Here is a 56328-nt window from a genome sequence, read left to right on the forward strand (position 1 = left end):
TGCAGCGCCAGTTCATCCAGGGCATCGCTTTCTCCGGAATGAAGGGCTGAGCACACATGACCGACACTCCCGACGCCCCGGCGGACGACCGCGCGCACACCCGCGACCTGCGGCTGGGCGTCATCGGGCTCGGCCTGCGCGCCACCCTCGCGCGGGAGGCCCATCACCCCGGCGAGGGCTCCGCCGTAGTGGCCGCCGCCGACACCGCGCCGGGCATGTTCGGCCGGGCTCGCGAGTGGTTCGGCGACGACGTCCACATCTACCCCGACCACCGTCGGATGGTGGCCGCCGAAGAACTGGACGCGGTCTTCGTCATCACCCCCGACCACACCCACGAGGCCCTCGCCGTAGACCTTCTGGAGGCCGGGGTCGCCGTCTTCGTGGAGAAGCCGCTCGCCATCACCACCGAGGGCTGCGATCGCGTCCTGGAAGCCGCGCGAAGCGGCGGCGCCCGGCTGTACGTGGGTCACAACATGCGGCACATGCCGGTGGTGCGCGTCATGCGCGACCTCATCAAGCGCGGCGAGATCGGCGAGGTCAAGGCCGTGTGGTGCCGGCACTTCGTCGGCCACGGCGGGGACTTCTACTTCAAGGACTGGCACGCCGACCGCCGCAACACCACAAGCCTGCTCCTCCAGAAGGGCGCCCACGACCTGGACGTCATCCACTGGCTGGCCGGCGCCTACACCGAACGCGTCACGGCCCTGGGCGCTCTCACCGTCTACGGCGACATCACCGACCGCTCGGGACAGGACCCCGGCGCCGTCATGCCCGACTGGTACGACCCCGAGAACAACTGGCCCCCGCTTTCCAACACGGGCCTCAACCCCGTCGTCGACGTCGAGGACCTGTCGATGATGGTCATGCGACTGGAGGGCGGCGTGCACGCCAGCTACCAGCAGTGCCACTACACGCCCGACTACTGGCGCAACTACACGGTCATCGGCACCGAAGGCAGGCTGGAAAACTTCGGCGACCACGGGGAGAGCGCCGAGGTCCGCGTGTGGAAGCGCCGCAGTGGCTACCGCGCCGACGCCGACCTCGTCATCCCGATGCCCTCGCCAGGCGAGGGCGGGCACGGCGGCTCCGACCCGATGCTGGTGGCCGAGTTCCTCCGCTTCGTCCGCTCCGGCGGCCCGACGGACACCAGCCCGGTCGCCGCCCGGGAGGCCGTCGCCGCCGGCGTCGCGGCGACGGAGTCGCTGCGCGCCGACGGCCTCCCCGTCACGGTGTCACGTATCGCCCCCGACCTGGCCAACTGGTTCGCCAACGGCCAGAGCTGAAGCCGTCGCGCTGCCGGGGGCGGGCCTCGAAGCCACCGCCCCCGGGGGCACTCCCACCTCCGTCGACCGCCGAACGAAGACGGGCCGCCGCCGAATTGGCCGAGCAGGTCGCGAGCCACGGTGGCGCGGCTTCGCCAGCGGTCGGCTGGGCGGCCCGTGCAAACGGCAGGCGAGCAGGCCGCGTTCGACGCGAGCCACGGTGCTGTGACGACTCCCCGAGTCGATGCGCAGGATTTGAGCATCGCTCATCCTGACGCCCGGCCCCATGGCTACGCGTTCGACGAGGACGATGCGCGAGGGCCTGTCCCGGCGGTGGCCCAGCTGGCTGAGGTCGGCCCCGACGCGCGGATGCCGCTGAGAGGGCGCGCAGCACCGCTCATGCGCGCCCGGCTCAATATTGCAGGTTTTGGGCCCAGTTGGTGTGCGCCCAGGAAAGCGGTCAAGAACGCTTTCCGGCGCCGGCGCTCTCGGGGCGGCGAGGTCGCAGCCGAGGCTCCGGCCAGGACTATGGCCGTCGGGCTGCTGCTGGGGCACCCTGCACACGGTTCCCTCGTCGCCGTCAGATTCGTCAGCAATGTGGCGTGACCGGAACGTAGAGAGGATCGTTGCTGATCACAACTGAATATCAACGTCCGGATACACGCGCCGTGATGGCATTATTTCAGCCAGTCGTGGGCAGTGTGGCCCGGCCCCCGAGGAACAGATGACAACCGGAGTTTCGATGAACGCTCACCCTGTCACTCAGTCGCGCGCAGAAGGCCCGGCGTTCGATGACACGGAAGTGCCGCGTTACTACGCACGCAAGACCCAGGACATACTTCACAAGTACGGTCCAGGACCCCGGGTCCACTTCCACGTGGGCCTGTTCGATCCTGCCGCGAAGCTCAACACGACGGTCTCCCAGTCGGTCCTCAAGAACCGGATCGTCAGCAGTCAGGAGGCGATCCTCGACCGCGCCGCGCGCACCTGGGGTGCCGGCCAGTCATTTCCCGCGCACCTGCTCGACATCGGTTGCGGGCTGGGCGGCGGAAGCCTCTACTGGGCGCAGGAACACGGCGCGAAGGTCACCGGTCTCACCGTCGCGAGCGACCACATACCGGTCATCCGGGAACTCGCCCGGCAGGCAGGCGTTTCCGGCCGCGTCGCCCCTCGCGTCGGCGACATCCACGACATGACCGACGAGCGTCGCTACGACGCCGCGTACGCCATCGAAAGCTCCGGCTACATGGACCGTCAGCGGCTCTTCGAGGTGGTGGCGAGGGCTCTGCGGCCCGGGGGCTGGTTCGGCATCCAAGAGCACTTCATCTGCCGGCCCGAATGGAACGACTGGATCGACGACTACTACAAGACGCGGCTCGGCACCCTCACCGAGTACATCCGCGCTGCTGAGGCCGCCGGCTTCCAGCTGGAGCAGGACGAGGACGTCACGGACGGCGTCAGCGAGTTCTGGCTCCAGTCCATGGCCTGGAACACGGCCGAATTGTCCCGCCTGGCACAGGGCGGCGAAAAGGCATCCTGGTCTCCGGAGCGGCTCCAGCAGAGCGCCATCGCCCACGGCAAGCTGTTCCGCATCTGGCGCGACCACGCCGTGGAGACCCGCCTGCTGCACTTCCGGCTCGGAGGCAGCTGACCGTGATCGCCGAACACGGCCACGCCTCGCGCATCGGTTGGCAACTTCCCCCGTTCTACTGCCCTTTCGTCTCCGACCATCACCCCAAGGCAGTGGAGATCGAGCAGCGCGCCAAGGCATGGATCGATGTCTTCGGGATCTACCCCGATGCCACCGAACGTGCCTGGGGTCTGGCCACGCACAGCGCCGACTTCTCCTGCCGGATCATCCCCGACGGAAACGTCGACCACGTGCTGACGTTCACGCTGTGGAACTACTGGGCGAACGCCGTTGACGACTGGCAGGACTCCGGACCGGCCGCCACCAGCACCGCGTCGATCACCGACCACGGCGCCCGACTCGCCCGGGCCCTGGAGATGCCCGGCTGCGCCCTCCTGCCCCCGGGGCCCCTCACCTCGGCGCTGGATGACCTGGTGCAGCGGACACACGATCTGCTCACGCCGTTCCAGCTGCGCAGGTTCGCGGAGGGAGCGAGGGACTGGTTGACCGGGGCGGGCTGGCGCACGGCGCAGGCCGAGCGCGGCCGTATGCCCAGCCTCACTGATTACGCCGGTCTCGGCGCTCTCGCGAACGGCACCCGGTTCAGCCTCACCTGGTCCGACGCCGCGAACGGGATCGACCTGCCGCCGGACACCCTCTACGCCGCCCCGGTCCAGGCCGTGACCGACGCAGCGGGGTGGATCGTCGCAGCCGACAACGATCTCTTCTCCTACAACAAGGACGACGATCAGGAGCCGTGGGAGCAGAACCTGATCAACGTGCTGGCCCACGAGCGAGGATGCGCCCCCGGAGAGGCAGTCGCTGAGGCAGTCGCCCTGCGGGACCGGGTGATGACCCTCTTTCTCCGGCTGCGCGCACAGCTCGCCCGGGGGGCGGACGAGCCGCTTCAGCGATACCTCGATTCCCTGCAGAGCTACATCGCAGGCAGCATCGCCTGGCAGAACGCCGCTCCGCGCTACACGAGCCCCCGCAACCGCAACACCTGGCCGGTGGAGGGGGCGACGTTCGATGTGGTCCGGAGCGACTCCCCGAGCGATCCGAGCACCGAGCCGCCCGCCGTCCCGTCCTTGAACTGGTGGTGGCAGCAGCTGGAGCAGTGACCGGCCGACGACGGCTCGGCGCACCCGGCGCCGGGGCCGAGCAGGGCAAAGGGCCCGCAGCGATGTGCTGCGGGCCCTTGTCGCGGGGCTAGCGCCGGCCGAGCAGGCGCTTCAGCCATGACCACCGCCGAGTCCGCGAAGGCCGTGACGAGACCGGCGCAGGTCGAACTGCCTCCTCCGGCACAGCGAGCGGCGGAAGCTGATCGGGTGCGGAGCGCGTCTCGGTGGAGGCGACGAACCTGGGCTCGAACCGCACCGGTAGCTGTACGAGGTGCTGGGACATCAGCGTGCCCCGGCGCTCCAGCTCGAAGTCGTGCACGGTCAGCTCGATGTCGGGCAAGCGCGCCAACAGGGCCTCGATGCCGGTGTCGGCGATGGCCCGACCGATGTCCTGGCCCGGGCATTCGTGGGGGCCGGCGCTGAATGCCAAGTGGGAACGGTTTCCGTGGACCGGCGCGGTCAGGTCGGGCCGGACCGCGGGATCGACGTTGCCCGCGGCGAGGGACAACAGGAGCATGTCACCACGCTTGATCTCCTGCCCGCCCAGCTTGGTGTCCGCCGTGGCCCAGCGGCCCAGGACGGTGTTGATGGGAGTCTGATCCCACAGCACCTGCTCCAGAGCCTCCGCCAGCGTCATGCGGCCACCCGAGAGGTTCGCGCGGAAGCGAGGATCGGTGAGGACCATCCGCAGGGTGTTCGCGATCAGGTTCGCGGTGGTTGCGTACGCCGCGACCAGGATCACCCGCACGTGCGCCAGAACCTCGACATCCGTCAGCTCGGCGGGGTGGTCGAGCAGCCAGGACGTGAGGTCGTATCCACGACTGGCCTTCTTGCTCTCCACCAGCTGATACAGCGTCTTCGTGACGTACTCGTCGCTTTCGAGGGCGGTCTCCGTGCCCTCCAGCATGTCGGGCACTGCCTGAACGAGCCTGGGGCCGTGTTCCTCCGGAGCTCCGATCAGCTGCGTCATCACCAGCATCGGCAGCTGACTGGAGAACTCCGCCACGAGATCGGCATGGCCGTTGGAGGCGAAGCCATCGATGAGTTGGTTGGCGAACCGGGTGACGTACCGGCGGATCCCGCGGCGGTCGAAGCGCTGCAGGGACTCGAGCACCGCGCCCCTCAGACGCTCGAAGACCGGGCCGTCGTTGAAGTTGATCACCGGCCACCAGGTCACCATCGGCGAGAGCGCGTACTCCTCGGGGACCACCGTCCCGTCCTGCGCAGCACCCCATTCGCGGGGATCGCGGGCGAACCGGCCAGGGTTCCGGGCCACCTCCAGATTCTCCCGGTGACCCAGGACGAGCCAGGCCGGCTGGTCGTCATGGACCAGCACGGGCGCCACCGCGCCGTGTTCGGCGCGCAGTTGCTCGTACAGGGCCATGGGGTCGTGCTCTGCGGCCGGACCGTAGAGGCGCTTTGGCTGCGGTCCTTCCTGACCCAGGCCGTGGGCCGGGCACCCGGGCGGTGGGAGGAGGGGAGGCGTGCTCATGAGGACTCCGTTACAACGAGCGAATGCAGGTAATGCATGAGGGAAATCAGGACGTCCCGGCTGGAGTCGCGATGTCGCGCATCGCATGTCATCAGGGGGACGTTCGAAGGGAGGTCGAGCGCACTGCGGAGTTCCTGCAGCGAGTGTGGCGGAGCGCCCGCAAAGGAGTTCACCGCGACGACGAAGGGCACGCCGCTCTCTTCCAGACGACCCATGACGTCGAAGCTGTCCTCCAGCCGCCGGGTGTCCACCAGCACCACCGCACCGAGAGCGCCTTCGAAGAGACCGTTCCACAGGAACCAGAACCGCTGCTGTCCTGGGGTGCCGAAAAGGTAGAGGACGAGTTCGTCGCTGATGCTGATCCGGCCGAAGTCCATGGCGACGGTGGTGGCCGTCTTGTGCTCCACACCCGCGCGGTCGTCGATCGCGGCGCCGGCCTGGGTCATGGTCTCTTCGGTGGTCAGCGGCCGGATTTCGCTCACGGATCCGACCATGGTCGTCTTGCCGACGCCGAATCCGCCCACGATCACGACCTTGACCGCTGCGGACGCCGTGTGGGGGAGTCGCTCCTCGTTGAGGGGCTCTGCCAGCTCAGAGCTTTTGAAGGCCATGGATCACCTTTTCGATGAGGGCAAGGTCGGGCAGATCCGCCGGCGGTACTGGCGGGCGCGTGAGCACCTGTTGCTCGTCCAGCAGGTCGCTGATCAGGACGGTGACGACACTCGCCGGCAGTCCCGTGTGGGCGGATATCTCGGCGACCGAGAGCGGGGCCTGGCACAGACTCAGGATCGCCGCATGCTCCGGCTGCATGCCGGCCGTGGCGACCGTCCTGGCCACGACCAGTGTGACCAGGTCGAGATCGTTGGCTGCGGAGGAACGGCCGCTGGTGATGACGTAGAGGCGCTCCGGCCCTTCCTCCGTGCCGCCCTGGTGGGAGTCGCTCACCTCGCCTGCCCGTCACTGCGGGGCGGGCTGGTGATGTGAGCTCCGAGTCGCGCGATCAGGTCCCGCATACGTTGGCCCATGAGCCCGGCATCCACACCGTCGTCAGCCAGCACCGCGAGGTAGGCCCTCGGGCCCGCAGCCATCAAGTAGAAGAAGCCGCCCTCCATCTCGATGACCACCAGCTGCATTTTGCCCGCCTGGTGCGGGAGTTCGCTGCCGACCGCACTGGCGAGGCTCTGCAAACCCGAGCAGGACGCGGCCAGCCGCTCGGCCGACTCGATGGTCCCGCCGTGGTGTCCCATACGCAGTCCGTCTGAGGACAGTACGAGGACCGTGCGGGTCTGCGGCACGCTCTCCGCGAGGTCCTTGAGCATCCAGTCCAAGCTGGCCGTCTGCTGACTCACAGTTCTCCTCTCGGCGCGGCGGCGTCGTCGCCACCACTGCTGCCCTCCGCCGACAGTCCTGTCTTGAACGCGGTCAGCCACTCTCCCGGCGCCCGCTGCGGTCCCTCCGCCGGCCGGGCGTTGCCCGCAGGTGCCTGCGCCTCCGACACCCGCTCTCTGCGTCGCCGCTGGGGGAGTCCGTTTGCTGTCCGCTCAACCACAGGCGGCGCACCGTCGGCTTGCCTCGCCGCCTGTGGCTTCGCCGTCCGGCGAGGCGGTGCCTGGCCGGGTTGGCTCGCTGCCCGCGGACCGGAGAACGTCCCGATGCCGTGCGCCACACCGGACGCCTCGGCCGCGCTGGTGATCAACTGCTGGGGAACCACCAGCACCACCCGCACACCGCCGTAGGCGGAATTGCGCAGCGAGACCTGCAGACCGAACGCCTGGGTAAGGCGCCCCACCACCGCAAGGCCGAGCCGCGGGGTCTCTCCCAGGTCGCCCAGGTCGATGCCCTGCTGCGCCTGTTCAAGGCGCCGCTCGGCCAGGTGTCGGGCCTGCTCGCTCATGCCCACACCGCCGTCCTCGATCTCCACCGCGACCCCGGACTGTACCTCCGCGGCCGTGAGATGGACCTTCGTGTGGGGCGGGGAATAGCGCGTCGCGTTGTCCAGCAATTCTGCCAGTACGTGGATGAGCGGCTCGACGGCAGGTCCCACGACGGCGCACTCCGTGCTGGTGCTCAGCTCGACCCGCTCATAGCCCACGATGCGCGACATCGCGCCCCGGAGCACGCTGTACAGCGGCACCGGCCGGTTCCACTGTCGGCCGGAACGGGCACCGCCCAGAACGGCGATGGAGTCGGCGAGCCGGCCGGTGAGCGCGGTGTTGTGGTCGATCCGCAGAAGATCGCCGAAGACGGCGGGGTCCTTGCCGTGCCGGTCTTCCATCTCGCGCAGCTCTCGCGCCTGCTGATGGACGATCGCCTGCATACGCCTGGCCAGGTTCACCAGGGCCCGCTGAGCGGAGTCCCTCAGCCCCTCCTCGGCGGCCACCGCATCGATGACGGTGCGCAGCACCGCCCAGTGGGCCTGCTGGAACTCGGAAGGCAAGCCCTTGTAGGAGCCCGCCCAGCGTGCCGTCAACCAGTTGAGGACCTCCTCCGGAGCCTCGTCCAGGCGCAGACGCGTCAGCATCTCCGGCACCAGGCTGTCGGCCAGCCGAGCGGTTGCCTCCTGCTGCCGCACGGACGCCGTCGCCTGCAGTCGGCTGTCTTCCTGCATGCGCGCGACCTGCCGGCTACGACGCGCGGCCACGCCGGCGGCGCCGGCCACCGCGCCCACAGCCGTCACGCCGATCCAGACAGCCGCGGCGAACACAGGAGGTTCGATCAAACTCGCCACCGTCACGGCAGCAACCACCGGTATGAGCCACGCATACACCGCCACGGCCGGCAATCTGGACGGCGACTTCTCCTGGACCATGAGCACCCTCAACCTATGGGAATAGACGATCGTCCGAAGACCTGCGGGAGCGTATAGGCATATGCACAGCGAAAGTGGCGTAGCGTCAGCTGGACCACCGGGATGGGCGTAGCTTTCTCGTAGGGGTGGCGATACTCCCCGTGAAGGGCCATACTGCGCGCCGCGACGTGGGGAACGGGCGGGACTTCCCGCCTGCAACCGGTCACCTGCCACACCGGCCTCGTCGTGGGGCGTACGAGACAGTGCGGCTTCAACTCGCCCTCTGAGCAGGGCGAATTGCGAGTACGACAGTACCTGGGCCGCCGAGGCCGACCAGAGGCAGCACTACGCAGGCGCGATCTTTCTGGCGTCTTCCTGACGCGGGAGCCCGTTCCGGCGGCGCACCGATCTTTGGCAGCCGCGTTCCTTCCCCGACGCGGAGGCCCGTAGACCCGGGCGCGACGTCTGGCGGGGCCGCCCCGGTTCGCCGCTTCGAGCGCGAAGTGCTGTGAGAGGGCGAGCAGTTCGATGTCACGGGCGGCGATCGGTCGGCCGAATTCCGTTGTGCGCAAAGCGTTGACCCGCATGGCGTCTCTTCCTAGGGTGCCGTTCGAAGTTCTGATCGACGTCCGATATTTCGAACAATCCCCTTAGAGGATGTGCGTATGGCACGCAGACGATGGCGGCTCGGACTCGCCCTGGGAGCCTTGCTCGCCGGAACGCTCGCCGCAGGACCCGGCGTGGCGGCCGAGCCCACCGATTACACGATCGCCGTCGACTCCACCCGTACCGGCGCCGAGATCGACAAGACCATGTACGGCGTCTTCTACGAGGACATCAACCGCGCCGCTGACGGCGGACTTTACGCGGAGCTGGTACAGAACCGGTCCTTCGAGTACCAGGCCGCGGACAACCGTGCCTACACACCGCTGACCTCGTGGGCGGTCTCCGGCAGTGCGAGAGCCGTGGACGACGGCGGTCGGCTCAATTCGCGTAACCGCACCTACCTGTTGCTCGACGGCGGATCATCCGTCACGAACTCCGGCTACCACACGGGCATCGCGGTGGAGAAGGGGAAGCAGTACGACCTCTCCTTCTGGGCTCGCACCGAGGGAACGACGTCTCTGACGGCCGGCATGAACGACTCCCGTGGCGAACTCGCCGCAGTCCGCCGTGTCGTCGCACGCGGCGGCTGGGCCAAGTACGCGGCGACGTTCACCGCGCGCCGAACCTCCACCACCGGCCGGCTCACCGTAGCCGTGGACCGGTCGGCCGCGCTCGACATGATCTCCCTCTTCCCCCGCGACACTTACAAGGGCCGCAAGAACGGCCTGCGCAAGGACCTCGCGGAGAAGGTCGAAGCCCTGGACCCCGGTTTCCTTCGCTTCCCCGGCGGCTGCCTGGTCAACACGGGAAGCCATGAGGCGTACGACGAGAAGTCCGGCTGGCAGCGCAAGCGCTCCTACCAGTGGAAGGACACCGTCGGCCCGGTCGAGGAGCGTGCGACCAACGCCAACTTCTGGGGCTACAACCAGAGCTACGGGCTCGGCTACTACGAGTACTTCCAGTTCGCCGAGGACACCGGTGCGATGCCGCTGCCCGTCGTCCCCGCACTCGTCACCGGCTGCGGCCAGAACACGGTCATCGAGGACGACGCGCTGCTCGAGCGGCACATCCAGGACACCCTCGACCTCATCGAGTTCGCCAACGGACCCGTGACGAGTGAGTGGGGCGGGAAGCGCGCGGCGATGGGGCATCCCAAGGCCTTCCACCTCACCCATGTCGAGGTCGGCAATGAGGAGAACCTGCCGACCGAGTTCTTCGCCCGCTTCCAGCGGTTCCGGTCTGCCGTCCAAGCCAAGTACCCGGATATCACGGTGATTTCGAACTCGGGTCCCGATGACGAGGGTGCCATTTTCGACGCCGCGTGGAGGCTCAACAGGGAAGCGGACGTCGACATGGTCGACGAGCACTACTACAACAGCCCGCAATGGTTCCTGGAGAACAACCACCGCTACGACTCCTACGACCGCGCCGGGCCGAAGGTCTTCGTCGGCGAATACGCCTCACAGGGCGCCAAGTTCTCCAACGCCCTCGCGGAAGCGGCGTTCATGACCGGCCTGGAACGCAACGCCGACATCGTGAAACTTGCCTCGTACGCACCGCTGCTCGCGCACAGGAACGACGTGCAGTGGCAGCCCGACATGATCTGGTTCGACAACGCCAGATCCTGGGGGTCGGCCAACTACGAGACGCAGAAGCTGTTCATGACCAACGTCGGTGACGAGGTGGTCCCCTCCACCTCCTCGACCACACCTGCCGCTTCCGGACCCATTGCCGGCGCCGTCGGCCTGTCCACCTGGGCGACCAGCGCCGCCTACGACGATGTCCAGGTCACCGACGCCGACGGCACGTCCCTCCTGGCCGACGACTTCTCATCGGGTGACGGCCAGTGGACCGAGGCCACGGCCGCCGGCTCATGGGCCGTGCAGGACGGGGCGTACGTCCAGTCCGACGAGGCCGCCGAGAACACCCTGGTCACCGCTGGCGACAAGGGCTGGCAGAACTATGACCTGAAGGTGAAAGCCACCAAGAAGTCCGGAAAGGAAGGCTTCCTCGTCGCCTTCGGCGTCAAGGACACCGGTAACCACTACTGGTGGAACCTGGGTGGCTGGAACAACACCCGGTCGGGCGTGGAGAAGACCGTCAACGGCGCGAAACAGACCGTGGTCCAGGACGGGACGACCGTCGAGACGGGCCGCATCTATGACCTCCGCGTCGAGGTGCGCGGTCGCCAGGTGACGCTCTACCTCGACGGAAAGAAGTGGGGCGGCTTCACCGACAAGGTGGCCGAGCCCTTCCGGCAGGTCGTCACCCGCGACAAGGCTACCGGCGACCTCGTCCTCAAGGTCGTCAACGACCAGGCGACGACGGCCCGTACGAAGATCGACCTCGGCGACCGGGCGGAGGTCACACCAACCGCCCGGGTGACCACGCTGGCCGCCGACCCGGCCGCGGAGAACACGGAGGAGACCCAGCCGGTCAAACCGAAGACGTCGACCTTCGACGAAGTCGACAACGCCTTCTCGTACAGCTTTCCCGCGCACTCGGTGACGTTCATGCGCATCAAGACGGAGTGAGCGAGGCAGCGGCAGCAGTCGGCAACCTCCTCTTACCCGAGTGGCGACGGCAGCCGAGCCGCTTCTGACACCCACGCGCAGTGCGGTCCCGCGCCTTCGGTCGGCGGAAAACGGGGGTCGTAGGCCCCGTGCCTACTGATGCTTTTCTTGACGGGCCAGCCTCTCCGCCTCGGCACGTTCCTGCTGAGCCCTCCGGCGCGCTGCATGTTCGGCCTTGGCCGCGTCGTGTGCCCGGGCACGGGCCCCTTCGAGACGGTCCTCGGCTTCACTTTTTCGGTGTTGGGCTTCTTCGAGCTGAGCGGTCAGGGCGGTTACCCGCTCCTGGCACTGGTCGCGTTCGGCTTCCGCTGCTTGCCTCGTCGCTTCGGCCTCGCGCAGATCGGCACTGCGTGCCCGTGCGGCGGACTCGCTCTCGTCCGCCGCTGCGCGCGTTGCCTCCAGCTCTCGGCGCCGCCGAGGGGCGTGCTCGGCGTGGTGGGCGGGGGTTCGGGTGTGCGGTTCTGCGCCGGACGTCCTGCTGCCTGCGGGGGCTGCGGCCAAGTCGGTCGGTGGGGTGAGTGCTTTGGTCAGCCGGCCGGTGGCGAGCCGTCCGGCGGCATCGGCATCAGCCACGGCGGCGTGGAGGGTGGCCTCGACCTCCCACAGCACACTGTCGCTGATGTTCTGTCCGGCCTCGCGAGCGAGTTCCTTTGCCTGTCGGGCCATCGAGGCGGTCACCAGGTGCTGCTGTCGTCCCAGCTGCTGCAGATGCTCGGTGTCCAGTGTTCGGTGGGCCTCGCGCAGTTGCTTTCCCACCTCCAGCAGCTGGTGCACCTCGTCCGGCTGTCGATGGACGAGCAGGTTGGCGGCCCAGGCCGCCTGGGACGGGCGTCGCAAGCGGCGGATCCGGGCGGTCAGGTTCCGGTCGCCTGCCTCTTGGGCCTGGGCGGCGCAGGCGTCGCGGGCAGCGATGAACTCCGCGGGGCGCAGGGTGTACAGCTCTTCGGCGACGGACTCGAACTCCACGGCGGCTCCTCACAGCACGACGAACCCCTTCCCGGTTTGTCCGGGAGCCCGCCGGTGGCAGCTGCATCCGGGTGAAAACGACCGGAGGGTCGAGTGCACCCTCTACCCGCAGTCGGCCCCTCCCACCAGCAGATGAAGGCTGGTGAGCTGGGTGGGATGTGGGGCCGTCCACCGGCTGAGGACCTCACCGACCGCGGAACCGTTCGGATCTACCTGGACGGCTCGTTCATGTCGCGCGCCGCAGGGGTTAGACGTGGAGTAGAAGTGCCCGCCCACGGCCTGGACCGGTGCCGGGCAGCGGACGCGGCGCAACCGTCGATGGCCACAGCAGGACCGAGGAGCTGAGATGCCCGCAGGGTCGAGCAAGAAGCGCGAGCGGCAGTACGAGCGCATCAAGGAGAACGCCGAGCAGCACGGCGTCTCCGAGCGGCGCGCCAAGGAGATCGCCGCGCGCACCGTCAACAAGGAGCGTGCCCGCGCGGGCGAGGCGAAGCAGGCGAGCAAGACGTCCCTTCGCGACCCGAAGTCCGCCTCGCAACGCGGTGGCGAACGCTCACACAAGGGGCCGCAGGGACCCACCAAGGACCAGCTGTACGAAGAGGCCAAGAAGAAGCACATCGACGGCCGCTCGTCCATGAACAAGGAAGAGCTGCGCAAGGCTCTTGGGCGCTGACCTGCTGAGACCTTCCGCGACGGCGCCGGGGACGTGTGGCATCGCCACGTGCTCCGGCGCCGCGACCTGACATGCGGGAAACCGTCACGTCGGTCCCGCGCACACCAAGGACGGCGTCCTGGTGCGTGTGTGGGGGGCGTTTGGGGGTCAGGACGTCGCGGTGGTGCCCGCAGGATCCCCGCGGGGGCGTCGCGGCTCGGCAGACGGGCCGGTGGGCAGCAGCTCGGTGGTGATGAACGCGGCCACGGCTGCCAGGATCACGACAGGGATGGTCTCGGCGTTCCCGAGCACCAGCACCACCAGGGCCACACTGCTGACCGGCAGTCGCAGGGCGCTGGCGGCTGCTGCGGCCATGCCCGTGGCCGCGGCGGGAACCACCCCCAGCCCGGGCAGTGGTGAGCACAGCACACCGGCCGCCGCGCCCAGGAACAGGGCAGGGAAGACGAGGCCGCCTCGCAGGCTTCCCAGACAGAGGGCGTAGGCGGCGGCCTTGAACAGCAGGACGGCCAGCAGCGCCCCCACGCTCCAGGCATGGGGGTGGGCGGCCAGTTCGGCCAGCGTCCCCTGGCCGGACGAGGCGACGTCCTCCGGGGTGCGGCCGGAGATGACGGCGTACAGGGCTGCGCAGCCCCCGGCGGCGATCGCGCAGATCACCGTCCGCGGGAGCGGGGCTGCCGCGACGAACGCGCCGGCCAGCCGGCCACCGATGATGATCAGGTGCACCACTACGCCGATCGCAACCGCCAGCAGGATGGACCACACCACGTCCCCGGTGTCCAGACTCGACGGAGGGGCGGGGAAGTGGACGGCGAGGCTGCCGGTCTCCAGGCCGGTCCAGCGTCCGAAGCCGGTGAACACCAGCGCGCCCACGCCGCTGGACAGCAGGGACGGGAGCATGACCGCGAAGAGCTGGGGGCCGCCCACGCCCGCTACTTCGATCAGGAGTACCGCGGCGATGAGCGGGTTGCCGAAGATTGCGGCGATCGCCGCGGAGGCGCCGGCCGCGCCCAGCAGGGCGGTGCCCTGAGAGGTGGCGGGGGCGCGGGCGAGGTCTCGGAACAGCAGGGCCAGGCCGCCGCCGAGTGCGATCAGCGGGGCCTCAGGACCCAGGGCCGCGCCGAGCGGCAGGCTCGCAATCGCGGCGATGATCACTCCGGGCAGGGCGGCCGAGGAGGCGCCGCCGGCATGCAGACCGGTTGCGGGAATGTGCCCGCCCGCACCCGGCAGACGGGTCACCACCAGACCTACGACGACCCCGGCTGTGGCGAGCAGGGGCAGCGGCCACCACGCGGGCGGGGTGGCCCAGCCCAGCGCTTCGGGCAGGTCCGCCCACATCACGTGCTCGAGCTGGTGCAGACCGACCAGGAACCAGAAGGCCGCCAGGGAGATCGGTACACCGATCAGACAGCTGAACACGAGGGCCTTGCGATACGCGGGGGTGCGCAGCAGGACCCGCAACCGGTCCGCTTCCGAGGGTTCTTCGGCCGTTTCCGGCAGGGCTTTCCGCTCCGTCATGGATCAGTCCTTCGAGACCGGGGACGAAAGGGGGTGTGCGTGACGCAGCTCCGGTGCTGAGGTCGGCCGGCGCTGCCGGAGCCCGAGCCGCACCGCTCGGAACATCGCCGTCGCGATCAGGCCGGCCAGAACGATCGATCGGCATCTGCAGAACCGGCTCCGTCCTGCTGCGCAGCGGGCGTGGGCCAAGAGAGCAGCAGGAACAGGGGCACTGCCGGTGGTCAGGACCTCGCGAGCCGCAGCCGCACACGATGGGACGCTGCCGCCGGTCCGGGTCGCTGCCCCGTACGCGCACTCATGAGGGCCGTGGTCCTCCTTCGGTGCCGCTCCGGCCGTACGGTGCCATGCACCGACGCCGTCCGTGGACACGCGAGCGGTGAAGGAGCCGGGAGCGCGGCCACGCCAGGACGGTGCAGCCAGCCGGCCGAGGCCGCCGATTGACCGCTCTGCGGTGCGCACCCGTCCCACAGCACCGAGCCGCAGTACCGGCCGACGCGGCGACTTTATGCACGCATCCAGGAGCAGTGGCACAGGCGCGCCGACCGTGACCCGCCACGCGCGGCAGCCCGCAGAAGACGCCCGCGGCCCGGGCATGGGCCGTCCGTCGGGGGCGTCGCAGCCATCAGCCACCTGCGACGGCCACGGGCACGATCGAGGCGACACGCGCATGCCGTGAATGAACTCGGGCCGAGGCGGAATACCGCACGCTGGCACGATCGCGCTCGGTCCACGCCGGCGTGGACCGCCGGCCCCGGCCGCCGGGTGAGGGTCAGGGACCTGGAGCTGCTGGATGGACGGAACGCTCTCGCTCGTATTGCTGCTGCTGTTCCTGTGGGGGCTGTTCTCGCAGCGGGTCGAACGCGTCGAACTGACCGCTCCGGCCGCGTTCGTGCTCGTGGGTTTGGTGCTGGCGACATGTCTGGGGGCGATGGACCTGGACCCGCCACCGGGGACGGTGAAAGGCCTGGCGGAGATCTGCCTGACCTGGATCCTGTTCACCGACGCGGCCCGGCTGTCGTTCCGAGTGCTGCGACCGGATCTCGGCCTTTACCTGAGGCTTCTGCTGATCGGGCTGCCCTTGTGCATCGGGCTGGGAGCGCTCCTGGCGCTCGGTCTCCTTCCGGGCGTAGGCGTCTGGGCAGCGGTGTTCGTGGGGGCCGCCCTCGCCCCCACCGACGCCGCGCTCGGAGCCTCGATGATGTCCGATCCCCTGGTGCCCGAGCGCGTCCGACGCCTGATCAACGTCGAGAGCGGCCTCAACGACGGCATCGCCACTCCCGTCGTGGCGGTTGCGCTGACCGGAGCCGCTGCCGCTGCGGGTGCAGGCCCTGACGCCACCGGCGAGGAGGTCGTGGAACTCGCCGTCGGTCTCGCCTACGGCGCGGCGCTCGGTCTGGCCGGAGGGGGGCTGCTGCGCGTGGCGCTGCGCAAGGGCTGGGCAGGCGAGGATTTCGCGGGTCCGGCGGTGCTGGCCCTCGCCCTGCTGTCCTACCTGTCCGCCGTCGCCATCGGCGGCAACGGGTTCGTCGCCGCGTTCGTGGCCGGACTGGCCTTCGGCACCGCCTACGGCGGTGCGCCGTCCTGGCAACTGCAGTTCACCGAGCAGTCGGCATCGGTGCTCTCCTTGCTGGTGTGGCTGCTGTTCGGTGCGGTCCTGGTCCCGGCCGCCTTTCCGCACATGACATGGCAGGCGGGCCTCTACGCGTTGCTGAGCCTGACGGTGGTTCGGATGGCCCCCGTGGCCCTGTCGCTGCTGGGCACCGGGATGGACCGTGCCACTGTCGCGTTCGTCGGCTGGTTCGGCCCCCGGGGGCTGGCCACCATCATCTTCGGGCTGCTCGCGGTCGAGGACCTCGCCCCGGCTGTCACGCACCAGGTCGTTCCCGTACTCGTCTGCACGGTGTTGCTCAGTGTCCTCGCACATGGCCTCAGCGCGGGGCCACTCGCGCGACGTTACGGCGCCGCGGCGGCCTCAGGCGGCGCCGACCGGCAGGGCCCGTCGGCGTACGACGTACCGGTCCGGCGGCTGGCGGGCAACGCGGACCACGGAAGCGGAGCCGGCCGTGCTCGCCGACTGCGGTGGCCCGGCAGAAGACCGTGAAAAACGCCTGCTCGTGCCTGCCTTGCGGTTCTGGGAGTCGGCCTGCGATCCCCGGGGCCGGGGCCTTGGAGCGCCGCGGCCCCTCCGTCTCCGTCCACGCGCTTCGTTCCGGGCTCCCTCCTACGACCTCGGCGGCCCCGAGGCCGGGGCGGCGTCGGGTCGCAGGAAACGGTGGAGGATCAGTCGCAGGGTGGGGAGTTGATCCGCCGGGTTGAACGACGGTTCGGTGGCGGCGCTGGTGTAGAGAGCGGCGATGAGTGCCATGACCCAGCCCGCGGCGTCGTCGGGGTTCAAAGTGGGGTCGATGTGGCCGCTCGCGGCCGCGTTCTGCAGCAGGGCCGTGATGGTGGACCGCTCCTCGTCGTTGTCACGGCTGAGCAGCGCTTCGAGTTCGGGGTCGCGGTGGGCCTGGATCATCGCCTCCATGACGAGGGCCGGGACCAGCGGCTGCGTTGCGGGGGCGGCGAGGAGGTCGACGGTGTCGAGAAGGGCGTTCCAGGGGTCCTCAGAGGCGCGGGCGGCGGCGAGGCGCTCGGACTTGGTGGTGCCGTCGTCGTGTTCGTCGTCCTCGAAGACGGCGTGAAAGATCGCGCGCTTGTTGGGGAAGTAGTGGAACAGGTTGCCCGCGCTCATGCCGGCTGCCTTGCAGATTTCCGCTGTGGTGGTGCGCTCGAAGCCTCTGGCGGCGAAGAGCTCAGTGGCGGCGTTGATGATGTGCCGGCGCCGCGCTCGGTGCTTGGCCGGGTCGACTGTTCTCATCGTGGGCTCCTTCTGGTCGGCTCTCGGCTCATTGGCCAATAATAGATTGAGTGCTCGGTTTATGATGGCCCGGCACGTACGAAGGACAGCGAGGGGGACATATGGACATCGGCAAGAGTCCCGAACGGGACCCGATGGCGGCTCAACTCACCGTGCTCGGCCGGTCGGCGTGGGGCACGGCAGCCGTCTACGTCGCTCTGGTACTGGCGGGGACGGGTGTGGGCTGGCTCGTCGGCCCTCTTGCCGATTGGCTCGTGACGCTGCCCTGGGCGCCTCTGCAAGGGCCTGCCCGGCTTCTTGGGTCGATCCCCGGCCCGGTGCTGCCCGTTGTGGGTTCGGTGGCGGGGCTGGTGGTCGGGCTCATCGCGCAACACGAGGAGCTGGTCATTCGCCTGTCGGACGAGTCCGTTGTGCTCAGCCGCAAGGGCCGGGACCAGGGGACGCGGCACGACGCCATCGCCACGGTGTGCCGGGACGGCAAGTATCTCGTCCTGCTCGGCCACGATGGCGGGGAACTCAGCCGGGAGCTGTGCGAGCTGGATGCCGGCCGAGTTGCCGATGCGTTCACCGACCACGGCTATCCATGGGCGGACGCCGATCCGCACCAGGGCGAGTTCCGCCGCTGGGTCCCGGGCACTCCCGAACTGCCGCACGCCGCGAACGCCTTCCTCAACGCCCGCCAAGGCGCCCTGGAGAAGAAAGGGCCATCGGACGACGACGTTCGCGAGCTCCGCGAGGAACTGTCCCGTCTCGGTGTCGTCGTACGGGACGAAAAGCGACGTCAGTACTGGCGGTCATTCGGCCAGTCGGGCCCAGCCGCGGAATGAAAGGCACCGGCCGGAAGGACCAACAGCGAAGAGGCCGCATTGAGTCAGTACTACGACGTTGGTGACCGGACCCTGTGGAACCCGTCCGGCGGGGTCTCCCGGTTGTTCATGAGCCAGGTGAGCGTCTGTCAAGCCGAACTGGGCCTGCCGTCCGGCATCGGACCCATGCGGGCTGACGAGTGCCAGATCGATCCCGTCCGGTTCGCAGCGTTCGTCGACGCCCTGCTCGCGTGGCACCGGAGAGCGAGTCACCCCGTCATGGCTGCCCTGTCCGAGGGGTTCGTCACCACGGTGGTGGTCCTGGCGGAGAGAGCAGGCATCGAGGTGAAGTGGCAATCAGCAGGCCCCGCCCGAGCAGGCGGCCGGGACCTCTCCGAGGAGGCGTGGGCAGCCGCCGTTCAGCAGAAGTCACGCGAGCTGGGCCGCTTCATGGCGGGCCGAGCCCGATCTGCCAACACCCTCGGGGGCGAAAGCCTTCCGAAGGCGGGCGTTCAAGCCGTCGGGGTGAGGAACTGACGGCCACCGCGCAGCGTGGTGCGCAGCTTGCGCTGGGTTGCGCGGCTGTCGAGGCGTACGTCGAGGGCGCCGGGAAACGCGCTGTCCGCCCGCAGACCCGTGGGCAGTCGGGAGCCGTCGAGTCCGTCGCGCCTGGCGATGAGGACGCCGAGTTCGTGACGGCTCAGGGCCTCGCTTCCGCCCAGATGGTGGATGCCGCTCGTATCTCCCGACGCGAGTTCGATCAGAGCTGCGGCCAAGTCGGCGACATGTACGGGGCAACGGATGTCGTCTGTGAACAGGGCCCCGGTGCGTGCCCCGGCGGCAAGCTCGTGCACCGCATGTTCGTGTACGGACTGCCCGTCGCCGATGATCAGCGAGGTGCGGGCGACCACGGCGTCCGCCCGCACGAGAAGAACCCCGGTCTCCGCCGCGGCCTTCGCCGCCCCGTACGGGGTGACGGGATCGGGCGGGCAGGACTCGTCGTAGTGGACGCGGGCGCCGGAGAACACGGCGTTACTGGAGACATGGATCAGACGGCTGCCGGACTTCGCAGCGGCCATCGCCAGACGGATCGGGCCCTCCGCCGTGACCGCCCAGTCGGCCTTGCCGCTCGATGCGTTGATGACGACATGAGGGCAGACCTCGGCCACGACCGCTGCCACCCTTCCGGGGCCCCGCAGGTCGAGGGCGTGCCAGGTGACCTCTCGAATGCTCCCGGGCCCGGTCGCGTAGGTCGCGGCCGTCGTGTGTCCGGCCGCTGACGCTTGCCGCGCCAACTCGGCACCCAGGAACCCGGAACCACCAACGATCAGAACTCTCACGGCGCCACACCCTGGACCTGGCCCAGAAGCAGCACCACAGAAGGTGAGCCAGAGCCCGCTCTCGACAACGGCGGCGTCGATGGAGGCCGGCGCCCGGAGACCCCGGGAGCCGTGGATACGCCCCGGGGACGAGTCGCATGGTCCGTCCCCGGGGTGTATCCGCGGGCAAATATGCAGGTCAGGGCGCTGCGCCCAAGTCGACGTCCAGGTCGTTCGTCTCCGACCAGAAGCCCTCGTCGGCGTCCTGGAGCCGGGAGGCGGCGTGCTTCATATGACGGCGCACGGCCGTGCTGGCCGCTTGCGCGTCGCCGGATTCGATGGCCGCCAGGATCGCGTGATGCTCCACCCGGACCGCCTCGATGAAGTCGTTCCGACGCGCCTCGTTGGCCCGTGTGACGCGGATGCCGCTGCGCAGCACCTCACCGAGGTACCGCACGGTCGAGACCATCACCGCGTTCCCGGTCGACTCGGCGATGGACTGGTGGAACGCGAGGTCCTCGTCCACTCCGTCACCACCGGCCGCGACCGCTTTGTCGATCGCGGCCAGGGACTGCCGCATCCGGGCGATGTCGTCCGCCGAGGCACGGGTGGCCGCGAGCGAGGCCGCCTCGCCCTCCATGGCGCGACGGACCTCCACGATCTGCAGCACCTTGGACTTGGTGCCGGAGGCATCGGCTTCGAGGTCGAGCGGACGGGTGCGCCGGGGCATGACGAACACGCCCCGGCCCTGGCGCGGTTCGACGAGGCCCGCGCTGCGCAGCCGCGACACGGCCTCGCGGATCACCGTGCGGCTGACGCCGAGCTGCTTGACCAACTCCACCTCGGTCGGCAGCTTGTCGCCCTCGGCCAGACGTCCGGACTCGATCTCCTCCGAGAGGATCGCGGCGACCCGGTCCGCGAGCCGTACGGGGCCACTCACCTTGGAGAACATGCTCGTCAGTCTATCCGTCAGGGCCTGACCGCACCGGCCGTGGGCAGCTCACCGGCGGCGAGGGCCCCGGGGTGGTCCTCGGCGTACGCCCGTACGACCGACTCGAAGCTCTCGTCGGGTTCGAGCCCGAGCGCCGTGGCACGGGCGTTGTCGAAGACGGCGGGCCACGAACCCACGATGGCTTCGACAGCGGGGTCGGGCGCGACCGTCACCAGGTCGGCGACGGCGTCGCCGGCCACCCGGCGCAGCGTGTCCAGCATCTCGGCGACCGTCACCGTGAGCGCCGGAAGGTTGACCGGAAGCCCGCCGTCGAGCTCTCCGGGGCCGCTGCCGCGCTCTGCTTCGGCGATGCGGAGGATGCCCTCGACGGTGCGTCGCGGAGAGGCCAGGGCCACCCGCAGGTCGGGGCTGACCGGGCAGGTCGCCGGGACCCCCGCGAGCGGCTCGCGGATGACGCCGGACAGGAAGCCGGACGCGGCCGCGTTCGGCTTGCCCGGCCGCACCGAGACGGTCATCAGGCGCGCGACGCGTCCGTCGACGAAACCCCGGCGGGTGTACTCTGCGACCAGCTGCTCACAGACGCGCTTCTGCGTCCCGTAGCTCGATTGCGGTGTGGGCACGGTCGACTCGCTGACCACGGGCGGCAGCGGCAGTGCGGGGTCGGAGCCGTAGACCGCGACGCTGCTGGAGAACACCACCCGGGGTGTCGGGCCGCCGGCGGCCGACTGTGCGCGGGCGGCCTCCAGCAGCGCGCGGGTGGTGTCCAGATTGGCGCTCATGCCGAGGTCGAAGTCGGCCTCGCATTCGGCCGAGACCGCGGAGGCCAGGTGGATCACGACATCCACCGGCCGGGCGAAGATCTCGTCGAGGTGCTCGCTCAGCTCGCCCTGCACGACGTCCACCGTGGGGTATCCCCTGCTCGAAGAGCTTGGGGAAGGGCCGGCGGCCACCGCCGACCCGGCCGGGACGAACCGGTCGGCGAGCACCAGACGGTCCACGGGTACACCGCACAGGGCCCGCCGCCTGAGCAGAGCCTCGGCGACCTGCCGGCCCAGGAAGCCGAAGCCACCGGTGATGACGATCCTCATGCGTTCTCTCCTCGGTAGTTCGCGATCCAGCCGAGCCCCTCGCTCGTACCGGCGCGGGGGCGGTATTCGCAGCCGATCCAGCCGTCGAAGCCCAGCTCGTCGACGACGTCGAACAGGTGCCGGATGTCGAGTTCGCCCCGGTCGGGCTCGTGACGGTCGGGCACACCCGCGATCTGCAGATGCCCCACGCGGCCGGTCGGAAGGTCCCGGCGCAGCGTCGTGGTGAGGTCGCCCTCCACGATCTGGCAGTGGTACAGGTCGAGCTGCACCTTGAGATTCGGGGCGCCCACCTCCTGCACGACGGAGTGCGCCTCGGCCTGCCTGCGCAGGAAGTAGCCCGGCATGTCACGGCCGTTGATCGGCTCGATCAGGAGATCGACGCCCACCGTGGCGGCCCGCGCCGCGGCCCAGGCCAGGTTGGCCAGGTAGGTGTCGCGGTGGGCTGCGAGCTGCGTGGGCGTCGCGTCCGCGGGCACGACACCTGCCATCACGTGCACCTGGCCGCAGTCGAGCGCCGCGGCGTACTCCAGTGCCCGGTCGATCCCGGAGCGGACCTCGGCCTCGCGGCCGGGCAGCGAGGCGATGCCGCGCTCGCCGGAATCCCATGCGCCGGGCGGCGCGTTGAACAGCACCTGCCGCAGACCGTGGTCGTCGAGCCGACGGCGCAGTTCGTCGGCTTCGTAGTCGTACGGGAAGAGGTACTCGACGGCCTCGAAGCCGTCCGCCGACGCCGCGGCGAAGCGGTCGAGGAAGTCGTGCTCGGTGTACATCATGGACAGGTTCGCGGCGAACCTCGGCATGCTTGCTCCTGTATTCGGTCCGGGCGGACCGGACCCGGTCATCGGTTGACGACCTGCTTCTTGGTGGTGAGGACGGCGGCCGCGCCCACGACGAGACTGAACGCCAGGACGTACATCGGGATGGAGGCCGAGCCGGTCGCGTCCTTGAGCGCGCCGATCATGTACGGGCTGACGAAGCCGGCCAGGTTGCCCACCGAGTTGATCAGGGCGAGACCGGCCGCTGCGGCGGTGCCGCCGAGGAACGCGGTGGGCAACGACCAGAACAGCGGGGCGCAGGTCAGCACACCGGCCGCGGCGAAGGACAGGGCGATCAGGGACAGCACGGTGGAGCCGCTCCAGCCGGCGGCCAGGGAGAAGCCGACGGCGCCCATCAGGCTCGGGATGACCAGGTGCCAGCGGCGCTCGCGGCGCTTGTCCGCGGAGCGTCCGAACAAGTTCATCGCGACCAGTGCGGCCAGGAACGGAACGGCGCTGAGCACACCGATCGTGAAGTTGTTCTCGATGCCGGTCGACTTGACGAAGGTGGGCATCCAGAAGGTCAGGGCGTACTGGCCCATCACGAAGCAGAAGTAGATCAGGCACATCAGCCACACCTTGGGGTCACGGAAGCTGTCCCAGGCCCGCCCGTGCTTCTGGTGCGCGGTGTCCTTGGCGATCGCCGCCTCGACGATGTCCTTCTCGTCGTCGGAGAGCCACTCGGCGCTGCGTACGCCGTTGTCCAGGTAGAACAGCGTGGCGACACCGATGAGCAGCGCCGGGATCGCCTCCAGCAGGAACATCCACTGCCAGCCCTGCCAGCCGTTGACCCCCTGGAAGCGGTCCATGATCCAGCCGGAGAGGGGGTTGCCGAAGATGCCGGCCACCGGGATCGCCGACATGAACATCGCGATCACGCGTGCGCGACGATGGGACGGGAACCAGTAGGTGCAGTAGAGGATCACCCCCGGGTAGAACCCGGCTTCCGCTGCTCCGAGGAGGAAGCGGAGCACGTAGAACGTCGTCTCGTTGGTGACGAAGGTGAACGCCCCCGAGACCAGCCCCCAGGTGATCATGATCCGGGCTATCCAGGTACGGGCTCCGATGCGCTGCAGCATCAGGTTCGAGGGGACCTCGAACAGGAAGTAGCCGATGAAGAACAGGCCGGCGCCGAGGCCGTACGCCGCCTCGCTGAGACCGAGGTCGTCGGCCATCTGCAGCTTCGCGAAGCCGACGTTGACGCGGTCCAGGTAGGAGAAGACGTAGCAGAGGACCAGGAAGGGGACGATACGGAGAACGACCTTGCGGAATACGGCGTTCTCACGGGCGAGGCCGGGGGTCTCGGCCGTCGCTGTGGGCGTGGACATGCGGAATCCTTACTGCGGCTCAGGGGATTCTCCGACGGGCGGTGCGCGGTCACCAAGAGGCGCCGAACACGGCCTTGAGTTCGTCGAGAGCGGGGGAGGGGAGCGGCTCGGGGCGACGGTCGGTCAGGAGCCAGAGGCGTGCCGTTTCCTCGAGTTCTTCGAGTACGGCGAGAGCGGAGGCCGCGTCCGGGCCCCAGACCACTGGGCCGAGACGGTCGAGCAGGACGGCTCTGATCGGCGTGTCGCTCGCGGCACGGTCGGCGATGCGGGCGGTCACCAGCTTGGCGACACGCGGGTCGCCGGGCCGGTGGTAGGGGATGAGCGGGACGTGCCCGACCTTCATGACGTAGTACGGCGTGAGGGGCGGAAGCACGTCGTCCTGGCTCCACACGCCGGCCAGGGTGAGCGCGACGAGATGCGTGGAGTGGGTGTGGATGACGAACCGCGCCGTGGGGTCCGCGGTACAGATGCGTCGGTGGAGCGTCAGGGTCTTGCTGGCGCGGTCGCCCGCGATCTGCTCGCCCCCGGCGTCGACCAGGGCGAGGTGCTCGGGCCTGAGGAAGCCGAGGGCGGCGTCGGTGGGCGTGATCAGGTGGGACTCGCCGACCCGCGCGCTGATGTTGCCGGCGCTGGCGTGGACATAGCCGCGGGCGAAGAGGCTGGTGCCCACCCTGACGATCTCGGCGCGCGCCTGGTCCACGGCAGGGCTCGGGGGCGGGGTCATACGATCTCCCGGTCGAGGTGGGCGAAGGACGCGGTGAAGAAGCCGGGACCGCCGAAGTTGCCGGACTTCAGCGTGATGTGGAGGGTGCCCCCGTCGGGGAGCGCCGCCGCGCACCATGGCACACCGGGGTCGATCTGCGGTCCGATGCGCAGGCCGGTGAGGCCGAGTGCCTGGACGACCGCTCCCGAGGTTTCACCGCCGGCGACGACGAGCTGACGGACGCCGAGCTCCACCAGGCCCTGTGCGACACGTGCCATGGTCTGTTCGACGAGCTCACCGGCCTCGGCCACGCCGAGCCGGCCCTGGACGTTCTTGACCGCGTCGGCCGCCTCGGTCGAATAGACGAGGACCGGCCCCTCGCCCAGGTGCGAGGCGGCGAAGGCCAGGGCCTGTCCGGCCACGTCCTCGCCGGCCGCGATCCGCAGCGGGTCCACGCTGAACGCGGGGCGCCCGCTGCGCAGGAACTCCAGGACCTGACCGTTGGTGGCGGCGGACACCGACCCGGAGACGATGGCCTGGTGGCCGCCGGGCGTGGGCAGCTGGGCAGCGGCAGGAGACGGCTCGAACCCCCAGTTCGCGGGCAGGCCGATCGCCAGACCCGAACCGGCGGTCACCAGCGGCAGCTCCTTGACCGCCGTACCCAGCCGTACGAGATCGTCATTGGAGACGGCATCCACGATCGCGGCGCCGACGCCCTCCTTGCGCAGCTCGTCGACGCGCTCCCGGATCGCCTCGGCACCGGCGGCGACCACGGTGTGGTCGATGAGGCCGACGGGGCGCACCGTCTGGTCGCCGAGCACGGACACCAGGTTGGAGTCGGTCATCGGTGTCAGCGGGTGATGACGCATCCCGCTCTCGCCGAGCAGCACGTCGCCGACGAAGAGGTGCCCCTTGAAGACCGTGCGCCCGTTGTCGGGGAAGGCCGGTGTCGCGACCGTGAAGTCCGTGCCCAGCGCGTCCATCAGCGCCTCGGTGACGGGCCCGATGTTGCCGTTACGCGTCGAGTCGAAGGTCGAGCAGTACTTGAAGTAGATCTGCTCCGCGCCCGCGGAGCGCAGCCAGTCCAGCGCCCGCAGCGAGGCCGCGACGGCGTCGTCCGCCGGGGTGGTCCGCGACTTGAGCGCGATGACCACGGCGTCCGCGTCGACGGGCCCCTCGGTGTCGGCCTGCGGCACGTCGATCAGCTGGACCACGCGCATGCCGGCGCGCACCAGGTTGTTGGCCAGGTCCGTGGCGCCGGTGAAGTCGTCGGCGATGCAGCCGAGTCGGATTGCCATGTCAGACCTCCCCCTGCTCGGGCAGCTCGATCCCCGGGAAGATCTTGATCACCGCGCTGTCGTCCTCGGCTCCCAGGCCGGACGCCGACGCCTGCAGGAACATCTGGTGCGCGGTGGCAGCCAGGGGGAGGGGGAACTTCTCCGGGCGGGCCGCATCGAGCACGAGCCCCAGGTCCTTGACGAAGATGTCGACCGCGGACAGCGGCGTGTAGTCCCCGGCGAGCACATGCGCCATACGGTTCTCGAACATCCACGAGTTGCCCGCGCTGTGCGTGATGACCTCGTAGAGCGCCTCGGCGGGCACGCCCGCCTTGATGCCCAGCGCCATCGCCTCGGCCGCCGCGGCGATGTGCACCCCCGCGAGCAACTGATTGACGACCTTGACCTTGGAGCCGATCCCGGCCTCGTCGCCCAGGCGGTAGACCGTGCTGCTCATGGCCTCCAGCACCGGGTCGGCGACCGCGTACGCGCCCGGGGCGCCCGAGGTCATCATGGTCAGCTCGCCCTTCGCGGCCCGTGCTGCGCCCCCGGAAATGGGGGCGTCCAGGTAGAGCACACCACGCTCGGCGAGGCGCTTTTCCAACTCGGCGGACCAGCCGGGGTCGGCCGTGGAGCACATGACGTAGACGGAGCCCGGGCGCAGCCGCCCGGCCGCACCGTCGGCACCGAACAGGACCGACTCCACCTGCGCCGCGTTGACCACGACGCCGACCAGGACGTCGACCGCGGCCGCCAGCTCACCGGCGGAGGCGAAGGCCGTGCCGCCGTCCTCGGCGAAGGCCGCGGTCACGGCGGGGCGCAGATCGTGGACGCCCACGTCGAAGCCCGCGTTCCGCAGACTGCGCGCCATCCCGAGCCCCATGGCCCCGAGGCCCACCACGCCTACGCGCGGCCGTGCCGGCCTGTCCTGGTCGTTCATGCCCATCCTCGTCTCGCTGTCCCGTCCGGGCGCGCCCGGCTCTGAATTCGTGCGGCGATCGCGTCATATGATGACCTGAGGATGTGAGGTGCCGCACTGTGATGTCGGTCACAGGGAGGTGGGTGTGGCGGGCAGACCGCGGCGCGGGCAAGGGTGGGTGGCGGAACGGGTAAGGCGTGGCGGGCGACAGAGGTGGCGGGCAGGTAGCAGGCGTCAAAGTCCGCGCCGGAAAGCGGTAGGCAGTGCGATCTGCACGCCGGGGCCGCCGCGCACTCGCACCGCCGGCGGTAGGTGGTAGGTGAATTGCGGTAACGGCGGTGGGAATCCGTCGTCTTCCGTCACGCCGATCATGTCGATTCCGTCGGGCCGCCGGGCGCAGGCTGCCCAACACGGCGGCCCGCTACGGCGTTTGGGGCAATCGAGATCCCGTTGGCCCCGGGATCCCACGTTCCGCGCGAGAGTCCGAGAGTGGCACACGGAGAGACTTCAGGGATGACGGGGCAGATGCCCATTTCCCGGGCTGGGGCCGGTAGCCGTAAGCATGCTTGCTCGTCGGCTCGGCCGGGCCCGGCGAGGGCCCACTCGATGAGTCACCCGGATTCGGCCTCCCGCGGCGTCAGGTCTGGGCGGCTTGCTGGAACCGTGACATCCCGTCGGGGTCGGGCGCGAGCAGAAGATGCTCGGCACCGCCTTCGAGCAGCTCGGCCATTTCTGCCGAGCGCGGGAGCATCGACTTCTCGTAGCGGTGTACGGCGTCGTCGATGGTGGCGGACCGGGCGAGTGCGAGCGCGAGTTCGCAGGCGTCGAGCATGGCGAGGTTGACGCCGACGCCGAGCGGCGGCATGAGGTGTGCCGCGTCCCCCAGGAGCGCCACGCTGGGGGAGTGCTCCCACGTGTGCGGTACCGGCAGGGCGAAGAGCGGCCGATCGACGTAGGCGCCGTCGTTGTCGGTGATCATTCGGAGTGTCTGCGGTGACCAGCCTGCGTACTCGTTGAGCAGATGGGCGCGGATGCCCTCGGTGTCCTCCGAGTGAAGCCCGTTCGCCGCGATCCAGTCCACGGGGACGCGCTGCAGGATGTAGACGCGCATGTGGCCGCCGCTGTTGCGCTGCGCGAAGAGGCCCCGCTCGCCGTCCGCGATGTGTGTACTGCCCCTCCCGACCAGGTGGGAAAGCTCGGGGTGCGCGTGCTCCATGTCGTCGAACCATGCCTCCAGGAAGCTGACTCCGGTGTAGCGCGGAGTCGCGGGCGACACGGCGGTGCGGACGCGGGAGAAGGCGCCGTCCGCACCGATCACGAGATCCGCCTCGACGGCCGTCCCGTCGGTGAACGTCAGCGTTCGCGGCCCGTTGGCCGGCCCCCTCACCGATTCGAGAGTGCGCCCCCACTGCACCGTCCCCGCAGTGAGTGAGCGCACCAGGAGTTCGCGAAGCTGTCCGCGGTCGATCTCGGGCCGGGCCGTTTCGCCCTCGTCCGGCAGATGGTGGTCGAGGAGGCGTCCTGCTGGGTCCAGCTGGCGCATTTCCTGCCCCTCGACCCTGGCGAGCGCGAAGAACTCCTCCAGCAGGCCCGCTTCGCGGAGTGCGAGCTGTCCGTCGTCCTCGTGCAGGTCGAGCGAGCCTCCCTGGTTCCGGGAGTGCACCTCCGGGTCGCGGTCGTACACCGTCACCGCAATGCCGTGCCGCTGCAGGATGCGGGCGCACGTGAGGCCTCCGGGCCCGGCGCCGATGATGCCGATCCGCGCACGTGCGGGCGTCGGAGAGTCCACGGCGGACTCCTTTCGTCGGTGGGGTTCCCGGTGGCGCCATGGGTGGCGATCACCGGGTGCCGCGACCCCCATGGGGCGGCCCCTACGGAGACCACCAAAGCAGAAACGAGTCAGAAAGTGCAACTGTTCCAGTTTCTGCTTCGTTTCAGTTATGGGGTACGGTGAGGCCATGCCCGAATCTCCGACCGTTGGTCGTCGCGAGCGCAAGAAGGCGGCGACGAGGCAGGCCATCGCCGACGCCGCCCTGGAGCTCTTCCTGGAGCACGGTTTCGAGCGAGTGAGCGTCCGCGATGTCGCCGAGAAGGCCGATGTGTCGACGACGACCCTCTTCGCGCACTTCCCGAGCAAGGAGGCTCTGGTCTTCGACCGCGAAGAGGAAGTCGAGGCAGAGCTGACCGCCGCGGTCCGCGAACGGCCCGAGGGCCGGAGCGTGGTGGAGGCACTCCGCGCCCACGCGCTGAAGTCCTGGGTGCCGCTCGCGTCGGATCCTCGTCTGCATCAGTTCACCGCGCTGGTGGAGCGAACCCCCGCGCTCAGCGCGTACTCGGAGCGTATGTGGATGCGACATGCGGTCGCGCTGGGCGCCGTGATCGCGGAGGAGCTCGGCCGGGAGACGGACGATCTCGCATGCTCAGCACTCGCGAGGTTCGTCCTGCAATTCCCGACCCTGGCCAAGGGCCGACAGGATCCACGCGCGGCTGTGGAGACGGTGTTCGACCTACTGATCCACGGTTGGCGATCACAGCACGATCCTGGGGATGCGATCGCAGGCTCTGACAAGGGCTGACATGGTGAGGTTGATCGACCCCGACGGTCGTTCAGGGCCTGCGGCCGTGGAAGGTGCGGCGGAGGTCGCTCACCCAGGCGTCGGGGTTCTCCCAGGGGATGAAGTGGCCGCCGCGGTCATGGGCGTTGACGTTGACGTGGTTGAACCAATCAGCCTGGGGACCGGCCTTGAACGCCCGGACGCGCTCGTCGGCGGTGTGGACCCCGGGCGGGTTCTCGTACGTGACGAAGGTGAGGCCGACCGGGGCCTGCACGACCGGGGTACGGTCATGGGAGGGGGCCCAGGGGTAGCGGTTGGCGTTGGCGTAGTAACGCATCGACGTGGCGATGGAGTTGTTCACCCAGTAGATCGTGGCGTGGGTGAGCAGGTCGTCCTGGGTGAAGACGGACTCGACGTCGCCGCCGTTGTCGCTCCAGGCGTTCCAGCGCTCCAGCAGCCAGGCGAGCAGACCGGCGGGTGAGTCGCTCAGCCCGTGGGCCAGGGTGGCGCCGTCGAGCATGTGCACGGCGAGGTGGGACGCCGCGCGGTGGTCCATCTCGATGATGCGGGCGCGGACGTCGGCGGGCTGGTCGTCGGTGAGGGGCCGATTCCGGGCGAAGTCCCAGGCGCGGGGGCCGGTGAAGAAGTCGAGCGGCAGCCCGGAGCCGATGTGGATGCCGTACAGCGCGTCGGCGTACTTGTGGCCGAGTTGGCTGGAGACGATCCCGCCGATGTCGCAGCCCCCGGCGGCGTATTTCTCGTATCCCAGGGTCTCGGTCATCAGGGTGTGCCAGAGGTCGGAGACCTTCCAGAAGTTGACGTCCGGAAAGCCGGTGAGCGGGCCGGGGAAGCCGAAGCCGGGCAGGGACGGCACGATGACGTCGAACGCGTCGGCGGGGTCACCGCCGAAAGCGGCCGGGTCGGCGAGCGGGTCGATCACCTTCGACCAGTGCCAGAACGTCCACGGCCAGCCGTGGGTGAGGATCAACGGGATCGGGCCGGGGCCACGGCCGGGCTTGCGCATGAAGTGCACCGGGACACCGGCGACGCTCGCCCGGTAGTGCTCGTGGACGTTGATGGCGGCCTCGGCCTGGCGCCAGTCGTAGCCGTCCCGCCAGTAGGCGACCAGCTCACGGAGATAGCTGTCCGGGACGCCGTAGGACCAGTCCCCATTCCCTTCGTCCAGCGGTGGACGGGTCATTGTGAGGCGGGTGCGCAGGTCGTCGAGGACCTTGTCGGACACATGGATCGGGGTGGGCTCCAGGGGGAAGGCGTGCGGGGTGTTCATGGCGTGGTTCCTTACTGAGCAGAGGAAGCGGTGCCGTCGGCCTGTTGGGTGGTTGGCGGCGAGGCGGCCCACCCGCGGCGATCCCGATTCATGGGTCGTTGCAACGACCGGAATTCTGACACGCCATCATGAAACAGCTCGGGTTGCCCGACAGCTTCACCTGCGGCCGGGTCGCGAGCTGTAGGCGGCCAGGAAGCGGTCGCGGAACTCGTCCATCCTCCACACCGGTGCGCTCGCGCCGGGCTTCAGGCCGTCCTGCCAGCCCCAGTCGGAGATCCGCTGCATCACAGCCGGGTCGTGGGCGACGATCGTGATCGGTACGTCCCGGCCGGCGTTCTCGCCGGCGGCGGTCGCCACGGGCTGATGGTCCCCCAGGAAGACGAGCACGGTGTTCTCGTTGCCGTACTTCTCCACGTAGGAGATGAGACTGCGCAGTGAGTACGCGATGGCACGCCGGTACTCGGTGCGCACCCGTGCGGGGTCCTTCCACACCTCTTCCGGAGTCTTGCCCTGCTTCTCGATGGCGTCGTAGACCGAGCCGTTACCGACCTTCCCCCAGTCGATCATCTTGGGTATCGGCGCCCACGGGTTGTGACTGGAGACCAGGATGTTCTCCGACATCAACGGCTCGCGGTCCGGCTTGCCGTGCTCCAGCCGCTCGAAGGCCGCCAGGCTGTATTGGTCGGGTACCCGCGACCAGCTGAACTTCGGTCCCCTGTAGCCGAGATGATGGGTGTCGTAGACGTTGTCGAGGCCGTAGAACTTCCCCTCCGGCCAGGCCCCCGTCACGCCCGGCATGATGCCGACCGTCCGCCAGGCACGGGCCCGACGAAAGGCACCGGTGAGGGTCAGACGGTCGCTTGAGGTGACGCTGCGGTAGCGCTGCTGATTCTTGATCCACAAGCCTGACATGAAGGTGGAGTGCGCCAGCCAGCTCCCGCCGCCCGCTGTCGGTGAGGTGAGGAAGGCACTCCGGGAGGAGAATCCCGCCTTGCGCAGCCGACTGGTCCCGTCCGCGAGCACCGCGTCGACGGGCGATGCCGTCACCGGGTCCCGGAACGCGCTGCGGCCATAGCTCTCGATGAAAGTGAAGAGAACATCCTTGCCGCGCAGCCCGGTCAGCAACTGGTCGGCCGGGGTATCGCGGAAGGTGTCATCGGCGGCTTCCTTGGCGAACGCCTGTTTGTCCTGCAGGCCCGCACGGACCTGGTCCGCACGGTCCTGGACGAGGTCGGCGGTGGTGCGGGAAGCGACCGGCGCTCCAGCGATCTGCAGTCCGAGCGCGCCGCAGGTCATCCAGGTCGTACCCAGGACCAGGACGGTACGGGTCGCTACGGCGCTGCGCCGGGCCATGAGACGGCTCAGTCGGGCGACCGCCAGCGTCATGAGGACGAGCAGAGCGAGAACGAGGGCCACCACCCCGATGACGACGCCGATCGCACCGGCCCGGCCGACCGAGTCCGCGAGGAACGACTCCGCGTCGTCGAGCAGGATCCAGTCGAGCACCAGGTCGAAGGGCCGGCTGAGAACCGAGCGGAAGCCCATGTCGAGGAACTTCAGGACGGTCAGCACACCCAGGCCGACACCGGCGGCCACCGCCGCCGGCCGCCTCGCCTTCGGCGGCAGGAGGAGCAGCACGACGGCGCCGAAAATCCCCTCCACCGGGATCCGTGCGAACGTGCCGGGCGTGAGGCGGCCGAACTCGTTCGGCAGCAGGAGGGCGAAGAGCACAAGCAAGACGGCCAGAGCAGTGGTCATTCGCGACACGGCCCGTGCAGCCGCCGGGTACGTGCCTCGCCAACCACCCGCGGCGTCACGCTGACGACTGGCCGGGGCACCTACGCCGACATCCTCACGGGCCGCACTGCGCTCGGGCGTTGGGGCGTCCGCGCGAACGCCGGCGTCGTCACCTCCGTTGGCCTCTTGCCGGCCGACGCCGCCGTTCGGACCAGGCTCTTGAGGTCCGCCCCGCGTCCGGACGTCCTCCTTTGCTGCCGTATCCGATGTCGCAGTATCCGTATCCGTGTCCGGCTGATGACGAGAGCGAGGATTGGGGGACACCCGAGGGTCCTTCCGTGCGAAGCCCGGTGGTGGCACGGCGGACCAGGCTCGGGAGATCGGGCCGCCGTTATCTGTACGGCCTGTTCGAGGCTTGTGTTCAATGACCGGGGCGTGTCAGGAGGAATGAATGAGCTGATCGCTGCGGGGCATCCGCCTGTCAACGAAAGGTGGGTGACATGAGCGACCAGCTGACCGAGGCGGAAACGGATGTGGTGGCGCTGATCCTGCGGGATCACCGCACCATGGAGGATCTGTTCCGGGAAATGCGAAGTGTGGACGCGGACCGGAGCGCGGCTCTGCGCCGGTTCGCCGACCTGCTGATCGCTCACGCCGAGGCCGAGGAGCGCGAGGTCTACCCAGCGCTTCGCCGGTTCAAGAACGTGGACGATCACGATGTGGAGCACGGAAAGGAAGAGCACACCGAGGGCAACGAGGCTCTGCTCGCGCTGTTGGAGGCCGGTGAGCCCGGCACCGACGAATGGGACGAGAGGCTGGAGGACCTCGTACAGGCGGTGACACACCACTTGGACGAGGAGGAGCGGTCACTGATCAACGACACCCGGGAGAACGTCAGCGACGAGCGGCGGGCGGAACTCGGTGCTGCTTTCGTCAAGGCACGGCGGGACCTGTTGGCATCCGCTCCCGGCAGAGCCGAAAACGTACGCGCGGTCATCGCGGCCGCGTCCGCGTAACCGGGCCGGCACATACACCTGCGGGACGCGGACGCGAGGCCGTCGGTCAGTGCTCGGGCCCGCCGGCAGGCCGGTGCCGACCGGTTGAGTGGGCTGTCGCCGCCGAGCGTTGGCGCGGATGTGTCAACGCTCGGCCGCCTGGCAGTCCCAGGCGCGACCGACGCACGTTGTCGGCCGGGCGACCGTGGATGTCCGGGGCCGGCTGCCTTTCATGCCGGCCGGCGAGTGGCACGCCGACCAGCATGTGCCGGCTTACTTCTCGTCCGGCGCGTCCACGATGTTGCCCTTCTCATCGACGGTGTGCGTGCGCCAGTACACGTCCCACTTGTCGTCGACCTTCTGCGGCACCTTGCCCTCGGGGTAGCGCGTGTACCCCTCTGGCACCTTCTCGCCGTCCTTCGCGCACGCGGAGCCGGTGCCCCCGACGCTCAGGACGGGGTACTCGCCGTCGTTGCAGATGTCGTCCTGGAAGAAGCCGGAGCAGCCGGTGAGCGCCATCATCGCGACAGCTCCCGTGAGAGCCGCGACGGTGCGGACCCGGCGGCGTCGAGAGGCGGAAGGGGGGCGGCTGGTGCTGGGGATCACGGTCGTCTCCTGTGGGTTGTTCCGGTCTGCTCCCACCGTGGACGACGATGACCACCAGGGCCTGAGTACAGGTACTCAGACCGGCACATGCGTATCCGACTCGTCATGATCCGAACGAGAGTCCTGAGCAGGCCGCGCACCTCGCCGACCGCCGTCCTCGTCGACACCCGCGCTGGTCAAGAGGCGGAATCTAACCGATGTCGGGCTCGGACCGTACTTCGATCCGGTCTCCCGTCCGCTCCATCTCCAGGACGACGAGCTCGTTCCGCCCCCGCCGCCACAGATGGCTCGGCGCGTACAGGGTGACCTGCGGCCCCAGGGACCAGTACCGGCCGAGCGCGAACCCGTTGAGCCAGACCATGCCCTTGTCCCAGCCCGGGAAGGCGAGGAACGCGTCCGCGGGCGTGTCGACTTGGATCCCCGCACGGTGGAACGCGGGACCTGTCGGCGTGTCTTGGCTGCCGAACTTCAGCGCCGAGAGGTCGTCGAGAGGGAGCCGGCGGATCTCCCAGTCGCTCAGCTCCTCTTCGTCGAGGAGGACCTTGCCGCTGATTCCCTTGGGGTCGTTGAGCCCCTGGCCGAAGTTGACCCGTCCGGTGGGATCGACCAGGAGGTCTAGGGTGCCGACAGCGCCGGCCACGGTGAAGTCGACGGTGTGGTCGGGCTGGTTACGGTCGAAGGTGCCGATGCGCTCGCCGTCGCCGAACACCAGCGCGCGGTCGCCCAGGGCGGTGACCCTCAGCCCCTTGCTCCCCTGCGGCCCGGGCACCCGGGTGCGGTAGTGGATCAGGCCGTACGGCTGCCCGAGCGCCTCCATGTGGACGGGAGTGGTACGCCCCACCGGAGTGCTCAGCGCATCGAGCGCCTCCATCAACGGCACCGACTCACGGACGGCGACCCGCTGGGCCGGCATACGGCGCGGAGTGGCCGGCAAAGGTGTGCTCGGCAGGGAGTTGTACTTGGCCAGCACCTCACGCACCTTGTGGAATTTCTCGGTGAGTTCGCCGGATTCGCTGATCGGGGAGTCGTAGTCGTAGCTGGTGACAGTGGGCTGGTAGGCGCTGCCGCTCAGGTTGGCACCCGCGGACCAGCCGAAGTTCGTTCCGCCCACCGCCATATAGAAGTTGATGGAGGCTCCGGATTCGAGGAGCTTCGCCACATCGGCGGCGGTCTGCGCCGCGTCGGTGGTGTGATGCGGTTCTCCCCAGTGGTCGAACCAGCCGTCCCAGAACTCCGTGCAGAACAGGGGCTTGTCCGGCTGGAACTTGCGCAGTTCCTCGAAGGGCCCGGTGGGGTCACCGGCGAAGTTGACGGTGGACAGGAGATCGGGAAGGCTTCCGTTCTTCAGTGCTTCCTGGGTCGGCCCATTGGAGCAGAACAGCAGGCTGTCCACGCCCTGTGCCCTCATGGTGTCCCGCAGATGTTCCAGGTGCGCGTGGTCGTCGCCGTAGCTGCCGTATTCGTTCTCGACCTGCATGGCGATGATGGGCCCGCCGCGTGTGGCCTGCAGATCCACGAACCGGGGCAACAACTCGGCGAACCAGGCGTCAACTGACCGCTCGTAGGCGGGGTCCGAGCGGCGCAGCGGCGCGTCCTTGTCCTTGAGGAGCCAGGCCGGCAGCCCGCCGAAGTCCCATTCCGCGCAGATGTACGGTCCCGGCCTCACGATCACCTTGAGTCCGACCTCGTCCGCGGTCCGTACGAAGGCGGTGACATCACGCCATCCGGTGAAGTCGGCCTTCTCCTCGTACGGTTGGTGGAAGTTCCAGGCGATGTAGGTCTCCACCGTATTCAGGCCCATCGCCCGCATCCGCAGCAACCGGTCGCGCCAGTCCTTGGGGTGCGTCCGGAAGTAGTGGAAGGCGCCGGCGAGGATCCGGAACGGCTCGCCGTCCAGCAGGAATTCGCTCCCTCGGATGGTCAGTCCGCGCGGACTTTCGGCCTGGGCGAAGGCGGTACGCCCGATGCCCACGGCGATGCCTGCGGACGCAGCTCCCACCGCGGCCGCGCTCAGAAACCTACGTCGGCTGAACTGCGTCATGCCTGTTCTCCTCGACTCGACCGGCTGTCATTCAAGGTTCGAAGATGTTCAGTGGTGCGCGTTTCTGTGCATGGAGAGTGTTGTGTAGAACAGAATCGAGCACAAGGGGTCGTGGGAGAGCGTCGTGAAGCAGGCGCGGGCGCAGGTGCGGTGCCGCGGGACCTGGCGCCTGTCGATCCCGCGATCCGGGTTCGCGGGGTGGGCGCGGAGGGGGCGGTGCGTTGTGCTGGTCGGGAACGCCGAGGGATTTCGGCGTAGGCCGACGCTGGTGACCGCCGCTACATGGAGCGGGGCGTCAGTCGGATGGGTGAATCCAGGCCCGGCGTACTGCCCCCATAACCAAGAATCGAACATGTGAGCGTATCCTGGGGGGTGTGGCTGACTTCGTCGATTTCCCTCAAGATCTGCTGGATGTGCAGCTGGAGCTGCACCGTGTCCAGGCCGAGCTGCACGCTCTGTACGCGCGGCTTCCCTGGTCGGTCGACCCGATGGCGGGGCACGGTGAGGACTTCTGGCGTCCGAGGCTGCGCGAGGACTCGCCCGGCTACAGCGACGACGAAAAGGCCCAGGTCGCAGCGCTCCGGGCCAGGCAGCTCGACCTGACCGTCACGCTTTCGTGCCACGACTACTGGGCCTCGTGCCCCGGCAGTGTCGTGGGGGCGCGAGCCGCCCTCAAGCACGCCCATGAACCGGCGGACGACGGCGAAGGGGCCGAGGCGTAGCGATGGAGCGGCCCCGCGATCAAATGACCGATACCCGCCCGCGGGCCGAGGTCTCCCTGCCCGACGGACAGCGCTTGCAGGCAGCCGTCACCCGCCGGCGCCGCGACCGCGCCGGAGTGTGGTGGTATGACCTGGAGATCGAGATACCCGACCGTGACGACGACCGCCGTCACGGTCCCACCCTCACCTCCCGCATGATCACTTTCAGCGCCCCGCACCCCGTCGTCCAGCCCCTCCCGGGGGAGGACTACAGCAGCCTCAACCCAGCGCCTCCGCACGAGCGTCGACGCTGGCGGATCTACGACGCCCCTCGCACCAGCCCCGCCGACTACTACATCCACCGGGACGACTGCGCCCAGTGCCTCGGCGACCGCCTCCTGAGCGACGCCGAAGCGCTCCAGGCACTCGCGGACCCCGAGACCGCGGTCCCCTGCCCTGTCTGCCGCCCGGACGCCATCTTGCGCACCGCGTGATGGGGCTGGACTCCCGGACCTGGTCCGTGGGCGGGGTCAGCGGGTCGCCGGAACGTAGGTGAGGCCGACGATGCCGTTGTCGAGCCGTTTGACGTCGATCAGGTCGAAATCGGTGGTGTCGATCCCGTCGTAGAGCCGTTCGCCGCTGCCGGCGATGACCGGGAACAGCCAGAACAGATACTCGTCGACCAGCCGGTGCTCGAGAAGCGTCCGGCTGAGCGAGCCGCCGGTGCCGACCTTGAGGATGTCGCCGCCCGGCTGTTCCTTCAGCCTGCGCACGGCGTCGACGACATCGTCCCCGAGGAGAGTGGCGTTCCACTTCACCTCGGTGAGGGTGCGTGACGCCACGTGCTTGGGGATGGTGTTCATCCGGACCGCGTAGTCACCGAACGCCTCCTCCAGCGTCGGCCACACCTCGGCGTGGTTCTCGTAACTGATCCGCCCGTAGAGGAGCGCGTCGACGGAGCGGAGCAGGTCCTCGGACAGCCGCTCGAAGTCGCCGGCCCACCTGGTGGGGAGCCATTCCTGGGGCGTGCTCACCTGCCCGTCGAGGGTGACCACTGCCTGCTCGATGATCTTCCGCATCGCTCCTGCTCCTTGCCGTCGATGCCGTGGTCAACGTGTCGAGAATGCAGACTGTCCCGATCGACGGAACTCATCGGCGCGGCGGCGCATCGCTCGGCAGGAAAGCATCGGCCGGCCGTCGACCCACACAGGGCGGGTCGGCTGCCCCCGACGACCGGCGGGGGCCTCACCTCTGACGAGTGGCGCACATATCTGCCCAACTCCTCTTGCCGCACCACCTGTTGAAGCTACACCCGGCTCGTCGGGCCGCCAGTTCGGGTTCTCACTCCGACGGAGCGGCTGAGGGACTCCGGTCCGCCGCCCAGGAGGCGAGGATGCGCAGCCCGTCGTGGGTGGCAGAACCGACTTCGGCGGTCCACACGACCAGTTGCTGGTCGGGGTCGGTGCTGGCCGTCAGGGTGTCCCAGTCCAGGGAGAGTTCGCCGGCGACCGGATGGTTGAGCACCTTGGTGCCCACGCTCAGGGTGGCGACGTGGTGGGCGGCCCACCACTTCCGGAAGTCCGCATCCTGCACCGAAAGCTCCCCGACCAGAGTCGTCAGCCGGGGGTCGTCCGGATACTTTGCCGCCTCCATACGCAATTGCGCGACCGCGGTGCGGGCAACGCCTTTCCAGTCGGCGTAGAGCGTTCGCATCGCCGGATCCGTGAAAAGAATACGCACGTAATTACGGTGCTTTTCGGGGACGGCTGCGAAATCGGTGACCAGCGCTGCCGCGAGAGGGTTCCAGGCGATGACGTCCATGCGCCGGCCCATCACGATCGCAGGGGTGGAGGTGAGGTCGTCCAAGACCCTGCGCAGCTGGGGCTGAACCTTTTGCAAGGCGCGACGGCGGGGCTTGGCGGTCTCCTTCCCAGCCAGTCCGAACAGGTAGCGGCGCTGATCGTCGTCCAGGTGCAGCGCCTGGGCGACCGCCTCGAGCACAGGCGCCGAGGCGGGCATGCGGCCCTGCTCCAGCCGGGTGTAGTAGTCCGTGGAAATCGCCGCCAGCCGGGCGACTTCTTCCCTGCGCAACCCGGCCACCCGGCGTGGCCCCGCGGTGTCGGGCAGGCCCATCGCGCGGGGGCTCAGCTCGGCCCGGCGGGCCTTGAGGAACTCGCCCAGCTCGTTGAGATGCGGTGTCGGACTCATGCTCCCAGTGTGACAGCGAGCGCCCTTCGCGTGAGGGGGAGAAAACTGTCCCAGGATAATTTCCTCCCAGGAAGAAACCCTCCTATTTGCGACCCGGCCCCTCGGTGCAAACCTGGGATCAGGACATGGCGAACGGAATTACGCCGGTCGACCACCGGCGTGAGCGAAAAGGCGTGAAGGGAAGAGCAGTCGTGACGGAAAAGGAGTCTCCCGCGCAAAAGGCGCTGGGTGATGTGGCGCCGAAGATGGTGCAGCTGACCGACCAGGTGCTCTTCGGGGATGTGTGGGAGCGTCCTGTGCTCTCCCCGCGGGACCGCAGTCTGGTCACCGTGAGCGCTCTGGCCGCCCTCTACCGGGGCGAGCAGCTCACCTTCCACCTGCGCCTGGCCCTGGACAACGAGCTGAGCCGCGACGAGCTGGCCGAGGCACTGACGCATCTGGCCTTCTACGCAGGCTGGCCCAACGCCATGGACGCTCTGGGCCGACTCAAGGACATCACCAGCACGACCGGCGCCTGAGTCGGGCCGTCCCCGCCAGGGCGTGTGCGCGCAGCACGGGAGCCACGCCAACTTCTCACACGGCCAACTTCGAACACGAGAGGAACAGCGCGAGATGGAATTCATCAAGCCTCGGCCCACCGGCAAGGGCCCGGAGGAGTGGTTCAACGGTGACGTCTGGTTCGACGTCATCCACGCAGGTCAGGAACCTTCCCGAATCCGCGCCAACATGGTGCGCTTCGCCCCGGGCGCCCGCACGGCCTGGCACCACCATGCCGTCGGGCAGACCCTGCACGTCGTCGCCGGCATCGCCCTGATCGGCACCCGCGACGGCGCCATCTTCGAAGCACACCCCGGCGAGACGGTGACCTGCCCGCCCGGCGAGGAGCACTGGCACGGCTCCACCGAGGACCGCTTCATGCAGCACCTCGCCCTGTGGGACGGCACCGCCCCCGATGACGACCGGATCGAGACCACCTGGCTCGAGCATGTCACCGACGAGCAGTACCGCGGCCCCCGCACCCGCAGCAACTGACCTCGCACGCGAAGGGAAACCCGCTCAATGCCCGCCACGATGACCGCCCTTTTCGGTGGTACCGGCCCCGAATGGACTCCGCGCCAGATCCCTGTACCCGAACCAGGTTCCGGGCAGGTCGTGGTGCGCACCCGCGCGGTGGCGCTCAACAACGCGGATGCCTCGATGCTTGCCGCCGCCGACCCCACGTCCGGCGGCACAGGCGAGGAATACCAGGCCGGCTTCGAATTCGCCGGTGAGGTCACGGCCGTCGGCGACGGCGTGGACACACCCGTCGTCGGCAGCCGGGTAATGGGCACGACGCCGGGTAGCTTCGCCCAGTACGTCCTGGCCGATCACCGACATGTCCTGCCCGTACCCGACGAACTCGGCGACGAGGAGGCATGCGCGCTGCCCACAGGGCTGCTCACCGAACACGGCGCCCTCACCCTGGCCGGTTTCCGGGCCGGGCAGTCGGTGCTGATCACCGGCGCCACCTCCGGCATCGGCCTGCTCGGCGTACAGATCGCCCGCGCCCTCGGCGCGAGCCGGATCATCGCCACCACCCGCAGCGCAGCCAAGCACGACCTGCTCAAGAGGGCCGGAGCCGACACCGTCGTGGTGACCGGCGAGCAGGATCTGACCCGGACCGTCCTGGACGCCACCGGTGGGGAGGGCGTGGATATCGCCCTGGACCACGTCGGCGGCCAGACCTTCGCGGCCTGCCTGCCCGCCACCCGCACCGACGGCGCCGTGATCAACATCGGTCGCCTGGACCAGGCCGCCTCCACCATCGACCTGGACGCCCTCGCCTACCGCCACCTGCGCGTCCAGGGAGTCTCCTTCGGCTTCACCCGGCCCGCGGAGCTCGGCGCCGTCATCACCACGGCCGGACAGGAGTTGCTGCCCGCGGTCGCCGACGGCCGGGTGAGACCCCTGATCGACAGCGCCCTGTCCTTCGACGCCGTTGCCCAGGCTGCCGAGCGGCTCCGCTCCCACCGGGCCGACGGAAAGATCGTCCTCACCGTCCCCTGATACCGGGCGCGTCCCAGCACGGCACCAGCCGCCCGTGCCCGGCCGGCACGGCGAGCGAACCATCAGACCCCACGTATCCAGAAAGCGAGTTGTCCCCATGCGGGCCACCTTCATGTACGAAGCCGGCGATGTGCGCGTCCAGGACGCGGCGGACCCGGTCATCGAGCAACCCACCGACGCGATCGTGCGCGTCGTCCGCTCCTGTGTATGCGGCAGCGACCTGCACCCGTACCACTCCATGACGGCTGCGGACGGGCCCGTACCCATGGGCCACGAGTTCCTCGGCACCGTCGAGGAACTCGGCTCCGAGGTCTCCGGATTCCAGCGCGGCGACCTGGTGATAGCACCCTTCGCGTTCGCCGACAACACCTGCGAGTTCTGCCGTGAGGGCCTGCACACCTCCTGCCCCAACGGCGGCTTCTTCGCCGCCGGAGTGGGCGGCGCCCAGGCCGAGGCCGTCCGCGTTCCTCAGGCCCAGGGCACCCTGGTCAAGCTCCCCAACGACGTCGACGAGAAGCTGCTGCCCTCCCTGCTCACCCTCGCCGACGTCTACGGCACCGGCCATCACGCCGCCCGCCAAGCGCGTATCAAGCAGGGGGATTCGGTCACCGTCATCGGCGACGGCGCCGTCGGGCTGCTCGCGGTCCTGTCCGCCAGGCAGCTCGGCGCGGAACGGATCATCCTCATGGGCCGGCACAAGGACCGTACCGACCTGGGCCGTTTCTTCGGCGCAACCGACGTCATCGCCGAACGCGGCGAAGAGGGCATCGCCAAGGTCCGCGACATCTCCGGCGGCCACGGCACACACGCCGTGCTGGAGGCCGTCGGCCACATGCCCGCCTACGAGATGGCCGTGGGTGCCGTACGCCCAGGAGGCGTGATCAGCCGCGTCGGCGTCCCCCAGTACGAGGACGCCCCCGTGGGCTTCGGCAGCCTGTTCGGCCCGAACGTCACCCTGACCGGTGGTCCGGCCCCCGTGCGCGCCTACATCGAGGAGTTGCTGCCCGGCGTCCTGGACGGCACGGTGGAGCCCGGCCGCGTCTTCGACCGAACCGTCACTCTGGAGCAGACCCCCGAGGGCTACCGCGCCATGGACCGGCGAGAGGCCCTCAAGGTCCTCGTCACTCCCTGACGCGGTACGCGAAAACGCGGCGATGCCGGCGGGGCTGCGGGGCGTTGCGGAGGCCGGGGGACGCGGAGGCGCTAGCTGTCGCCGAAGCAGCCTTCCCCGTTCTTTGCGATACCGAGAAGGATCGTGGTGTCGGTGCTGATCCGCCCGAACTCTCCGGGCGTCTGCGTGCAGACCCTCCAGTCCCGGTCGGAGGACGGCGTGCGGCCCCGGCCGTGCATGTCGTACGTGCGGATCGACCGGAAGCCGGCGGCTCGCGCTTCGTCCCGGGCAGCCCGCAGCCGCTGGCCGGTGAGGTGTGGAACGGGTGCGTCCGCATGGCCGTTGCCGCTGCCGAGAGTGAATTTCTCCTCGGGGCCGAGAGGGGCTTCCGTGCCGGGTGTTGCGGAGGCCGGCGTCGGCGAGGAAGCGCGCTGTGGTGAGGCCGCCGGGCCGGACGACTCCGCGGTGCAGGCCGTGAGGGCGAGGCAGGCGGCAGTGATGACGACGGTGGCGACGGTGCGGCGCATGGTTCTCCCGGGGGCGATGTAACAGCGAGGGAGAGACCGCCCGCGGCCACGGAAGGTTGTACCGCCGCGCGCCAACGTCCATTCCGTCGGCGAATGGACCGGTACATGATGCCCCCGGGATGCGGCGGGGACCGGCCAGCAGGGCGGCACCCCGGAACCACGGCCGTCGGCAGCGGTTACCGTGCGGAACCTCCCTGTCACGTTCCGATCGCCTTTCCGCCCATGTCACAGACGGCCGTCCTGTCGCGTCGCAAGGGGCAGAGAGAGATTCTGGAATCAGGATGGTGATGGTCATGCGGGTTTTCGTGGCAGGCGGGACCGGGGTCATGGGGCGGCGGCTGGTGCCGCAGCTCTTGGCCCGTGGACACCAGGTGACGGCTACGACGACGAGTGCGGCCAAGCTGGGCTTGCTGGAGCAGCTGGGCGCAGAGGGCGTGGTGATGGACGGGCTGGACGCGGCGTCCGTCGGTGAAGCGGTGGCGGCCGCCCGGCCGGACGCGGTGGTGAACCAGATGACCGCGATTTCCGCGGCGCACGCAGGCAAGCCGGACATGAGGCACTTCGATCGCTTCTTCGACGCTACCAACAAGCTGCGCTCCGAGGGGACGGACCACCTCCTGGCCGCCGCGGAGGCGACCGGCGTCCCCCACGTCGTCGCGCAGAGCGCGGGCATCTGGAACGGTATCCGCGAAGGTGGATGGGTGAAGACCGAGGAGGATCCGCTGCCCCAGGAGACGGGGAAGTTCCGTACGGCGGCGGAGGCGATCGCCCACCTGGAGGACGCGGTCGTCGAGGCGGGCGGCGCGGCCCTGCGCTACGGCGGCCTCTACGGGCCGGGCGCCACCGACGACCAGGTCGAGCTGGTGCGCAAGCGGCAGTTTCCGCTCGTCGGGGGCGGCACCGGCTATATGTCATGGGTCCATCTCGACGACGCGGCGAGCGCCACCGTCCTGGCTGTGGAACAGCGCGCGAAGGGCGTGTTCAACATCGTCGACGACGAGCCGGCCCCGGCCGCCGAGTGGTTGCCTCACCTCGCCGCGTGCGCGGGTGCCAAGCCACCGATGCGGGCACCCAAATGGCTGGCCCGACTGCTGGCCGGGGAGTTGGTGGTGACGATGATGACCGAGGGGCGCGGCTTCTCCAACGCCAAGGCCAAGCGTGAGCTCGGCTGGGAGCCGCGCTACCCCTCGTGGCGCCAGGGCTTCAAGGAAGAGCTGGCCTGACCCTGAGGGTGTTGGCTGACCGACGACAGGGGGCCGGCAGAGCTGAAGGGGAGCACCCGGCACGGGCTCGTCATCCCGACCATCAGGGGCGGACGTCAGTCGAGCGGTACCGGGCGGCTGATGAACTCACCTACGCTCACGTTGAGTTCGTCTGCGGCTCGGTGCTGCAATCCGTGGTGGCCACTGCCGGGCAGGACCGCAATCTCGGCATGGGGGAGCAGTGCCGCGCCCCGCCTCCGCCACCCGGATGGCGTCGTGCGCGACGGTTTCACGGAGGCTGAAGTCGTCGCCGTTCAACGGTTCCTGACAGGTGTACGTGATGCCGTGCAGAGTCAACGCCACCGATAGAGAGCCCGGGCGGAGCGTCTTGGGGTGCGGCCCCACTTTGCCGGCGTCGAGACAGAGGGGAGAAGGAATGACCAGGGTCGAAGAACGACTGACCATCGACTGCACACCGGAAGCCTTCCTCGACTTCGTCATGGACATCGAGCGGTACGCCCAGGTGGACGACAAGCTCCGCGCGATTTCCTGTGTGCGCAGGGACGGCAACTCCACGGAGTTCACGTTCAGGCCCAAGCTGCCAGGCGTTCCGCTTCCGCAGCCGAAGGCGACGGCTCAGATGCGGCTCACCCCGAGGGAGCGGATCGACATCCGGCTGGCGCCCCCGCCGCTCAACAGGTTCAACCACAAGATGGCCCACTTCGCCGCACGCTTCTCCTGCGAGCCGGTGAACGACGGGATCTGTGTCACCCGCATGATCGACCTCGGTTTCCATCCGTGCCTGAGCTGGTTGCTCGAACCGGTCCTGAAGCGCACGCTGCCCGAGTCCGTCAAGCGTGAACTGGGTTTGACCAAGGAGTTCCTGGAGCGCGCCGACAGCGGTTCCTGACCACTGCGAACATCGTGTGCGTACCTCCACCCAGCGGGCGTTGACGACGCCCCGCCCGTCCCTGGCGGCCGGTCACTGAGCAACAGGGCCCCGCTGATACACAAGAGGGTCTCCAAGGCCCAGCCTTGGAGACCCTCTGTGTCCGTCGTGAACCGCCACGGTCTGCGGCGTCACCGCATGCCGGGCAGCCCGCCTTTCCGGCTCACGGTGACTGGAAGGCCAGTCGCGCCGCGAAGCCGATGAGCAGGATCCCGGTCGCCTGCTCGATCCGGGCTCGCACCCGCGGCCGCCGCAGCACCTTGCCGAACTGGTCGACCGTGATCACGTACAGGCTGAACCACAACAGGTAGATCACCGCGAACGCCAGTGACAACAGCAGCGCCCTGGGGAAGATGTTGTGGCCCGCAGGGAGGAACTGCGGCAGGAAGGTCACGAAGAACAGGGCGACCTTGGGATTGAGCGAGTTGGACAGGAAGCCGTGCCGCAGATACTTCGTGTCCAGCTTCGCGCCCTCCTGGCCACCGTCCTCCGCCTTCTGCGCCATGGTGCGACGCGCGCTCAGGAAGGTCGCGATGCCCATCCACACCAGATACCCGGCGCCCACGACCTTCAGGACGGTGAACGCCGTCGCCGAGGCGACCAGCAGGGTGGAGATTCCCAGCACCGCCGCCGCCACATGAACGCTCAGCCCGAGGGCTCCACCCACCATCGTGAGCAGCCCGGCGGCCCGTCCACCGGCCAGGGCGTTGCGGGTGATCAGGGCCTGGTCCGGGCCGGGGATCATGACCAGGACCAGCGAAGCGGCGGCGAAGGTCAGCACGGCGCCCTCCTCTCCTTCGTGGGGGCCGTCCGGAGCGCGCCGGCGAGCGACCGCAGGACAGGGGCGGGTTGCTCACGCAGATAGAAGTGGTCACCGGGGAACTGCCGAACGGTGACCTCGCCCGTCGTGAGCTCCTGCCATGCCTGGAGCTGTTCGGCGGTGACATGGTCCGCGAGACCGCCGAACACCGTGATCGGCAGCGACAACGGCTCGCTTGCGCGCCAGGCGTAGGTCTCCAGGATCCGGTAGTCCGCACGCAGCGCGGTGGCCGTCAGCTCCCGCAGTTCCGCCGAGGCCAGCACCTCTTCGGGAATGCCGCCGTGGATCCGTGAGACGGCCTCGATCAGGTCGTCGTCCGGCAGCGTGTGCAACTCCTGTGAGGTGTACGGCAGATGGGGCGCCGGATAGCCGGAGACCACGAGGCACGCGGGCAGTGGGCGGTCCGCGGTGCGCAGCGCCCGGGTGACTTCGTACGCGATGAGCGAACCCAGGCTGTGCCCGAAGAAGGCGTAGGGGGCCGTGCCGAGCGGCACGTGGGCAAGCACGCCATCGACGAGTGTGTCCATCGAGGTGAACACCGGTTCGCTGAGGCGCGTTCCACGGCCCGGCAGCTGTACGGCGTGCAATTCGGCACCCGGCAGGTTCCGGGCCCACCGGAGGTACTCCGCGGCCGAACCGCCGCCGTGCGCGAAGCAGTAGAGCTTGGGGGCGGCCGGCCGCGGTGCCCCGCTCACCAGCCAGCGGGGAAGTGCAGCTGTCTGCATGATTGCCTCACCCCTTCGCCGGAACGGATCCGGCCAGATACCGGGCCACCCCGTCGGCCGTGAAGTGCTGGAGGACGTCCTTGGGGCGCACCCGTGCGCCCAGGTCCTCACGGAGTCTGGCGCAGATCACCAGGACGGTCGCCGAGTCGGCGCCCAACTGGTCCAGCGGAGCCGTCGGGTCGATCGACTCCGGGGACGTGTCGAGGGTCTCCGCCAGGAAATCGACGAACCAGCGCACGATCCGCTCATGGGTCAACGGGGGATTCTCGGTCATCGCTTCTCCTGCGGCGGTCATCACTTCTCCTCCGGCATCAGCTCGGACGGGCCGAGCAGTTGCTCCAAGTACGTATCGAGCGCCTCGACCGTCGTGTGCTGCAGAATCGTCCCGACCGGCACGGTGACCTCGAACGCCGACTGCAGATTGGCCGCCAGACGCGCCGCGAGCAGCGAGTCGCCGCCCGCTTCGAGGAAGTCGTCGGCCATGTCCACACTCTTCAGCCCCAGAACCTCCCGCCAGATCTCGACCAGCTTGAACTGCCGGTCGGTACGCGGAGGTCTGGCCGGCCGGTTACGCATCGAACTGCGTGCTCCCGCCTTGATCAGGGCCTTGCGGTCCACCTTCCCGGTGCTGCTGAGCGGAAGCTCGCTCAGCGCGAGAAGCTGTGCGGGCACCATGTACTTGGCCAGGTGCTCGGCGGCGAAGGAACGCAGCTCCTCGGGGGCGAACCGGCGGCCGATGTCGGGGCCCTGGGCGACGATCACGTCGAAGCCCACCGAGCCCGGCCCGCCGGCGGTGGTGATCACCGCCGTGTCGGCGAACCCGGCAGCCGCCAGCTCCCGCTGCCACTGGCTGCGGTCCAGCAGACAGTGCTCGGTACGCAAATCCGTGTCCTCGAAGTTGTCGAAGCCCTGCTGAAGGCCCATGACCAGGTCGAACCAGGGATGGAACGTGGTCTGCTCGACCAGCAGCAGGACGCCTCCCGGCGCCATCACGGAGCGCAGACTGCGCAGCGTGCGTCGGACCTGGCGCATGTCGTGCAGCACGCTCGCGGCGATGACCAGGTCGGCGGATTGGTTCTCGAAGCCCTGGGTCGCGGCCGGCTGGTCGAGGTCGAACAGCTCGTAGCGCACGAACGGGAAGTCCTCGAAGGCGGACTGCGCCCGGTCGGTGAAGTAGCGGGAGATGTCCGTGAAGACGTATTCGGTGCGGTCGGGCGGCAGCAGAGGCAGCAGATGCTGCGTCAGCGAGCCGTAACCGGAGCCGACTTCCAGCACGTTCAGGGGCAGGTCGGCGGGCCGGCTCGCCACCATGTTCCGTACGGCCGCGGTCGCGGTCGCGTACGTCGGGCCGAACAGCTTCTCGTAGATGCCGGGGGTGCGGTCGGAGGCGTACAGCTCGGCGGAGTGGATGCTCTGGGTCAGCACGCCTGCCAGGTCGCCGGCGAGGGAGAGCATCCAGTCGCTGACATCCTCGGGAATGTCCAGGACGTCCTTGAGCACGGTCCGGGTCCGCTGTGCCAGTTCCGGGGGGACGGCGGTGGGAAGTTCGCGTGCCACCTCAAGACCCGCCGGTTTCCGGCGCAGATAGCCGGCCTGTTCCAGGGAACCCACCGCGCGCGCGAGCCATCGCTCGTAGCGCGGGGCGATGCCGGCACCGCGTAGCTCCGCGGGGTCGAACGGCGCACCGGGGGAGTGGGGCAGCCCGAAGGAGCGGAAGGCGGTCGCGGTGGCGACGGCGTGGACGTCGTTGAGTACGTCCCAGGCGGTCCGCAGCGCCTCGGGTTCCGGCCCGGGGGCCGGCATCCCGGCGGTGTCGCGCAGCGCCTGCCACTGGCCCTCGCTGACCTCGTGGTCCGCATGCTCGGTCACGAACAGCGAGCTGTCGTCGTCCGACGGCACGACATACCCGAGCAGGCGGGACGCACCACCGTCGTCGGGCGCCTTCACGACCACGGCGCTGTCGACGCCGGGGTGGCGGCCGAGCGTCGCTTCGATCTCGCCCAGCTCGACCCGGTGACCGTTGATCTTGACCTGACCGTCCTGGCGCCCCAGGAACTCGATCGTGCCGTCCGGCAGATAGCGGCCGAAGTCGCCGGTCCGGTAGAGCCGTTCACCGGTGAGTGGGTGCCGGATGAAACTCGCCGCCGTCCGCTCCTCGTCCGCCCAGTACCCGCGGGCCAGGCCCACGCCTCCGATGTGGAGCTCACCTGCGGTCCACACCGGGCAGGGGTCGAGATGGGCGTCCAGGACGTGGAAGGTCTGGTTGCGCAGCGGTACCCCGTACGGCACGCTCTTGGCGCTCTGTTCGCTCTCGCCCACCCGGTGGTGAATGGACCAGATCGACGCCTCGGTGGCGCCACCCAGGCTGACGACCTCGGCATCGGGCCACAACGCGCGGATGCGGTCGGGCAGATCGACCGGAACCCAGTCGCCGCTCAGCATCACAAGACGCAGCCCCTCGGGGATGTCACCTCCCATTTCGAGGTGCTCGACCAGCATCTGCATCTGCGCAGGTACCGAGTTCCAGACGGTCGTGCCGTAGGTGGCCATGACCTTCGCCCAGTGAGCGGGGTCGGATCGCAGGTCCTGGTCGGGCAGCACCAGCGTGGCCCCTGCCGCGAAGGTGCCGAACAGGTCGTAGACGGAGAGGTCGAAGCTGAGGTCCGCCAGGCCGAAGACGAAGTCCCCGGGGCCGACACCGAACCGCTCGTTGATGTCGATGACGGTATTGAGCGCGGCCTGGTGCTCGATCATCACGCCCTTGGGCGCCCCGGTCGACCCGGAGGTGTAGATGACGTATGCCAGATCCTCCGGATGCGCCGGCCCCGACGGGCGCCTGGACGCGTCGACGGACGGGGCATGACCGTGATCCGGGCCGGCGGGGATGCGCGGCACTTCCTGGGGCCAGTCCAGCCCCTTCTCCAGCGCCTTGTCCGTGACGACCGCCAGGGCCTTGCCGTCTTCCAGGATGCGCGCGCGGCGCTGCAGCGGGAGTGCGGCGCTGACGGGGAGGTAGGCGGCGCCGGCCATCATCGTGCCGTACGCGGCGGCGACCTGTGCGGGCCCCTTGTGCAGGGTGATGCCCACCAGCCGGTCCCGCAGTTCGCTGTCGTCGGCATGCTCGGTGATGCGCCCGGCGATGGTGTGCGCCTGTTCGGCCAGCTCGCCGTAAGTCAGGGTGCCGGCGTCGCTGAGCACGGCGGGGCGGTCCGGGTGGCGGGCGGCCACGTCCAGCAGCGGTTCGTGGAGCAGCCCGGCGGGTGCGGGGCCTGCGGTGTCGTTGGCCTGCTCGCGGCCGGTCAGCTGCCGGGCCGGCAGCGTGACGCGCAGCTCCTTCTCCCACATCGAATCGTCGCAGGCCAGCCGCTCGACCATGCCGCAGTACGTGGCGAACATGTCGTCCAGGAGCCCTTCGGGGAAGAGCTCCTCCACGCAGTCCCACGTCAGGTTGAGCGACCCGGTGATGTCGACCACCTGGTGGTCGAGCCATACCTGCGGGGTCTGGCTGATGCGGTAGGAGATGTCACCGAAGCTGTCCATGGCCTGCGAGACGTCGGCGGCGGTGCCCAGCCCGCTGGTGAACACCACGGGCATCGTCTCGAACCCGTCCTGCAGCCCGAGGCGACGGCGTTCGCGCAACGTCTGAAGGGCACTGACATGACGGTGGCGCAGATCGCGCTGGAGCTGCAGCTGCGTGGTGTTGACGCGCTTTTCGAGTGGCCTGCCGCCGCTGGCGTCCATCTCCAGCAGACAGATCGAGGTGAAGTCGCCGACCACCCGGCGCAGGTGGGGGTGCAGGCTGCGGTGACCGGTTTCGTTCTCGGTCAGCAGCAGCGGCAGCCGGTTGAACAGCGTGAGATTGAGGGTGAAGCGCCGGGTCCCGCTCCAGGCCGCCAGCACTTCGGAGAAGACCGTCGCCAGCACGGCGGTCGGCGTCAGCCCGCGGTCCTCACAGCGTTCCTGAAGGCGCTGCCATTCCGCCTCGGGGAGGTGGAACTCACGGTGTGAGAAGCGGGGCTTGTGCACACTCACCGGGGACTTGGCGAGCGGGAGGTCCGGCGGAGGGGCCAGGGTCTGTGCCCGGCCTGTCCAGTACTCCAGTGCCTTCTGGTGGCGCGGGTCCTGGCTGCCCCGTTCCAGCGCCAGCGCGTAGTCGCGGAAGGTCACGTCGACCGGGAGGAGCTGGTGCTCGGGGTCGAGGTACAGGGCACTCCACTCGCTGAAGAGCAGAGTGATGCTGGCGAGGTCGACCATCAGCAGGTCGAGGCTGATGTGGACGCGGTCATGGTCGGCGAGACGGGTGAGCCGGATGTCGAACAGGGGCCAGTCCGCGGCGGTGTAGACATGATGTGACATCTCGTCCCGGATGCCCTCGAGGGTGCGCTTCGCTTCGTCCGCGGGCAGCGAGCGCACATCGGTACATCGAATCCGGAAGTCCGGGACCTTCTCCAGGACGCGTTGCCGGCCGTCCTCCGCCACGACGGCCCGGAGCATGTCGTGGCGCGATATGAGCCGACACCAGGCATGGGTGAGCCGGTCGAGGTCCAGCCTGCGCCCTTCCAGTTCGAAGTAGGCGTGCGGGGCCACGTTGCCCAGAACGAAGTTGGGTCCCCGGCCGACCCAGTACGCGTACTGGATCTCGGTCAGAGGGAACTCCTGAAACCTCTCTTCAGAAGTCGTCGCGTCATAAGGGGGGGTGGTCATTGGTCTCTCCCTTTGTTACAGGGGCGCGGGCAACGTTGTACGCGCCTGCGGTCCCGGTTTCATGGCCGGCAGGTCTCGGGTGAAAGGTGGTCTGCCATGCGCCAGGGAAATTACCTCCACGGCGGCAGCCCGGATGTAATTGTCCTCGTCGACATGAGGCCGATAACTTTCCATGGGCGGATCGAGCGTACCGGCGGCGGCCTATTTCTCGAGGTGGTCGAAAACCTTTGGCCGAATCATTACGCACGGTTGATGCATGCCGTTGTCGGTGAGACTCCCGCGTGAGCGCCCGGGCGACGGTGGAAACTGGCCTCATCGGCTGACCGAGTTGTTCCGGGCGCACGTTGAAGGGCGGTTCGGGTGGTCGGGGCCGCGAGTGGGGGATGGCCGATTTCTTTCGCTGAAACAGTGCAAAGCCGACTAAATGGCACGGAGTGTCAACTGGAATCGGATGCCTCACATGGGAGGCGGTATCAAATATTCCGGATAGCTTCACGAAGAACCGGCGCGAATCGCTGCGGCGTGGGTGCAACCCGATGCCTGCTGCTTACGGAAGTAAGCGAGCGGCGTACGGCGGGTTGTGTGAGGGGTTCGCCGAACGATGATCCGGAAGTTCGAATCCCTCAGCTTCCCTGTCTCCGCGACAGCGGCAGACCAGAGCCATGCCAGGGTAGAGGGAATCGGGAGAATCGAGCTCCCGCGCGCCGGTAATTGCGGGGGAATGCGGTGCGTACGCAGTGGTTGGTGCCGTCGAAGCCGGGCTTCGAAAACAGGGCGTTCGCCTGCCTGTTGTGCACCCGCATTCGCCCCAGGGAAAGTCGGCACCCGGCAACTCCCGTCTCGACGGATCGCCGGTCACCGCCCGCTTACGCTGCCCGCTCTTCGACGCCGGGTAACCGATGCGCTTAGCAGCAGCCGCGGAATGTACGCGGCCGAGGGATTGCGGCAGAACTGATACAGGCCCTCGGCCGCCGCACCGGCGGCCTCCTGGCGGAAGCCACCGACATCGACTGCCGGGAATCGGGCTTCCCGATTCCCGGCTCGGCCGAGCTCAGCGGTACTCGTCCTCGTCCAAGTCCACCACTCTCGCCTGCTCCGCCAGGTCGGCATCATCGGCAGCGGTTACGCCGTACTCATTTACATCGGTTTCGATCTCGAAGGTGGCGGGGTCGGTCGGGTCTACGGGCACGATCGCCTCCTGGGTGGGCCGGCAGCAAAATGCCGTTACGGGAACCGACACCGTTCCTATCCAGGACGAGGGCAGATGTTGCCCATAGACCCACATTTCACTCTCACGAGTCTCGGACGGACGGCAGGGGCACGATCGGTTCAGCGCTCGGCGACGACTCGCAAAGCGGTTGTCCGATGCCGCCCGCAGAGGAGACAGGCGACAGCGTGGCATCGAGGACGGCGCCGAGAACGGTGTCGAGGAGGCCGGGGAAACGGGCGTCGAAGTCGTCGCGGCGAAGGGTGAGGGCTTGTAGCGGTCCTGCTCGTGTTCGTGCGTGACACCTGTTCGCGCAGGGTGCGCCAGTGGTGGGTGGCGGTGGCTGTGGCTGTGGTGACGTCCAGGGGGAGGCTGCGCATCGACGGCAGCGCCGCCTGTTCCCTCTGACCGCCGGTGCTCCAGCTGGCGGTAGGTCCCCCGGAGGGTGGCGTGCTCGGCTTCGGGGCGGCCGACCGGGAGTGCTCCGCAAGCGGTCGGCGCTCGCACCCTGCTCCACGGCCGGCTATGTGCAGCGCGACGACGGCTCGGACGAGAAGGGGCCGCCGGCGCCTCACCCAGGACGTAGTCGAGCCGGACATGTAGGGACCTGGGGCAGCGTCCTGCTGACCTGAAGTCAGGGGCTGCAGCCGTCTCCATAGGCGCGAACCGGGCAGGAGTGCCAGGATCGTCCGGCGGGTGCGCGGGGCGCCCGCTCCTCACGGAAGGCGAAAGCCATTGAGCGAGGCCGTGGTTCGCGCGAACGAGACTCTGGTGCCGATGCTGGCGTGCGTTTCGCCGGAGGAAACCCTGGAGTTCTACCAGGCGCTCGGGTTCAAGGTCACCTACCGGCAGACCAAGCCCTATCTGTATCTGGCTCTGGAGTGGAGCGGCTTCGCACTGCACTTCGGCAGGCCGCCAGCGGGCGTGGACCCGGTCAACGAGGACGTGGGCGGCTGTCTCGTCATAGTGGATGCCGTGGCGCCGTATCACGGGTCCTTCACCGCGGCCATGCGCCGGACATACGGCAAGGTCCTGTCGTCCGGGCGGCCACGGATCACGCGCTACCGGCCCGGGGCGTCCCGCTTCACCCTGGTCGACCCGTCCGGCAACTCGATCATCTTCATTCAACGTGACGAGCCTGCGGAGCTGGAGTACGGCGGGTCGAAAACCTTGACGGGGCTGGCCAAGGCACTGGACAACGCCCGCATCCTGCGCGAGTTCAAGGGCGACGACCGGGCCGCATTCCGCGCGGTCACCTCGGGCCTGCGCCGGCATGGCACGACGGCATCAGCGGTGGACCGGGCCCTGGCGCTGGCCACGCTGATGCAACTGTCCACCGACTTGGGTGAGGTGGACCAGATCGCGGCGTGGGAGGCGGAACTTCACGCCATCGAGCTCACGGACGACGAGCGTCGCCAAGTGGAGAGCTGCCTGCAGCAGACCACCGCGCCGGAGTGATGGCGTCCCAAAGCGGCACCCGCGTCGGACGGTGACCGATGCGGGGCTGCTGGTCGCGGGCCACCCGGGAAGCCTGGACATTCTGGTCCGGATCGGCGCAACCTCAGCTGTCGTGCCGTCCACGGCGGGCCTGGGGTGGACCGTGCCACACTTCAGATATGGGCAAGCCGCAGACGATCGATGAGTACATCGGCAGCTTCGCCGGGCAGAGCCGCGAGCTGCTTGAGCAGGTGCGCGCGCTGGTCCAAGAGGCGGTCCCGGAAGCGAGCGAGGCAATCAAGTGGGGCAATCCCGCGTGGGTGCACCCGTCCGGGACGATCCTCCTCATGCTCAGCGGCCACGCGAAGCACGCGAACATCGTGTTCACGCTCAGCACCCGCGAGGCGTTCGACTCCGACCTCGCCGGTTTCGCGACCGGCAAAGGCTCGGTCAAGCTCCCCTACGGGCAGCCAGTGCCGGGCGACCTGCTGCGTCGGATGATTGCGTTCCGGGTGCGCGAGCACGAGAACGACGGCGTGCTGTGGATGTGACGGCCGTGAGTGGAAGGTGAAGCTTCTTGGCCCCGTGGGTCCTGTTCCGGCGTGACTGGGCGGGACCCGCTCCAATGTGATGGCCAAGAGGACGCGCAAGGGCGCTTGATCGCCTGCCAGAACACTGAAGCACTCGCCCGATGACATGAGAAGAACCGCATGGGTTCGGCGAGTTGTGAGGCCGGGGAAGCCGAGGGTCCAGCACTGCGGCCCCTTCGTGACCTGCACGCCCCGATCTGAGCGGTGCGCACATGCCCACGCTCCGACAGTGATCGTCCCCCGTTGCCGTACGCCAAGGCCGACTGCTGGTCACTTACGGCAATAACCAGAGAAGTTGAGCGTGGAATGACACAGCCTCCCTTCGCGGCCCTGTCCACCGCGCTCGCGGGACTTGGGCCTTCTCACGGTTCAGTTGCGTGCGGACGGCTACGAGCAGTACGTCGACTCCGGCCGCCGCGGTTCAGCCCCGGCGGCCGTTGCATGCCGTCCACGAGTTGCGGACAACGCCTCGGCAAGCGATTGCTCGACGGCCTCCGGAGTCGGCAGTTGCCGCGGCGTCAGTGGTTGAATTTTCCACTGCGGGGGTTGCGGGCGGGGAGTCTGCTTACGCTTCGAGCATGCAGGATCTTGAACTTGAACGTCTCGCACGTGTCCGCATGGCGGTCACGGGGGAGACCCTGGCGCGAGCGCTCGCCGTACTGAGGGGTCTCCCCGACACCGGGACGGTCACGGGGGAGACGGACCAGGAGTCACCCGTTCCGCCCACTCGCGCTGGGTTACGGCTCGCTCGATGCGACTGACGATGTCGTTCTTCGACGCCTCGTCCAAGGTCTCCGGAAGCTTGTCGAAGGTGTTTGGAAGGACGTCGAGCATGCCCCCGATCTGCTCGCCGGTCCTGACGGTCAACAGCAGCTGGCACCTCGGTCGACCGGGAGCCGCTGGCTGAAGCCGAAGGCGGCTGCCTCCCGTTCCAGTTCGAGGAGCTGGTCGGTATCGACGGCTCGGATGGTGCGGGGAAGAGCTGGGGCCATACCGAGATGATGCCAAGAAGCCCTCGCAGAACGAGAAGTCAGACGGCCTCGGCAGCAACGGAACCGTCGTAAGCGGTGCCGGCAGCCCTGCCACGGTGTCGGTCGTACCGGCCTCCTGCCCATGGTTCGAGGACCTGCTCATGCCACCCCGTCAGCTGCCGTTTTCCAGTCCTGGTTGATGGCGTCGGCGTGGTGCTTGAGCCACTCGATTTCGCGGCGCAGCCAGGAGCCGGGCCTCCGACGCGTCCGGCGCGGGCATGGAAGACGCGCTCGTCCTCGACACGGGCCATGATGCGGCCTCCGAATCCCCGACGGTGCTCCCCGGGAATCCGTAGGCGTCGAGGAAGACGCGGAGAAAGGGGGCGGTTGAGGTGGACGTCGATGTCGGCGCCGAGCAGCCACAGCCAGGCGGCGTAGGCGAGGGCACGAGCCCGGGACCCGGGGAGCTGTCGGAGCAGTTGCGGGCATGCGCGAGCACTCCACGATTGCCACGCCCGCGGTGGTTCACCCGCCGCGGCGTCCATGGGGGGCTTCGATGGCGAGGACACGGTCGCGCAGAACCGGAAGCTCGGAGCGGATCCGGGCGACGTGGGCGACGTCGAAGTCCGCCGTCACCACCTCCTCCGAAAGCGTCGACGACCGTGCTGTGGCCTGCCTGCTGCATACCGCCGTGGGTACCCACCGCGTCACAGGCAAGGAGGAAGACCTGCTCCTCAAGGGCTCGCGTGCGCGTGAGCAGCTGCCAATGGCACAGACGGGCCGCGGGCCATGCGGCGGGCACCACGATCAGCTCCGCGCCCGCGTCGAGCAGGCCCCGGAAGAGTTCGGGGAAGCGGAGGTCGTAGCAGATCGCAAGGCCGATCACACCGAAGTCGGTGGACACGGTGACGATGTCGCGGCCCCCGCCCATCATGGTCGCCTCGCCGGTGTCGAAGCCGTATCGGTGGATCTTGCGATAGTGCCCGCGCAGGACGCCGGCCCGGTCGAAGAGGAGGACTGAGTTGTACAGCGTCCCGTTCGTGTCCCGTTCGACGATCGATCCGGCATGGAGCCATGCATCAGCCTCACGAGCAGCGGCGGACATGACCTCGGCAGTGGGGCCTTCGATCCCTTCGGCGTCGCGCTCCCAGCGGTCATATGCCCAGGCGCCTGCCGTCCAGAGCTCCGGAAGCACCACCAGATCGTCGCCCGCTC

The 56328-nt window shown here is 68.9% G+C and carries 51 protein-coding genes and 2 pseudogenes (2 of these 53 only partly in view); 22 read left to right on the top strand and 31 right to left on the bottom strand.

The annotated features are described in order from the left end of the window. The 4 genes from ACGFZW_RS16095 to ACGFZW_RS16110 all read left to right on the top strand — a co-directional run. Positions 1 to 50, top strand: partial view of a carbohydrate ABC transporter permease gene (locus tag ACGFZW_RS16095; protein ID WP_393893740.1) — the final stretch only. It extends 820 nt beyond the left edge of the window; only the last 50 of its 870 coding nucleotides appear in the window; its start codon lies beyond the left edge, outside the window; the stop codon is at positions 48 to 50. A 6-nt stretch (positions 51 to 56) separates the two neighbouring features. Then, complete coding sequence (locus tag ACGFZW_RS16100) at positions 57 to 1283, top strand: Gfo/Idh/MocA family protein (protein WP_393893741.1); 1227 nt, start codon at positions 57 to 59, stop codon at positions 1281 to 1283. A 721-nt stretch (positions 1284 to 2004) separates the two neighbouring features. Beyond that, positions 2005 to 2913, top strand: coding sequence for an SAM-dependent methyltransferase (locus tag ACGFZW_RS16105; protein ID WP_393893742.1), 909 nt, complete (start codon positions 2005 to 2007; stop codon positions 2911 to 2913). A 2-nt stretch (positions 2914 to 2915) separates the two neighbouring features. Next, positions 2916 to 4013, top strand: a complete 1098-nt coding sequence (locus ACGFZW_RS16110) for a terpene synthase family protein (RefSeq protein ID WP_393893743.1) — start codon at positions 2916 to 2918, stop codon at positions 4011 to 4013. 88 nt (positions 4014 to 4101) lie between these two features. Here ACGFZW_RS16110 and ACGFZW_RS16115 read toward each other — a convergent pair whose 3' ends face one another. Genes ACGFZW_RS16115 through ACGFZW_RS16135 form a run of 5 tightly spaced genes read right to left on the bottom strand, consistent with a single transcriptional unit; the run spans position 4102 to position 8113 of the window. Next, positions 4102 to 5505: a cytochrome P450 gene (locus ACGFZW_RS16115; RefSeq protein ID WP_393893744.1), complete on the bottom strand. Its 1404-nt coding sequence runs from the start codon at positions 5503 to 5505 to the stop codon at positions 4102 to 4104. Then, entirely contained in the window at positions 5502 to 6116 is a 615-nt protein-coding gene (locus ACGFZW_RS16120) for an ATP/GTP-binding protein (protein WP_393893745.1), read from the bottom strand. Before ACGFZW_RS16120 ends, ACGFZW_RS16115 begins: the two co-directional genes overlap by 4 nt. Further along, positions 6097 to 6450, bottom strand: a complete 354-nt coding sequence (locus tag ACGFZW_RS16125; protein WP_393893746.1) for a DUF742 domain-containing protein — start codon at positions 6448 to 6450, stop codon at positions 6097 to 6099. Before ACGFZW_RS16125 ends, ACGFZW_RS16120 begins: the two co-directional genes overlap by 20 nt. Continuing rightward, positions 6447 to 6833 (bottom strand): roadblock/LC7 domain-containing protein, encoded by a 387-nt coding sequence (locus ACGFZW_RS16130; protein ID WP_393894107.1) that lies wholly within the window; start codon positions 6831 to 6833, stop codon positions 6447 to 6449. Before ACGFZW_RS16130 ends, ACGFZW_RS16125 begins: the two co-directional genes overlap by 4 nt. Before the next feature lie 17 nt (positions 6834 to 6850). Next, positions 6851 to 8113 carry a sensor histidine kinase gene (locus ACGFZW_RS16135; RefSeq protein WP_393893747.1) on the bottom strand — a complete coding sequence of 421 codons (1263 nt, stop codon included), beginning with the start codon at positions 8111 to 8113 and terminating at the stop codon, positions 6851 to 6853. Between ACGFZW_RS16135 and ACGFZW_RS16140 the strand changes: the two genes are divergently transcribed. Both ACGFZW_RS16140 and ACGFZW_RS16145 read left to right on the top strand, forming a co-directional pair. After that, complete coding sequence (locus ACGFZW_RS16140; RefSeq protein ID WP_393893748.1) at positions 8112 to 8339, top strand: hypothetical protein; 228 nt, start codon at positions 8112 to 8114, stop codon at positions 8337 to 8339. The genes ACGFZW_RS16135 and ACGFZW_RS16140 overlap by 2 nt on opposite strands. A gap of 619 nt (positions 8340 to 8958) precedes the next feature. Next, the gene (locus tag ACGFZW_RS16145) at positions 8959 to 11433 is read left to right on the top strand and encodes an alpha-L-arabinofuranosidase C-terminal domain-containing protein (protein ID WP_393893749.1); all 2475 of its coding nucleotides are present in this window, start codon (positions 8959 to 8961) and stop codon (positions 11431 to 11433) included. A gap of 132 nt (positions 11434 to 11565) precedes the next feature. Here ACGFZW_RS16145 and ACGFZW_RS16150 read toward each other — a convergent pair whose 3' ends face one another. Next, positions 11566 to 12438, bottom strand: coding sequence for a hypothetical protein (locus tag ACGFZW_RS16150; RefSeq protein WP_393893750.1), 873 nt, complete (start codon positions 12436 to 12438; stop codon positions 11566 to 11568). A gap of 346 nt (positions 12439 to 12784) precedes the next feature. On the opposite strand from ACGFZW_RS16150, the gene ACGFZW_RS16155 reads away from it, so the two are divergent. Beyond that, positions 12785 to 13111 carry a plasmid stabilization protein gene (locus ACGFZW_RS16155; protein WP_393893751.1) on the top strand — a complete coding sequence of 109 codons (327 nt, stop codon included), beginning with the start codon at positions 12785 to 12787 and terminating at the stop codon, positions 13109 to 13111. A gap of 147 nt (positions 13112 to 13258) precedes the next feature. On the opposite strand, the gene ACGFZW_RS16160 is transcribed toward ACGFZW_RS16155, so the two are convergent. Continuing rightward, a complete protein-coding gene (locus ACGFZW_RS16160; protein WP_393893752.1) occupies positions 13259 to 14626 on the bottom strand; it encodes a chloride channel protein in 1368 nt (455 codons plus the stop codon). Between the two features lie 790 nt (positions 14627 to 15416). On the opposite strand from ACGFZW_RS16160, the gene ACGFZW_RS16165 reads away from it, so the two are divergent. After that, positions 15417 to 16727, top strand: coding sequence for a cation:proton antiporter (locus ACGFZW_RS16165; protein ID WP_393893753.1), 1311 nt, complete (start codon positions 15417 to 15419; stop codon positions 16725 to 16727). Between the two features lie 120 nt (positions 16728 to 16847). On the opposite strand, the gene ACGFZW_RS16170 is transcribed toward ACGFZW_RS16165, so the two are convergent. Then, a complete protein-coding gene (locus ACGFZW_RS16170; protein ID WP_393893754.1) occupies positions 16848 to 17486 on the bottom strand; it encodes a TetR/AcrR family transcriptional regulator in 639 nt (212 codons plus the stop codon). Positions 17487 to 17587: 101 nt separating this feature from the next. On the opposite strand from ACGFZW_RS16170, the gene ACGFZW_RS16175 reads away from it, so the two are divergent. Next, positions 17588 to 18313: a hypothetical protein gene (locus ACGFZW_RS16175; protein WP_393893755.1), complete on the top strand. Its 726-nt coding sequence runs from the start codon at positions 17588 to 17590 to the stop codon at positions 18311 to 18313. Between the two features lie 39 nt (positions 18314 to 18352). Next, positions 18353 to 18829, top strand: coding sequence for a DUF6086 family protein (locus tag ACGFZW_RS16180; RefSeq protein ID WP_393893756.1), 477 nt, complete (start codon positions 18353 to 18355; stop codon positions 18827 to 18829). Here ACGFZW_RS16180 and ACGFZW_RS16185 read toward each other — a convergent pair. The 9 genes from ACGFZW_RS16185 to ACGFZW_RS16225 all read right to left on the bottom strand — a co-directional run bounded on the left by ACGFZW_RS16185 (position 18805) and on the right by ACGFZW_RS16225 (position 28482). Next, positions 18805 to 19632: an SDR family oxidoreductase gene (locus ACGFZW_RS16185; protein ID WP_393893757.1), complete on the bottom strand. Its 828-nt coding sequence runs from the start codon at positions 19630 to 19632 to the stop codon at positions 18805 to 18807. The genes ACGFZW_RS16180 and ACGFZW_RS16185 overlap by 25 nt on opposite strands. Positions 19633 to 19810: 178 nt before the next feature. Then, positions 19811 to 20563, bottom strand: coding sequence for a FadR/GntR family transcriptional regulator (locus ACGFZW_RS16190; RefSeq protein WP_393893758.1), 753 nt, complete (start codon positions 20561 to 20563; stop codon positions 19811 to 19813). A gap of 17 nt (positions 20564 to 20580) precedes the next feature. Next, positions 20581 to 21651, bottom strand: a complete 1071-nt coding sequence (gene denD / locus ACGFZW_RS16195) for a D-erythronate dehydrogenase (protein WP_393893759.1) — start codon at positions 21649 to 21651, stop codon at positions 20581 to 20583. Next, on the bottom strand, positions 21648 to 22451 hold the full coding sequence (gene otnI / locus ACGFZW_RS16200; RefSeq protein ID WP_393893760.1) for a 2-oxo-tetronate isomerase: 804 nt from the start codon (positions 22449 to 22451) through the stop codon (positions 21648 to 21650). Before otnI ends, denD begins: the two co-directional genes overlap by 4 nt. Before the next feature lie 38 nt (positions 22452 to 22489). Beyond that, positions 22490 to 23794 carry an MFS transporter gene (locus ACGFZW_RS16205; RefSeq protein WP_393893761.1) on the bottom strand — a complete coding sequence of 435 codons (1305 nt, stop codon included), beginning with the start codon at positions 23792 to 23794 and terminating at the stop codon, positions 22490 to 22492. 49 nt (positions 23795 to 23843) lie between these two features. Continuing rightward, entirely contained in the window at positions 23844 to 24518 is a 675-nt protein-coding gene (locus tag ACGFZW_RS16210; protein WP_393893762.1) for an aldolase, read from the bottom strand. Then, a complete protein-coding gene (gene otnK / locus ACGFZW_RS16215; RefSeq protein WP_393893763.1) occupies positions 24515 to 25795 on the bottom strand; it encodes a 3-oxo-tetronate kinase in 1281 nt (426 codons plus the stop codon). Before otnK ends, ACGFZW_RS16210 begins: the two co-directional genes overlap by 4 nt. Position 25796: 1 nt before the next feature. Then, positions 25797 to 26714 (bottom strand): L-threonate dehydrogenase, encoded by a 918-nt coding sequence (gene ltnD, locus ACGFZW_RS16220; protein ID WP_393893764.1) that lies wholly within the window; start codon positions 26712 to 26714, stop codon positions 25797 to 25799. Positions 26715 to 27330: 616 nt separating this feature from the next. Continuing rightward, a complete protein-coding gene (locus ACGFZW_RS16225) occupies positions 27331 to 28482 on the bottom strand; it encodes an FAD-dependent oxidoreductase (protein ID WP_393893765.1) in 1152 nt (383 codons plus the stop codon). 169 nt (positions 28483 to 28651) lie between these two features. On the opposite strand from ACGFZW_RS16225, the gene ACGFZW_RS16230 reads away from it, so the two are divergent. Next, on the top strand, positions 28652 to 29269 hold the full coding sequence (locus tag ACGFZW_RS16230; RefSeq protein ID WP_393893766.1) for a TetR/AcrR family transcriptional regulator: 618 nt from the start codon (positions 28652 to 28654) through the stop codon (positions 29267 to 29269). A gap of 31 nt (positions 29270 to 29300) precedes the next feature. Here ACGFZW_RS16230 and ACGFZW_RS16235 read toward each other — a convergent pair whose 3' ends face one another. Then, positions 29301 to 30536 (bottom strand): epoxide hydrolase family protein, encoded by a 1236-nt coding sequence (locus ACGFZW_RS16235; RefSeq protein ID WP_393893767.1) that lies wholly within the window; start codon positions 30534 to 30536, stop codon positions 29301 to 29303. A gap of 156 nt (positions 30537 to 30692) precedes the next feature. Beyond that, positions 30693 to 32294 (bottom strand): sulfatase, encoded by a 1602-nt coding sequence (locus ACGFZW_RS16240; protein WP_393893768.1) that lies wholly within the window; start codon positions 32292 to 32294, stop codon positions 30693 to 30695. Between the two features lie 479 nt (positions 32295 to 32773). Between ACGFZW_RS16240 and ACGFZW_RS16245 the strand changes: the two genes are divergently transcribed. Continuing rightward, entirely contained in the window at positions 32774 to 33289 is a 516-nt protein-coding gene (locus ACGFZW_RS16245) for a hemerythrin domain-containing protein (protein ID WP_393893769.1), read from the top strand. A 252-nt stretch (positions 33290 to 33541) separates the two neighbouring features. On the opposite strand, the gene ACGFZW_RS16250 is transcribed toward ACGFZW_RS16245, so the two are convergent. Beyond that, positions 33542 to 33874 (bottom strand): SCO0607 family lipoprotein, encoded by a 333-nt coding sequence (locus ACGFZW_RS16250; protein WP_393893770.1) that lies wholly within the window; start codon positions 33872 to 33874, stop codon positions 33542 to 33544. A gap of 190 nt (positions 33875 to 34064) precedes the next feature. Then, positions 34065 to 35915, bottom strand: a complete 1851-nt coding sequence (locus tag ACGFZW_RS16255) for a beta-galactosidase family protein (protein WP_393893771.1) — start codon at positions 35913 to 35915, stop codon at positions 34065 to 34067. Positions 35916 to 36289: 374 nt separating this feature from the next. Here ACGFZW_RS16255 and ACGFZW_RS16260 point away from each other — a divergent pair, with 374 nt between their 5' ends. Both ACGFZW_RS16260 and ACGFZW_RS16265 read left to right on the top strand, forming a co-directional pair. Beyond that, positions 36290 to 36637 carry a hypothetical protein gene (locus ACGFZW_RS16260; RefSeq protein ID WP_393893772.1) on the top strand — a complete coding sequence of 116 codons (348 nt, stop codon included), beginning with the start codon at positions 36290 to 36292 and terminating at the stop codon, positions 36635 to 36637. A 23-nt stretch (positions 36638 to 36660) separates the two neighbouring features. Continuing rightward, complete coding sequence (locus ACGFZW_RS16265; protein ID WP_393893773.1) at positions 36661 to 37110, top strand: DUF6233 domain-containing protein; 450 nt, start codon at positions 36661 to 36663, stop codon at positions 37108 to 37110. 36 nt (positions 37111 to 37146) lie between these two features. On the opposite strand, the gene ACGFZW_RS16270 is transcribed toward ACGFZW_RS16265, so the two are convergent. After that, on the bottom strand, positions 37147 to 37695 hold the full coding sequence (locus ACGFZW_RS16270) for a dihydrofolate reductase family protein (protein ID WP_393893774.1): 549 nt from the start codon (positions 37693 to 37695) through the stop codon (positions 37147 to 37149). A gap of 262 nt (positions 37696 to 37957) precedes the next feature. Continuing rightward, complete coding sequence (locus ACGFZW_RS16275) at positions 37958 to 38824, bottom strand: helix-turn-helix domain-containing protein (RefSeq protein ID WP_393893775.1); 867 nt, start codon at positions 38822 to 38824, stop codon at positions 37958 to 37960. A gap of 245 nt (positions 38825 to 39069) precedes the next feature. Here ACGFZW_RS16275 and ACGFZW_RS16280 point away from each other — a divergent pair, with 245 nt between their 5' ends. The 4 genes from ACGFZW_RS16280 to ACGFZW_RS16295 all read left to right on the top strand — a co-directional run bounded on the left by ACGFZW_RS16280 (position 39070) and on the right by ACGFZW_RS16295 (position 42002). Next, positions 39070 to 39342 (top strand): carboxymuconolactone decarboxylase family protein, encoded by a 273-nt coding sequence (locus ACGFZW_RS16280; RefSeq protein ID WP_393894108.1) that lies wholly within the window; start codon positions 39070 to 39072, stop codon positions 39340 to 39342. A gap of 94 nt (positions 39343 to 39436) precedes the next feature. Then, positions 39437 to 39856, top strand: a complete 420-nt coding sequence (locus ACGFZW_RS16285; protein ID WP_393893776.1) for a cupin domain-containing protein — start codon at positions 39437 to 39439, stop codon at positions 39854 to 39856. A gap of 27 nt (positions 39857 to 39883) precedes the next feature. Then, positions 39884 to 40870 (top strand): zinc-binding alcohol dehydrogenase family protein, encoded by a 987-nt coding sequence (locus ACGFZW_RS16290; protein WP_393893777.1) that lies wholly within the window; start codon positions 39884 to 39886, stop codon positions 40868 to 40870. 97 nt (positions 40871 to 40967) lie between these two features. After that, positions 40968 to 42002: an alcohol dehydrogenase catalytic domain-containing protein gene (locus ACGFZW_RS16295; protein ID WP_393893778.1), complete on the top strand. Its 1035-nt coding sequence runs from the start codon at positions 40968 to 40970 to the stop codon at positions 42000 to 42002. Between the two features lie 71 nt (positions 42003 to 42073). Here ACGFZW_RS16295 and ACGFZW_RS16300 read toward each other — a convergent pair whose 3' ends face one another. Beyond that, positions 42074 to 42508: a hypothetical protein gene (locus tag ACGFZW_RS16300; protein ID WP_393893779.1), complete on the bottom strand. Its 435-nt coding sequence runs from the start codon at positions 42506 to 42508 to the stop codon at positions 42074 to 42076. Between the two features lie 287 nt (positions 42509 to 42795). Here ACGFZW_RS16300 and ACGFZW_RS16305 point away from each other — a divergent pair, with 287 nt between their 5' ends. Beyond that, positions 42796 to 43731, top strand: coding sequence for an NAD-dependent epimerase/dehydratase family protein (locus tag ACGFZW_RS16305; RefSeq protein WP_393894109.1), 936 nt, complete (start codon positions 42796 to 42798; stop codon positions 43729 to 43731). Positions 43732 to 44146: 415 nt separating this feature from the next. Next, positions 44147 to 44620 (top strand): SRPBCC family protein, encoded by a 474-nt coding sequence (locus ACGFZW_RS16310; protein WP_393893780.1) that lies wholly within the window; start codon positions 44147 to 44149, stop codon positions 44618 to 44620. A 202-nt stretch (positions 44621 to 44822) separates the two neighbouring features. On the opposite strand, the gene ACGFZW_RS16315 is transcribed toward ACGFZW_RS16310, so the two are convergent. The 5 genes from ACGFZW_RS16315 to ACGFZW_RS16335 all read right to left on the bottom strand — a co-directional run bounded on the left by ACGFZW_RS16315 (position 44823) and on the right by ACGFZW_RS16335 (position 52097). After that, positions 44823 to 45440: a LysE family translocator gene (locus ACGFZW_RS16315; RefSeq protein WP_393893781.1), complete on the bottom strand. Its 618-nt coding sequence runs from the start codon at positions 45438 to 45440 to the stop codon at positions 44823 to 44825. Beyond that, complete coding sequence (locus tag ACGFZW_RS16320; protein WP_393893782.1) at positions 45434 to 46204, bottom strand: thioesterase II family protein; 771 nt, start codon at positions 46202 to 46204, stop codon at positions 45434 to 45436. The genes ACGFZW_RS16315 and ACGFZW_RS16320 overlap by 7 nt, the downstream gene beginning before the upstream one ends. A 7-nt stretch (positions 46205 to 46211) precedes the next feature. Then, on the bottom strand, positions 46212 to 46478 hold the full coding sequence (locus ACGFZW_RS16325) for an acyl carrier protein (RefSeq protein ID WP_393893783.1): 267 nt from the start codon (positions 46476 to 46478) through the stop codon (positions 46212 to 46214). A gap of 20 nt (positions 46479 to 46498) precedes the next feature. Beyond that, positions 46499 to 50908, bottom strand: a complete 4410-nt coding sequence (locus ACGFZW_RS16330; protein ID WP_393893784.1) for an amino acid adenylation domain-containing protein — start codon at positions 50906 to 50908, stop codon at positions 46499 to 46501. Positions 50909 to 51959: 1051 nt separating this feature from the next. Continuing rightward, the gene (locus ACGFZW_RS16335; protein WP_393893785.1) at positions 51960 to 52097 is read right to left on the bottom strand and encodes a hypothetical protein; all 138 of its coding nucleotides are present in this window, start codon (positions 52095 to 52097) and stop codon (positions 51960 to 51962) included. 753 nt (positions 52098 to 52850) lie between these two features. Here ACGFZW_RS16335 and ACGFZW_RS16340 point away from each other — a divergent pair. Further along, positions 52851 to 53573 carry a glyoxalase gene (locus ACGFZW_RS16340; RefSeq protein WP_393893786.1) on the top strand — a complete coding sequence of 241 codons (723 nt, stop codon included), beginning with the start codon at positions 52851 to 52853 and terminating at the stop codon, positions 53571 to 53573. A 158-nt stretch (positions 53574 to 53731) separates the two neighbouring features. After that, positions 53732 to 54103 carry an iron chaperone gene (locus ACGFZW_RS16345; protein WP_393893787.1) on the top strand — a complete coding sequence of 124 codons (372 nt, stop codon included), beginning with the start codon at positions 53732 to 53734 and terminating at the stop codon, positions 54101 to 54103. Between the two features lie 726 nt (positions 54104 to 54829). On the opposite strand, the pseudogene ACGFZW_RS16350 reads toward ACGFZW_RS16345, so the two are convergent. Both ACGFZW_RS16350 and ACGFZW_RS16355 read right to left on the bottom strand, forming a co-directional pair. Beyond that, positions 54830 to 55134, bottom strand: a pseudogene (locus ACGFZW_RS16350) (hypothetical protein). A 504-nt stretch (positions 55135 to 55638) separates the two neighbouring features. After that, positions 55639 to 56328 (bottom strand): annotated as a pseudogene (locus tag ACGFZW_RS16355) (nitrilase-related carbon-nitrogen hydrolase); it runs 61 nt beyond the window's last position.

Source organism: Streptomyces sp. NPDC048248 (assembly GCF_043201875.1).
Taxonomy (GTDB): domain Bacteria; phylum Actinomycetota; class Actinomycetes; order Streptomycetales; family Streptomycetaceae; genus Streptomyces.

Coding starts and splice junctions, on each gene's coding strand:
- ACGFZW_RS16275 (WP_393893775.1), bottom strand. CDS start 38,824: ATGAGTCCGACACCGCATCTCAACGAGCTGGGCGAGTTCCTCAAGGCC.
- otnI (WP_393893760.1), bottom strand. CDS start 22,451: ATGCCGAGGTTCGCCGCGAACCTGTCCATGATGTACACCGAGCACGAC.
- otnK (WP_393893763.1), bottom strand. CDS start 25,795: ATGGCAATCCGACTCGGCTGCATCGCCGACGACTTCACCGGCGCCACG.
- ACGFZW_RS16190 (WP_393893758.1), bottom strand. CDS start 20,563: ATGTTCTCCAAGGTGAGTGGCCCCGTACGGCTCGCGGACCGGGTCGCC.
- ltnD (WP_393893764.1), bottom strand. CDS start 26,714: ATGAACGACCAGGACAGGCCGGCACGGCCGCGCGTAGGCGTGGTGGGC.
- ACGFZW_RS16240 (WP_393893768.1), bottom strand. CDS start 32,294: ATGACCACTGCTCTGGCCGTCTTGCTTGTGCTCTTCGCCCTCCTGCTG.
- ACGFZW_RS16165 (WP_393893753.1), top strand. CDS start 15,417: ATGGACGGAACGCTCTCGCTCGTATTGCTGCTGCTGTTCCTGTGGGGG.
- ACGFZW_RS16135 (WP_393893747.1), bottom strand. CDS start 8,113: ATGCAGGAAGACAGCCGACTGCAGGCGACGGCGTCCGTGCGGCAGCAG.
- ACGFZW_RS16320 (WP_393893782.1), bottom strand. CDS start 46,204: ATGCAGACAGCTGCACTTCCCCGCTGGCTGGTGAGCGGGGCACCGCGG.
- ACGFZW_RS16285 (WP_393893776.1), top strand. CDS start 39,437: ATGGAATTCATCAAGCCTCGGCCCACCGGCAAGGGCCCGGAGGAGTGG.
- ACGFZW_RS16120 (WP_393893745.1), bottom strand. CDS start 6,116: ATGGCCTTCAAAAGCTCTGAGCTGGCAGAGCCCCTCAACGAGGAGCGA.
- ACGFZW_RS16280 (WP_393894108.1), top strand. CDS start 39,070: ATGGTGCAGCTGACCGACCAGGTGCTCTTCGGGGATGTGTGGGAGCGT.
- ACGFZW_RS16140 (WP_393893748.1), top strand. CDS start 8,112: ATGCGCGCGACCTGCCGGCTACGACGCGCGGCCACGCCGGCGGCGCCG.
- ACGFZW_RS16255 (WP_393893771.1), bottom strand. CDS start 35,915: ATGACGCAGTTCAGCCGACGTAGGTTTCTGAGCGCGGCCGCGGTGGGA.
- ACGFZW_RS16270 (WP_393893774.1), bottom strand. CDS start 37,695: ATGCGGAAGATCATCGAGCAGGCAGTGGTCACCCTCGACGGGCAGGTG.
- ACGFZW_RS16265 (WP_393893773.1), top strand. CDS start 36,661: ATGACCGATACCCGCCCGCGGGCCGAGGTCTCCCTGCCCGACGGACAG.
- ACGFZW_RS16230 (WP_393893766.1), top strand. CDS start 28,652: ATGCCCGAATCTCCGACCGTTGGTCGTCGCGAGCGCAAGAAGGCGGCG.
- ACGFZW_RS16310 (WP_393893780.1), top strand. CDS start 44,147: ATGACCAGGGTCGAAGAACGACTGACCATCGACTGCACACCGGAAGCC.
- ACGFZW_RS16210 (WP_393893762.1), bottom strand. CDS start 24,518: ATGACCCCGCCCCCGAGCCCTGCCGTGGACCAGGCGCGCGCCGAGATC.
- ACGFZW_RS16205 (WP_393893761.1), bottom strand. CDS start 23,794: ATGTCCACGCCCACAGCGACGGCCGAGACCCCCGGCCTCGCCCGTGAG.
- ACGFZW_RS16100 (WP_393893741.1), top strand. CDS start 57: ATGACCGACACTCCCGACGCCCCGGCGGACGACCGCGCGCACACCCGC.
- ACGFZW_RS16145 (WP_393893749.1), top strand. CDS start 8,959: ATGGCACGCAGACGATGGCGGCTCGGACTCGCCCTGGGAGCCTTGCTC.
- denD (WP_393893759.1), bottom strand. CDS start 21,651: ATGAGGATCGTCATCACCGGTGGCTTCGGCTTCCTGGGCCGGCAGGTC.
- ACGFZW_RS16295 (WP_393893778.1), top strand. CDS start 40,968: ATGCGGGCCACCTTCATGTACGAAGCCGGCGATGTGCGCGTCCAGGAC.
- ACGFZW_RS16115 (WP_393893744.1), bottom strand. CDS start 5,505: ATGAGCACGCCTCCCCTCCTCCCACCGCCCGGGTGCCCGGCCCACGGC.
- ACGFZW_RS16235 (WP_393893767.1), bottom strand. CDS start 30,536: ATGAACACCCCGCACGCCTTCCCCCTGGAGCCCACCCCGATCCATGTG.
- ACGFZW_RS16290 (WP_393893777.1), top strand. CDS start 39,884: ATGCCCGCCACGATGACCGCCCTTTTCGGTGGTACCGGCCCCGAATGG.
- ACGFZW_RS16300 (WP_393893779.1), bottom strand. CDS start 42,508: ATGCGCCGCACCGTCGCCACCGTCGTCATCACTGCCGCCTGCCTCGCC.
- ACGFZW_RS16330 (WP_393893784.1), bottom strand. CDS start 50,908: ATGACCACCCCCCCTTATGACGCGACGACTTCTGAAGAGAGGTTTCAG.
- ACGFZW_RS16105 (WP_393893742.1), top strand. CDS start 2,005: ATGAACGCTCACCCTGTCACTCAGTCGCGCGCAGAAGGCCCGGCGTTC.
- ACGFZW_RS16305 (WP_393894109.1), top strand. CDS start 42,796: ATGGTCATGCGGGTTTTCGTGGCAGGCGGGACCGGGGTCATGGGGCGG.
- ACGFZW_RS16345 (WP_393893787.1), top strand. CDS start 53,732: ATGGGCAAGCCGCAGACGATCGATGAGTACATCGGCAGCTTCGCCGGG.
- ACGFZW_RS16175 (WP_393893755.1), top strand. CDS start 17,588: ATGGACATCGGCAAGAGTCCCGAACGGGACCCGATGGCGGCTCAACTC.
- ACGFZW_RS16155 (WP_393893751.1), top strand. CDS start 12,785: ATGCCCGCAGGGTCGAGCAAGAAGCGCGAGCGGCAGTACGAGCGCATC.
- ACGFZW_RS16245 (WP_393893769.1), top strand. CDS start 32,774: ATGAGCGACCAGCTGACCGAGGCGGAAACGGATGTGGTGGCGCTGATC.
- ACGFZW_RS16325 (WP_393893783.1), bottom strand. CDS start 46,478: ATGACCGAGAATCCCCCGTTGACCCATGAGCGGATCGTGCGCTGGTTC.
- ACGFZW_RS16160 (WP_393893752.1), bottom strand. CDS start 14,626: ATGACGGAGCGGAAAGCCCTGCCGGAAACGGCCGAAGAACCCTCGGAA.
- ACGFZW_RS16170 (WP_393893754.1), bottom strand. CDS start 17,486: ATGAGAACAGTCGACCCGGCCAAGCACCGAGCGCGGCGCCGGCACATC.